The following is a 55,937-nucleotide window of genomic DNA, read 5'->3' on the forward strand; positions in this document are numbered from 1 at the left end:
CACCTCGACGTTGACGGCCGGGGCCTGCTCCTGTCCATCGTGCTCACGCCCGGCACCGTCAACGACGCCACCGCACTCGCTCAGGTCCTCGACGGGATCCGAGTTCCGCGAGCCGACACCGGCCGCCCGCGCACGACACCTACCCGAGGCCTGGGCGACAAGGCCTACTCCAGCCGGGCGATCCGGCGCCTCCTGCGGCGCCGAGGCATCGCCGTCACGATCCCCGAGCGCCGCGGCCAAGCGGTCAACCGCCGTCGCCGAGGCTGCCTCGGCGGCCGACCGCTGGCCTTCGGCAAGGAGGTCTACCGCGAACGCAACGTGGTCGAACGATGCTTCGCACGCCTCAAGCAGTTCCGCGCGATCGCGATCAGGTTCGACAAACGCGCCGACCGCTACCGAGCCGGAGTCGTCCTGGCCTCACGGATCCTCTGGCTCCGCGAGCCAACCTCGTGATCATTTGCCAGATACCACCTAGCTAGTGACCTGAGTCGGAGATTCGGTGGCAGGCAGCCTGTTGGATCTAACTATGATTTCAGACGCTACCGGCGGATCCTGGGTGTGACGCGTATTCCGCATACGCCCTACACCGTGCTGGGGGCAGCCGCCGAAGTGCTCGACATAAATGCTAGCGGGAACGTCCTGCGTGCAGCCAGCTATGAAGAGTTGGCTGCATGGATCAGGGTGTGACGGAACGGTGAGAATGGAGTGGTGGCTAGGCTTGTGATAGAAATTGGCGAACTATGAATCTGGGCCCAGTGATGGGTCCGGGCCGAAGTCGACGACGCTCATTCGGGCCTGCCCCCCGGGAGGGCTGGTTAGCGATCCGCGCACGCGAACCGGTACTCCGGCCTCGTGGCAGCGCACGGCTGTGTGGTAGTCGGTGTCGGGAAGGTTCATCCATACCGTGCGACTGCGGCGCTGAATGAGTGTTTGGACACCGACGCGCCCATTGTCATCCTCGGGGTGACGACTGAGGTCGGTGACCATGCCGTAGACCACGTGCTCACTGGTGTAGACCTTGGTCTTGAGGTGATCGGAAACGCGATCGACGATTTCGATCGCTTCGCGATTGAATTCGACCTGAGCTGGGGTACCTGGCGGGGGCGCAGCCACGCGAGACCAGTTGAAGGAAACGTCCAATGTGTTTACTGATTCCGTGTTGACCACCTTGGCGAGGGCCTGGCAGAGCTCGTAGGAGACGCCTTCACCGATCGAGTCATTGATCTCGCTTTTGGTCGGCTCGCGCTCGGCAGCGGCCATTTCTTCTAAAACGCCCAGCGCGCGGGACATTGTGGCTGTAACGCGGCGGTCAAAGAGAGTTTCTTCTACCACGACATCGATGTGGTCCTGACGTGGCGAGTACACGTCCTCTGGTGCGCGTGCTTGGCTGATGATCGGGACGATGTAGGAACCACGGCGAGTTTGTCCCAGACGAACCTCCCGAGCTTGTGCGCGCGCTCGGGTGGGGAAGTTCCGATAGTGCCCTTGTCGGCGGATCGTTGCAGCAGCAGAGGCCACGCGAAGGCGCTTGGCCGAGACGAAGAGCTCGTATCCCGATTCGAGTGGGATGGATCCGTCGGTCAGTGAGGGGTGGGAGGCGCGCAGGTCTGTGACGTCGTGGTAGACGGTGGCGATGGCGTCATGAACTGCCTGCGCCGCCCTTGATTCCACCCGCGCGAGGTCCTGGACAAGGATGCGGGCCCGTTTCGTGAAATCGGGGGCGCCAGGTTTCATGGGGACCAGGACGACTTCGTCTGCCGGCCCCGGAAGGCTCCATAGTTCCGCGACCTCGCCGCCCGACACCGGAGCCCAGCCGGCGACCCTGAGGTAGCTACGGATCTCTGCGGGTCCATAGTTCAGGTTGAAGTCCACCATGTCAGTTCAACCCCAGTCCCGTCCCGAAGGCCATGCGACGCGCTGTGTCGAACATGCTGCCCATGGCCTTCACCGTAAGTTCCTGGTGCTCGGGAAGGTGGATTGCCGTGGTGGCGCTGCCTGCGGCTTGTCCCATGCCGTGTAGTGAGGCCCAGTAGCCATGGCAGGCGAGGATGATCGAGTCGGACTGGTGGGTCACCCACCGCCCTATGTCCGGTGGGACGATCAGTAGTGCTAAGTGTCCAGGTGCTGATCGTTCTGGGTCGCGCAGCTTGTCGTAGGTCTCGACGTCCAGGTCGAAGCTGTAGCCGCTGCGGGAAGTGCGAGGGTTCTGAGTGCACTTCAGCTGAATGTCGACCATGAGGCCGCGTGCGCGGAGCGTGACGTCCACTCCGTCCTTGTCCACGTTCCAGTCGCAGACTGTATAGCCGCCTTGCGTGGCTAGGGCATGGACGAAGGCGCGACTGACTTGCTCTTTCTGCCAGCTTGTGGCCTGTGAGGCCATGCCACCACCCCCCGGCTGTGTGATCGCGAGGATAGGCGGGGCGGCGGCGTGAGGGAATAGGGCGTCGGTGGGGCACTGAGGACACGCTGGCAGGCCCGCTCCATGCGTGATGGGCTGAGCAGGTAGCCAGTTCTAGGAGCCGAAGGTCGCGTGGTACGCGTTCTGGCCAGTCTCGATGAGCAGCGTAAGGCCTGGGGTGGCGGCGCCTATCGCCGTGAGGGCCTCGTGGACACGTTGGTAGGCGGCGCGGATTCGGCTGGGTTCGGGTCGCTCGGCGCTGGTCGTCTCCTCCAAGACCTCCGCGTCGAGGACCAACTGATCGCGTTCCTCGTCGGAGGTGCCGAGGCTAGGCGAGAACTGCCGGACCATTTGCGCGAACTCGGTCAGCTTGGAAGCGTCCAGACCGAAATTATTGTTTTGTGTCACGTGGTGCTGCGATCCGGCGACGAAGCCATGGGAGTTGGTGATGTTGTAAGTGTCGCCGCTCGGCTGGGTTCGGTTCAGGTAGTCGTGCACGGTACCTCCGGCGAGTACACAGCGGGTTCCTGTGGCGGTTGTTTGGGCTGTCGTGCAGTCATCGGATGAACGGAGGTGAACGAGTCCGTTCTCACACAGGTAGTCCATGACCCTGGCGACCTCCTCTCCCGTGAGAGGCTCCCCTGCAAAGCTGCACGCGGGATCATTCGCGAAGCCTGCGACGTCCACAGTTCCTGCTGTTCCGCCAGCCCGAAGTACGCCGCGGAGCAGCCTGTCGCAGGCGTGACCGAAGCGGGCGATGGCATCACGTCGGAGCTCGAGCAACCGACGGGCCTCCAGGAGGCCGTCGTCTGTCGGGTAGACCTCGGAGAGTCCACCGGCCAAGCTTCTTGCGATCCGCACGAGCCCCAGCTTCTCCAGCTTCAGGGCCATGTTGTCGGCCTCATCCTCTGGGAGGTGTTCCGTTTGAAGGAACGTCCTGATGTCGGCAAAGCGGCCCGGACGCTGCCGAACGGACTCGTGCAGCCAGATCAGCAGCCGCGATAGGTGGGGCTCACTTTCCAGCCCACTTGTACTGGACAGGAGCAGCCCTCCCAGATCAGGAACATCGAGCTTGATGGGCACGCGGACGGGATGCTTGCGGTTCGCGCGCTCAAACTCTTTTGCGATCTCTTTCTGTAGCTGTTCGATTGCCCGTCTGTTGACCTTGAACCCGCTCAACCTAGCCTCCTGTGCGCAGCACTGGCTCAAGGCTAGACGGCGGCACTGACAACTAAGGCTCCGTGAAGGGAGATGCCGTCCTGGTTTGGTCGTGGGGCACGTGATTATGTGTGGATATCGGCAGCCGGGGTGGTGAGCGCGGCGGCGTGGAAGGCGTTGCGGATTTCCGTCAGGGGCTCCCGATCGCGGTTGAAGCGGAGTTTGTTCGTGAGGAGGACGGCCCAACTGTCTTGGGCGGGGCTGATCCACATGCCCGTGCCGGTGAAGCCGTAGTGGACCCATACGTCCTCGGAAGGGTCCGTGCCGGGGGCGGGATGCCAGAAGAGGCCGCGGGCGGGGGTAAGGGTGCCGGTGTGGATGCGGAGGGAGTCCGCGGTCCAGGTGGGGCCGAAGGCGGCCTGGGTGGGGGCGAGCATGTCTCGGAGGAAGAGGGCGAGGTCGTCGAGGACCGAGAAGGCGCCGGCGATGCCGCAGACGCCGCCGAGGAGGCGGGCGGAGAAGTCGTGGGCGGTGCCCTTGATGTGGGTGCCGGTGGTCTCGTCGTACTCGGTGGGGGCGCAGCGGGCCGCCTCGGTGGTGGGGAGGGGGCCGAAGCGTGTGCGGGTCATGCCCAGGGGGTGCCAGATGCGGTCGGTGGCGAGTCGGTCCAGGGGCTGGGCCGAGAGGTGTTCGGCGAGGTAGCCGAGTACGAGGGCGGCGCGGTCGGTGTACTCGACTGCCTCGCCCGGCGGGCGGTGGAGGGCTTCGTGGAGGACGCCGTCGCGGATGTCCTGGGGGTCGGTGCCGTAGAGGTTCTTCAGGTTGGCGCGCAGGGGCAGGCCTGCGGTGTGGGTCAGGAGGTGGTGGGCCGTGGCCCGGGCCAGGGGGTGGCCGGCGACCTCGTCCCAAAAGGTGCCCAGAGGGGCGTGGAGGTCGAGCTTGCCCTCTTCGACGAGCGTGCCGATCGTGGACCAGACGGCGAGGATCTTGGTGAGGCTGGCCACGTCGAAGACGGTGTCCAGCCGCATGGGCTCGTCGGGCCGGTCGGGGTCGAGGAGGCCGACGGCTCCGCTCGCGCGGGTGCCGTCGGCGTCCCCGACCGCCCACACCGCGCCGGGGTAGACCTCCTCGCGCACGCCGGTCTGGAGGAGGTCTTCGATGCGGGCGGTGGAGGGCGTGGTCATGGTCTCCCGATCGTCGTACGGCCGCCGGTGGTCCGTCGGCCAGGGTAGTGAGGCAGCCGGGACGGTTCCGGCTCCGCCACGGACGGAGTCAGGCGAGCCGGTGGGGGCGGGCGATTCCGGCTCGCTTCTTCCTCCGACTCTCTGTCGGGGCCTCGGTGACGAAACCAGCTGCGAGGTTCGGCATCGGCGTACCGTGCTCGGGGTGACGGATACGACTCGAGAAGACGGTCTGGCGGCAGTGCTGCCCACCCTGTCCGACGCGTTCGGGCTGGGCGCGGTAAGCGATCGGCAGTTCCTTGCCCATGGCCTGATGAACCGGAACTGGCGTCTCGTGACGGCGGCCGGCGTGTACGCGCTCAAGGAGATCACCGACGTTCCTCTGCCGAAGGCTCGCAGGAACCTCGCGGTCCTCGTGGACCTGGCGCGGGAGGGCATCCCGGTGCCGGCGCCGCTGGTCGACGCGAGTGGGGACTTGGTGGTCGAAGTTGGTGGTCACGGCTACTGCGTCCTGCCGTGGGTGGACGGTGGGCACCTTCAAGGGACGGACCTCCCGCTCGACCAGGTCCGCGATCTCGGTGCTCTCCTGGGCCGCTTGCACGAGGGCTTGCGGCGGCACGGGCCCGGCCCGGGTGCGGAACAGGCACCGGTGGCGAAGGTCCGCGATGTGGCCGAGGCAGAGCAGGCAGCTGCTGCGCTTCTGAGCCGCTTCCCGGCCGATCCGGTGACCGACTTCGACAAGGCCGCCGCCGAGGCTCTGTACAGCCGCCGAGGTCTCCTCGCCCGGTACGCCGATGCCCGGCCGGATGGCGAGGTGCCGGCCGGGCCGTACGGGTGGACGCACGGCGATTTCCAGTACCGCAACCTGCTGCGCCGGGACGGCCGGGTGGTGGCGGTCCTGGACTGGGACCGGCTCGGGGTCCGTCCGTACGGGGAGGAGGTCGCGCGGACCGCGCAGGTGCAGTTCGGGGTCGGTGGTGGCTTCGACCTCGACCGCGTCGCCGCGTTCTGCTCCGGATACCGGTCCGTGATCAATCTGGCCGAGGGTGACCTCGCCGACGCGGTGAAGCGGCTGTGGTGGAAGCGGCTGACCGACTTCTGGCAGCTGGAGTTCTACCTCGACCGCCAGGACCCCACCTTCGGCGAGATGTTCCTGACGGACGAGGCACTGCTGAACTGGTGGACAGACCGCGCCGACGAGGTGCAGGCCGCCTACGCGGCCCGTTAGCCGGCTGCTGCTACCGCCGGGATCAGCCCGGCGGCAGCCAGCTCGGGCAGGCACGGCCGGACCAGCGGTGTTGCCCCGGCGCGGGCCTTCGTGCCGAGACCGGTCCGGTCGGCCGACTCGATCGCCTGCACCCAGCCGTCCACGTCGTCGGGGTGGAGGCAGATTCCGCCGTCTCTCACCGCCTCGGGAATGCCGCCGCGGGACGAGCCGATCGTGGGGACGCCGTGGAGTCCGGCTTCCACGATCACCCGGGGGAAGGCGTCCTCGACCTGGGAGGGCACGAGCAGCAGGTCGTTCGCGGCGTAGATCGGGCCCATGGCGTAGGTGCGGGGAACCCAGTGGACGTTCGGGTACGCGGTGAACTCGCCAGCCGGGTCCCACCAGCCCTCGACGAGGGTGAACCGGCAGGCGGGCAACCGGAGGATGAGCTGGTGCAGGAGGGCTGCGCCCTTGGCTGGGATGGGGTTCACCATCAGCACGCCGCCGGGGACGCGGCTGGCTGTGCCGCGCCCCGCGGCGAGGAGGGGCCCGGCGCCTTCGGCCGGTGCGAACGGCGGGTAGAAGACGACCGCCTTCATGTCGGCCTGGGCCTGGGCCCGTCCGGCGACGAACTTCGACGTGGCGAGGGCGACGTGCGGTCGGCCGTGGAGGACGCCCATGCTGTTGGCCGAGACCGAGTGCAGCCATCCGGCGACCCGCGAGGACCGGCGGGCAAGGGCGGCGAGGTCGGCCGCCCGTTCCTGCGAGGTCACCACCAGCTCCGGCCGGGCCTCGGCCAGGAGGCCCTTCAGCGTCGCTTCCACCCTGTCTTGCGGCACGGCCCGGCACGAGACGCCGTTCCACTGGTAGCGGACCTCTCCGCCGGCCTCCTCCCACACGGTTCCGTGGGCCCGGAGGTGGGCGCGCAGGTGGCCGATCTGGGCGGACCCGTTCCAGGGGGCCTCGTGGCTGCCGAGGTAGACGACCCGCCAGCCGGCCCGGACGAACTCTTCCGCCAGGAGCTGCTGGGAGACCTCCGCGCCCCCGATCAGCAGCGGTGGCGGGGTCCGCCGCCATGCGAACAGCACCGTCGGGCCGGTCACCGGACACCCGCCCAGTACGTGAAGAGGGCTTGCACGACGGCGGCAGTCTCCTGCCGGTCGCCGTCCCCGGAGGCGATAGCCAACTCCGCAGTCGCCGGGCTGCGGACGGGGCGGCAGAAGTAGTCGCGGAAGTGCGTGAGGAAGGCGGGGTCGTGGAGGAAGTACTCGGGCTCGACCTCATGGTGTCCAGCCGCCTTGCGCCGCAGGTGCAAGAGCTCGGGCGTCACGTCCAGGTACAGGGTGTGGTCCGGCCTGAGGTGCGGCATCTCCTCGACCCGCCGGCACAGTTCCGGCAGGATGCCGAAGCCGTGGATCTCGTCCATGGCGTGGGCGTGGGCGAGGAGGGTGTCGACGGTCCGGTCCAGGACGACCAGCCCGCCGTGCCGGCGGGCTGCAAGCACGCGCTCGCCCTCGATCTCCATGAACGTCACGAACGCCTCCACCTGCTCGGCGGCGGACCGGGTGGCGGGGGTGGGGATGTCCTCGCGGCGCGCGAACGACTTCACGTAGCAGGGGAAGAACATCGCGTCCCGCATCGCCGGCACCCGGCGCAGCCGTCCCAGGGCGGAGGTCTTGCCCCCGTAAGAGGGGCCTTCCAGGCCGAGGATCACCACGACCCCCCGACCCGGTAGAAGCGTTCTGCGAACTGGCCGCGTGGACGGCCGTCCGGGTCGGGCAGCAGGTTGGCGGCGACGGTGTGGGCGTGCCGGATCGGCCGGTACATCTTCCGCGCGGGGTGCATCTGCGAGCCGTGCATGTGGAGCAGGGTCACCTTGTCCAGGGCGGTGCCCGTGATGTCCTCGACCTCCGGGGTGAGGATGCCGCGTGCCCGCTGCCGGAACAGTTGCCGGTCGCATCCGGACAAGGCGTATGTGGACCAGAAGGCGGCGTCCTCCCAGAACCACCGGCAGCCCAGGCGGCGCGCCGCCTCGTGGACGGCGAGGTGATCGGGGTGGCGGGTGACGGCGGCCGGGGCGAGCAGTTCCGCGTCGTCCATCCGGTCCAGCACCTCGGCGAGCTCGGAGGTGATCCGGTCCACCTGCGCGGGCACGGGTGCCCGGTACGGCTTCTCGGCGTCCTTGTGCCCCAGCCCGACCCGGGCCGCTCCCAGGGGCAACAGGGACTGGGCGGCTTCGCGGTCGCGGAGCTCGGAGACCGCCTCCACGCTGTTGTAGGTGCTTTCGAGGGAGGGGTGGACGCTGCGCGAGCGGGTGAAGACGGTGACCACGGTCAGCGGTCGGGGACGGGCGAGGAAGGTCCCTGAGGCGGAAAGGACGAAGTCGTCGTGGTGGGGTTCGATGACGACCACCGGACGCCCGGACGGCTTGCGCGGCTCGATCCAGTACGGCGCGAGGGTCAGCGGCGCCGTCAGCGTCATGATCTCCTTCGACCCGGTCAAGGAGTCCATCCAGGACCGGTGCGCGGTCAGGAGGTCGGTGGGGAAGGTGTAGATGCCGTCGGCGTCCGGCAGGGGAAGGCGGGTCACCTGAGGTTCTCCGATCATCGGATGGTGGTGGCGTACCAGTTGCGCCAGAAGCGGGGCGAGGTCAGGCCGAGGCGGACAATCAGCGGGTTCTGCCACCAGAGCATCCGGGCCGTGGACCAGGCGTCGTAGCGGCGGGTGGAGGGCCGCACGCGAAGGTTTTCGAGGACCGCGACCGGCCCGCCCGTGCGGCGGCCGTAGGCGGTCAGTCGGGCGAAGAACTCCATGTCCTCACTCATGAAGTAGTCCGGCCGGTAACCGTGTACAGCCTTGAAGGCGTCTCGGGTGCAGAACTGGTTGACGCCTTGGGCGCCGCCGTGGCGGGCGCGGTGATGGTCCCAGTAGGAGCAGAGCAGACGGGCCCCGAACCGGGCGGGGGTGTAGAGCGGTGGGATGGCCCCACCGACGGCCCCGGCGTCCATCGCGGCCACGGCGGCGGTGATCCCCTCCAGCGGTAGGGCCACGTCGGCGTCGACGAAGAACAGCATTCGCCCCTCGGCTGCGCGGGCTCCGGTGTTGCGGACCAGGCCGATGCTGCGGACCAGCTCTGTCACCACCTTGACCCCCAGCTCCTTTGCGACGGTCGCGGTGTCGTCGGTGGAGGCGTTGTCCACCACGATCACCTCTCCGACGAGGCCGGAGAGGGATTCCCAGGCTCGGAGGGACGCGAAGACGGTGGGCAGGTAGCGGGGCAGGTACTTGGCCTCGTTGTATGCGGGGATGATCACCGACAGATCGGGATCGGTCACAGCACGGTCCTTCCTGGTTGCGGGGGCAGGGCAAGGTGCAGGCGTGCCGCCCAGGCGTCGCGGTCGCGGCCCTCCCGTTGGGCGGCGTAGGTCCAGCCGCGTACGGCTTGGAAGGCCACGTAGGCGTCCAGGAGGCGGGTGTCGAGGGGCCGCCCGTAGGCGGCGGCCATGAACATCCGGTCGGACGGTTCCAGGGCGTCGCAGGTCACGAGGGTCTGGGCGAGGTCGTATTCGGGGACTTCCACGGTCGCGGCCTCGAAGTCCACGAGGTAGTCGGGGAGGCGAAGCCGGCCGTGTTCGCCGGAGGTGAGGCGTAGGTCGTCTCCGCGGACCACGTTCTCCAGGTGGAGGTCTCCTTGGCACCACACCAGCCGTTCCACGCGGGCCCCGGCTGCGATGACTTCCAGGGCGGGCGCGAGCCGGACGAAGAGCTGTTTGGGGCAGTGGGTGGCAAGGGCGCTGACCTGCTGGCCGATGCCCGGCGCCAGGGGGACGCCGGGCGGGGCCTTGGTGCTGTGGAAGGCCGCCATCAGCAGGGCGAGCCGCAGCAGGGCCGCGGGACGTGGGATCTGCCCGGCCCGGACGGCGCGGCCCAAGGTGCTCGTTCCGGCATCGGCGGTGACCAGGGCTGAGACTGTCAGACCGGGAACGGGGCCGTGCCCGATTACGACCGGTACCCGCACCCGCCCGGCGGCGGTGACGGCGGCCAGGAGGCGGGCCTCGTCGGCCGCTCCGTGGTTGGTGTCGGCCGCGAACAGCTTGACCACCACCCGGCGGCCGTCGGCGAGACGGACGCGGTAGACAGCCGTCTTCGGCCCACGGCGGACCCGGACCGTCTCGGCCGGAGCCGACCCGGCCAGCTCCGCGCAGGCTCGCTCCACTGCCGGGAGCGTGCCGCCGGTCACCGGGCGCCCGCCCCGGCCAGGTGCCGCAGGGTGCGGTGCATCTGCTGCCGGTAGACACGTACGTCCTCGGTGCCGGAGCACGAGCGCATCCACGGCTTGTGGCCCCCGACGAAGTGCACCACGTGCCCGTCCCGGCGGGTGACCGGACGGCGGAGGACCCTGCGGACCCAGTCCCCCCGCTGGAGGAACCGGTCCACCTCGAACCGGTTGAACACCGGCCCGACCGGGTGCGCGGCCCCGGAGGACAGCAGCCAAAGGTTCAGGGCGCACTGGTCGTTGTGCTTGATGTACTGCCGCCCGCCGACCAGGGCCCGCTGGACCCCGGCCCGCATGGGGGCGAGCATCGGCGCGGGCACCCACAGCATCCCGGCGTTGAAGTAGGTGCGCCCGACGAGGTGGGGCCAGCGCTCGGCGACTCCGGGGAGTGCCGGGCACTGCCCGACGGCCGGGTTGAACTCGTCCTGCACGGCGCCGATCCGGTCCGCTGGCAGTCCGTCCAGGGGCGCGGAGACGTCGCCGCGCACGTGTACGTCCGCGTCCACGTAGATCAGGAACGGCCGGTCGAGGAAGCCGGGGGTGAACCCGAACCTCAGGTAGGTGGCGACGGAGATGTAGGCGGTGTCCGCCATGACGCTCTCGGCCGGCGGGGTCTGCCAACGCAGGTCGAAGGAGCCGAACCCGCAGCGGCGGGCGAAGGACTCCATCACGGCGGCCTGCCCCGGGGACAGGCCGTTGGTCAGTACCCGTACCGCGCTCTCGCGGCGGTCGGCCACCGGCAGGTGGTCGGCGACCGACCCGAGCGTGACCAGGGCGGGCAACAGGTAGCGGCCATCGACGCACATGCCGATCGCGTACACGCGGGTGCCTCCAGGGCGAGATTCGACGGGCCCGGCGCGAGCCGGGGCACGGTGGCCGCCTCCTCGCCCGTATGTGGAGGAGACGACGGTCGGTGGGGCGCTGTTGTCACCTGCCGGGGCCGGGCAGGTGGTGGGGCTTCCGGTAGCGGCGCCTCCGGGCAGGCCGGCGCCGGAAGCGGTTCAGGTAGACCGCAGGAGGTCCGTGTACCGGGCGAGGTAGGCCACTGACTTGGCCAGCAGCCGCAGCGCTATCGCCGGATCGCTCCCGCAGTCCCGGGTGACCTTGCGGGCGAACCGCACGGTGCCGGCCGCGATGTCCTTCTCCCGGCTTTCCGGCAGTAGGTCCGCGTACCGTTCGGCAGGCACCGCGAGGGTGTGGACGTGCTCGCGCAGCCGATCCCGCAGCCGGACGGCCGCCTCCCCGGCCGGTTGGTGGTCGGCGAGGGCGAGAGCGGCCTCGACGTCCCCGGCGACGGCGGCAGTCGCAGAGGTGATCGCGGTCTCCTGGCCGGCGGAGGTGACCGTGGCTGTTTCGCTCGGTACTGCTGCCACATCGCGCGCGAGTACGGTCACGATTCCGCTCCCATCCGGCTGCTGCCAGTTCGGCTGTGCGGACAAGTAACCCGCGACCGAGCCGCGTTGGACATGACGAATCGGCTCGTGCCTACTCGCGTGACCACTGACGAAAAGTCCCGACCTCCGCTACCTCGGACGTCGGCCCCACCCCTACCGTGGCTGCATGGTGCGGAAGCGGAACGCGGAATTAGAGACCTGGATGAAGGAACACGGGCTCAGTGCGGGCGCTCTTGCCGAGCAGGTCAACGACGCCATGGCAGACCTCACAGGCCACCGAGGCGCCGTCACCGAACGGACGGTCTACCGGTGGCTGTCGGGAGAGAACCGCTCGCCCCAGGATCGCCAGTGGCAGGCCCTGGAGGTCGTCTCCGGGCTTCCTGCGACCGACCTGGGGTTCGTGCCCCGCGCCCGCCCCCGCCCCACAACGCCCCCGGCACGACTGGAGGACCCCGTGCTCGGCCGTCGAAGCTTCATCTCCGTAGCCACCGGCGCCGCCGTCGCCGTGTCCACCGGCACTGCGACCGCAGCCACCCGACCCACCGTCGGGCACTCCGACGTCGACCGCCTGCGCGTCCTCCTGGCCGAACTGTGGCTACTGGACGACCAGAACGGGGGCGGCCCCGTTCTGGAGAGGCGCGCCGCCGACCTCGCCGCCCGTACGCTCAGCCTCCAGCAGCACGGTTCCGCCAGCCAGCGCGTCCGCTCCCGCCTCTACGCCGTCGCCGCATCCTTCACGGCCTTCGCCATGTTCTCCGCCATCGACGCCCGCCGGCTGGGGGAGGCCCAGCGCTACCTGGAGCAGTCCGTCACCCTCGCAGGACTTTCCGGAGACGGACAGGTCCAGCACCAGACCTGGCGGTACGCCGCCATGCTCGCCGGACAGCGGGGCCGGTACGCCGACGCCCTTGCCGCGGCCGAAGCCTGCACCGGCACCCGGGCGCACCGCACCGACCCCCTCTACGCCTCGCTGACCCACTCCCGGATCGCCCTGACCGCCGCCAGCCTCGGTGACAAGACCCGGGCCCTCCGAGCCCTGGACCGGGGCGAACTCCATGGGCTGACCGGCATCACCCACTACCGGCTCGGCGAAGCAGAGAAGGCCGAGTTCCACGCCCACCGGTGCATCGCGGATCTCCGCGACGACCAGCACCGCAACCGCGCCTACTACCTGTCCCAGGCGGCCCTCGCGCAGGTCGCGCAGGGCGACGTCGAGCAGGCCGTGGCCACCGCCACCCGCGTCATAGCTCCGACCGGCGCCGACTCGGGCCGGGTCCCCCATCTCTTGGGCAGCTTCACCTCCGCACTCAACCAGGCGGCCCCCAAGTCCGCCGTCACCCTCCAGTGGAACGACCGCACCCGCACTGCCTGAACCGTCACGAGACAAGGAGCACCATGCCCGTCCCCGAGATCACCCTTCACCGCTACGGCACCGATCAGTTGGCCATCATCCGCCCCACGCTGGTCGGTGTGTACGCCGAGGTGTACGAGAAGGAGATCGGCGAGGACCCGTTCTTCTCCGTCGACCGCTTCGAGGGTCGTCTCACCGGCCACTCCTCCCGCCCGTCCTGGGAGGCGGTGGTCGCCTACGACGGTGGCGAGGCCGCCGGCTACGCCTACGCCGCGGCCCTGCCTCAGAACACCGGCTGGTGGGCCCACATGCTCCAGCCGCTTCCCGAGGCGGACACGACCGAGGACGGTACCCGCACCCTCGCCCTCTTCGAGATCATGGTCCGTGCTCCCTGGAGGGGCACGGGCCTGGCGCACCGGATCCACGAGGAACTGCTGGCCGGTCGCACCGAGGAACGCGTCACGCTGCTCGTCGAGCCCGGCCACCCGAAGGTGAAGGCCCTCTACGAGGGGTGGGGGTACCAGCACATCGGTGATCAGCAGCCGTTTCCCGATGCTCCGGTGTACACCACCATGCTCCGCGCACTCCGGTCTGATGGCAGTCCATCTGTAGGGCGGTCCTGGGGCCTGGAACCGTCCTGAGGGCGGCTCGGGCGAAGCAGGCGACGGTGACGCCGACGACCCTGGCGGCGGTCGCAACGAGCGCGTGCTCGTCGTTCAAACGGACGCTGCACACTTTGGAGCGCTGACCGTCCCTGTGGATACGTCGTTGTGTACGAGGCTCAGGCGCGGTAGCGAAGGTGCACGCGACTTCGCGCACGCAGTCTGCTGCTCTTTCCTCGGCTGCGATCCGCCCTCGGTCGCTGCCTGGTGGACCGGTGCCCCCTGGCTCCGGTCCGCTCCCGCAACTCCAGGGGCGGGATTGGTCGAGACGCTCTCCCCCGACGGGGAAGAGCGTCTTGGCCGATAACTTGCTCCATCTGGGGCTTGGGTAGGGGCCGCCTGCTTGGAGGTTGTGGGGACGTGTGGCAGTGGGGTCGTCGTGCAAGAGCGTGCCTCCTGTTGGTCGGGCTGGAACGGCTTCGGGGCTGTGGGGATGGGGCGTACGAACGCCAGCTCGCGCCGCGACTGATGCGTGGGGGAGCAGCGTGACTTCGGGCGGAGGCCTACGCGGCGTCCGCTCTGCCGCTGTCGAGTTCGGCTTGGACCTGCCGGGTGATCTTGTCCCGCCGGTCCCTGCCGATGGAGAGGCCGCGTGCACGGACAGCCGTCTCGATGTGGCGGCTTGACGCGCGTCCATCGCGTCCGAGCGGGGCGGTGAGGGCGATGGCGAAGAGCTCGTCGTCGGTGGCGGCGGGCTTGCGACCGGTGCGCTTCTTTGGCGGGACGTGGGCTTCCGCCACTTGGTCGGTCTCTTTCGCCACATCGACTGATGCGCCCTGTGCGGCGCCAGCCGGAGTGGGGCGGTCACCCTCGTGGCCTGAGTGCCGTTCCGGGTCCGGGAGCTGGGGTGTGGCGGAGTGCCCGCGGGGGCGGTCCAGGTCCGCAGGATGCGCTGAGGGTTCCCCTACCGGACGGCGACTGTGGCGGGACTCCTCGGCAGCGACGTGGCGGTGGATCTGCCGCATGAGGACGCCGAAGGCGAAGAGCGCGGCTGCTGGTGGGACAGCGGCGACGACGTAGTCGAGGGCTGGGGCCGGGACGCCGTCGGACCTGCTGACGCCGGCGACGTTCAGGGCGATCGAGCCCAGCGATCCGGCTGCGGTGAGGGCGATCGCCCACCCGTCGGCTTCTCGGCGGAGGCTGGCGCGGAGCATGAGCACTTCGCCAGCGACGATGAAGGCATCGAGCGTGGCGGGCCATGCCCACTGGCGGGTGGGGGAAGTCCCGAGGCCGTGCCGCCCCGCGACTTCGGCCAGGTGGGCGTAGGAGAGCCAGAATCCTGCGGCGGTGAGAGCGATGATGACGCAGCCTGCGACGGCGAGGGCGTACCGCTCGGCCGTCTGCGTGCGGTGGGACGTGGTGGTCAAGCGGGTGGTGCTCCAAAGGGGTGGGCGCGTTCAAGCGGCGGGGGTGCGGCGGCGGTCGGGCCCGTCGAGGATGACCCGGTGGGTCATCTCGGAGAGGCGGGAAGCGACGCGGTCGCCGAGGGCGGTGCGGAGCTTGGCGATCGGGAGGTTGGTCGTGAGCAGGGTGGGGCGCAGGTACTCGTACCGGTGGTTGATCAGCCGGTAGGTCAGCTCCTCCGTCCACTCGCTGCCTTTGGCGGCGCCGAGGTCGTCCAGGACCAGCAGCGGGCAGCGGGCCAGGGTGTGCAGTTCACGCTCGGCATCGAGCCCTGGCCGTGGCCTGAGGCGGGCGTACAGGTCGGCGGCGGTGACGGCTTCCCAGCGCAGGCGGACGCCGGCTGCGAGCAGGCTGCGGACGGCCCCGTAGGCCTGGTGGGTCTTTCCGGTGCCGGTGGGGCCGACGATCAGCAGCGATGGGCCCTCTGCGATGCCCCGCATGCCGGACGGGCCGGGGCGCCCGGCACGCACGACCTCGTCCACCCAGGCGGCGACCTCGGGGTGATCAGCGAGGGCCTGCCAGTAGCGCGGAGGGATGCGGGCGTCGGCCAGTGCCAGGGACGTGACCGGTTGGGGCGCGGGCTCCGGTTCCTGCGAGTCCACGATGGACGGGTCCATGCCCCGGCGGCGCAGGATCCCCGCCATGGCCCGGACGACGTGGTCGGCGGGCCGCGGGAGAGCGGTGGTGGTCAGAGGGCACCTCCATAGGCAGCGGCGACGTCGGTGGGGTTGGTCCAGGGGCGGTGGGCGGCGGTGGTCGTGGGCGTTCCAGCGTTCATGACCTCGTGTACGAGGCTGGGCAGGGTTTTCGGGTGGAGGCCCCTGGCGCGGTGGCGGTGGAGACCGGCTCGTACGTGGGCGGGGTCGATGCCCTCGTCGAGGAGCTTCTTGGCCTCCTGCCCGAGTTGGCCGAGCACGGTGGAGGGAGGGCGGTGCTCGCAGGCCGCGGCGTACTCGGTGATGAGGTCCTTCGCCGAGACGGTCTGGGGCGCGGGGGCGCTCGTGCCCCCCAACGGGGTAGTTCCTAGATCCCTGTTCCTAGGTCCTAGATCCGGACGCTGAGGGCTCACGTCAGGCTCAGTGAGCCCTCCCGCAACGGCCTGCGAGGGCTCACTGAATTGCCCTTGACCTGCGGATTCCCTGCTCATGGCGGGCTCACTGCCTGCTGTCTGACCCGTCCTGGAGGCCTCCGTGACGGCTCCGTGCACCGGCAGTGAGGGCTCACGCGGGACGCCGAGGTCGTGGTGCGGCCAGGACGGGATCCTGCTGATGCTGGGGCGGTTGATCTTCTGGTGGAGGGCGAAGGCGACGACGTGCAGGTACTGCCTTCCGTCCTCGCCCTCGTAGCGGCAGATCAGGCCGGCGGCGTCGAGCTGCGTCAGGTCGTCCTCGACCTCGACGGGGCCGTGTTCGCGGCGCAGCGACCACAGTTGTCCGGCGATGACGGCGGCCTGATCGCGGATGCGGCCCTTGTCGTCGGCTTGGGTGAGCAGGCCGAAGAAGGTCCGCTCGGCGCTCAGTGACACGGCCGCCAGGGACTCGGAGGCGAAGGCCTCGGGCTTGATGGTGCGGATACGGGCGATGGAGATCGACCGCCTTTCGAAATCGGGGCAGGTACACCGGCGGAGCCAGGGCACGTGGACAACACAGCCACACCCCGGATCCAGAAGTCCAGACCTGGCTCAAGCGGCCGTGAAAGGTTTTCCGGTCGCACGACCGTAAACCCGAAACCCCGGTCGGCGAAATCGCCCGCGATATCCGATGTCGGCCGGGGATCGCTCACAGCAGACGGGGAATGCCTTCCCAAGTCTCTGGCGGGCAAGCTACAACACACCAATGCCGCCACGCCCTCTCGAAATCGGACCCGCTGGACGCGCCGCCGCCCAGGCCATCGAACGCACCCGCGTGGCCCGTGGCTACTCCCAGCGTCAGCTCGCCGCCCGGGTCACCGCACTCGGTCGCCCCATGACCTTCACCGCACTCTCCCGCATTGAACGCACGGTACGGCGCTGCGACATCGACGACCTCGTCGCCATCGCCGCAGCCCTCGGAGCGCCGCCGCACGCGCTTCTCGCTGCTCCATCGAGCCGCCCCGAGTCGCTGCGGGTGGGCGGAATATAGCCGACGATCCCCGGTTTCCGAAACCGGGGATTCTCCGCACCATTGGTGGTCCCTGGAGGCCGCTGCGCCTGTCCGTGGCCAGTGGCCTATTCCCCCGTCCCCTGCGTAAGGAACTTAGCTTGTCTGTCGTCGATCCGATTCCCTCTGCCGGTGCCCCCGAATTTCGTCACCGTTCCATCGTCGGCCGTGCGTTTCTCGGGGTTCAGGACACGGCCGCGTATCTCGGCATTTCACCCAAGACGCTTTACGTCTGGCGTCACCGGCGGCAGGGTCCGCCCAGTTTCCGGATGGGTGCCCGCGGGCGGGTGACGTACAGGGTCGACGCGCTCGACGCGTGGATACGTGCGCAGGAGCAGGCGGACTCACGCTCCAACCCCGACCTCAACCCCGTGAGCGCCGCACCGCAGCGGCGCGCTGCCTACTCGGCAACCGCCTGACGGCTTCCGGTCGACCGTCCCGAACCCCTAACTGCAAGGAAACACTTGGCCGGCTACATCGAAGACCGCTGGATCAACAAGAAGAAGGACCCCGTCACCGGCAAGCGCGAGCGTACCGCCCGGTACGGCAAGGGCAGCCGGTACCGGGTCGCGGGCATCCCGGGCGTCCGGGGCATGTCGTTCGACACCCTGGAGGACGCCAAGGCATGGCTCCGCCGAGCCGGCACCGACAGCGAGCGGGGCGAGTTCGTCGACCCGCGCGACGGCTCCATCACCATCGCGGACTACGTCTCGCGCCACTGGCAGGCGGGCGTGCGGGGAGCGCCGGGCACGGTCAAGCGGGTGGACGAGCGCGTGCGCCTCCACGTACTCCCGCACATCGGTGACGTCGCGCTGCGGGACGTAACCGCATCAGTCCTGCGCGGCTACATCGCCACGCTCGAAGGCGAGTGCGCACCGCGCTACGCCCGGCAGATCCTGACCACCCTCTCGAACGTTTTCGAGACGGCGATCGACGACAAGCGCCTGGTCCGGAACCCGATGCGAGCCAAGTCAGTGCGCTGGCCCAAGGCCCTGGAGGACCAACGGGAGGCTTGGCCGTTGGAGACCGCGCAGCGGGTGTGGGACGTCATCAACCAGCGGTACCGGATCGCCGTCGTCGTCGCTCTCGGGTGCGGGCTGCGCCAGGGGGAGGTCTTTGGGCTGTCGCCGGCGGACATCGACTTCGAGCGCGGCCTCATCCGCGTCCGCCGCCAGGTTCAGCTCCTGTACGGCCGCTTGTACTTCACTCTTCCCAAGGGCGGGAAGACCCGGGTCGTCGACATGCCGCCTTCGGTGGCCGCCGAGCTGCGCGCACACTTCCTGCAGCTTCCGGCCGTCGAGGTCGAGTTGCCCTGGGGCGGCCCCGAACCGGATCGGGAGAAGCGCTCCTTCCCGCTGGTCCTGACCACCACCTACGGTAACGCGATCCGGGCCAACATCTTCAACGACGAGGTGTGGAAGCCCGCCCTCGCGAAGGCTGGCGTGATCCCCGTGCGGGAGAAGGGCCAGCGCTGGAAGGCCTCCCGCAAGGACGGCTTCCACGTACTCCGGCACACCTACGCCTCCGTGATCCTCGAGGCGGGCGAATCCGTCGTCACCCTGGCCCGATGGCTCGGCCACTCCAGCCCGACTATCACCCTCGACCACTACGCCCACTTCATGCCCGAGGCCGGTGGCAAGGGCCGCGCGGCAGTCGATGCGCTGCTCGGAGTGGTCCCTCAGTACGTCCCAGACGACCTTGCCCTTGCCTGAGAACGGGTGGCACAGCTCATGCTGTGCCACCCGTTCTCATTTGGTGGGTCAGGCTTTGTGTCTCATGCCGCTCGACGCCAGGGCAGGCGGGCGCGCCGCGCGGGCAGTCTGAGCAGTTCGTGCAGGGCCTTGCCCTTGTGGGCCCATTGGTCGAGTCGGTCGCGGTCGATCCAGTGGACTCCGTGGCGGTCGCCCCAGGCCATGGCGTCGCGGGTGAAGGAGCCGTTGGTGACGACGACCGCGTGGTTCGCCCTATGCGAGGGCCCTGCGGTGCCGTTCACCTCGTACATCACCGACGAGCCGACCTTGCCGCCGACGCGGGTGTGCTTCGCCTGCACCACGATCCGTCCGAGGGGTATCAGGACGCCGATCACGTCCGCGGCCTGGTCCCCGCCCCGGCCCACCTTCGTGGCGGCCCAGCCGTCGCGGACGAGGAGATCGCGCAGCGCGTACTCGAACTGCTGGTCATCCATTGCGTCCAACTCGGGCAAGGTGATGCGCAGGCGAGACAGCCTCTCGCTGTCCGCGCGGTTCCAGCGGGAGCGCCGTATCCGGAGGCAGGCCAAGCCGGTGGCGAGGGCCAGACCGATCAGGACCAGCAGCGGCCAGCCCTCGGCGGCCTTCGTCAGCAGGCGCGATGCGGCCTGCGCCAGGGCGACCGCGAGCGCGAGGGCAACGGCTGCCGCACCCAGGGCGTCTGAGGTACTGCGCGGTCGCCACCGGATGCTTCGCCGCCGCCGGGCCGTCACTGCCCGCCCGCCGGCGCGGAGACGCCGGGCTTCGGCGCGGGCTGCTGCTGGGCGGAGCTGTCGCCGAACCCGAAGATCTGGCCCCAGAGCCACACCACCGCACACAGGCCGGCGATGGCCCAGACGCTCAGGCCCTTGGCCGACTTCGGGCCCGGCTTGCGGCGGAGGTGGCTTCGTACGCGCACGTATCCGTCCGGAACCTTCGGCATGCTGAATCCCTCCCCATCGGTCCGCGCCGTGCGGACCTACAGTTCGGTTGTAGCGGCGGCCACTGACAGAACCTGATGCACCGTCATGATCGTGCGGGTGGCAAGGGTGCAAGTCGGCCATGTCTTCGGGGATGTCCGGGCGACTGCGCGGTTCGCTGGCCTGCGCCGAGGCCTTTCGGCCGTGAGCCAAGCTGCGGAATCGCAGGGTGCGCCGAATGGCCATTTCGCGCGGAGCGCGGTCAGCAGCGACTGCGCCGGGCGCCGCCCCCGTTGAGGCGACGACGCCGAGTCCGGGCGACTCCTTACCGCGCGTTCTCCCCAGATTCTCCCCACGGGGTCTCTGGGGGTCTGATCTATGCTTCGCTTGCGCTAACTCGATCAAGCTTTTGCCCTGGGCCGTTAGAGCCAGTCGCGCTTCTTGAAGATGACGTACAGACTTGTGCAGACCACCGCCATCAGCAGGATCGCGAAGGGGTACCCCGCCGCCCAGTGCAGCTCCGGCATCGTCTCGAAGTTCATGCCGTAGATGGTTCCCACCAACGTGGGTGCAAACAAGATGGCCGCCCACGACGAAATCTTCTTGATCTCCTCGTTCTGTTCGAAGCCGGCTTCGGCCAGGGCGCGCATTTCGGCGTTCTGTTGTTGGGAGACCAGGGTCGCGTTGACCGTCAGGATGTCCGTCAGGGCCTGACGGAAGCCGTCGACGCGTTCGCTCGTGTGGGTGACGTGGTCGGCCACGTCGCGGAGGTAGCGCTGGAGTTCCTCGTCCGTGCCGTACTTGGCGAAGCCCGCCATCAGGTTGTGGAGCATGCCGACCAGGGGGCGGGTCGCCCGCTGGAACTCCACCATTTCGCGGGAGAGTTCGTAGATGCGGCGGGAGACCTCCGGGTCGCCGCGGAAGACTTCCGTCTCGATCTCGTCGATGTCGGTCTGGACGCCCTCGACGACCGGGGCGTAGCCGTCGACCACCGCGTCGAGGATCGCGTACAGGACCGCCTCGGGGCCGAGGGCGAGGAGTTCGGGGGTCGCTTCCATGCGGCGGCGGACCGCCGAGAGATCGGGGGCGGCGCCGTGGCGGACCGTGATGAGGAAGTCCGGGCCGACGAAGACGTGGAGTTCGCCGAACTCGACCTCCTCCGGGGCGTCGAGGTAGCGGGCCGCGCGCAGGACGACGAACAGGGTCTCGCCGTAACGCTCCAGCTTGGGGCGCTGGTGGGCCTCCAGGGCGTCCTCGACGGCCAGCGGGTGGAGGTCGAACTCGGTTTCCAGGGAGTGGAGTTCGGCCTCGCTCGGGCGGTGCAGGCCGATCCAGGCCACGCTGTCCGACTGTTCGCGCAGCTGCCGGAAGGTCTCGGCGAGGGTGTCCGGGGACGCGACGCGGCGGCCGTCGCGGTAGACGGCCGAGTCGACCACGCTGCGGTGGTCCGCCGGGGGAGTGCCCGGGCGGTTCCAGGGGGGTGGTGTGTGGCGGTCCTGGCGGTTTCGGTGCTCCGGCATCGGCATCGACGGCTCCCGGATGGGTGGGTTTCTGCTGGATTGCGGACAGGGGGTGTCCGCGAGGGTGGCTAGCGTGGTCGTATGGTCTCCAGGACGAACTCCTCCGTACTCGGTACCCGCGCACTGAACCGTGCCACGCTCGCCCGGCAGCTGCTCCTCAGCCGCGCCGAGATGTCCGCCCGGGACGCCGTCGCGCACCTCGTCGGGCTGCAGGCGCAGAACGTCAAGCCGCCCTACTTCCAGCTGCACGCCCGCCTCGCCGGGTTCCGGCCCGCCGAGCTGGCCGGGCTCATGGAGTCCCGGGACGTGGTGCGGATGGTCACCATGCGGTCCACCATCCACACCCACACCGCCGAGGACGCCCTCGCCCTGCGGCCGCTGGTCCAGCCCGCCCGGGACCGGGAGGTCGGGACCTTCCGCGCGGGGCTCGCCGGGGTGGATCTCGTACGGCTGGACGCGCTCGCCCGGGAGTACGTCGAGAGCGCGCCGCGCACCATGGCCGAGATCCGTGCGGAGCTGCTGGGGGAGTGGCCCGACGCCGACCCGCTCGCGCTCTCCGTCGCCGCGCGCTGCCGGCTGCCGCTGGTGCAGGTCACTCCGCGCGGGGTGTGGGGGCGCAGCGGGCAGGTACGGCTGACCACCCTCGAGCAGTGGCTCGGGAGAGGCGGGAGGGGTGGGAGAGGTGTGCTGGGGGGTGCGCGTGTCGACTCTGTCGTCGTGCGTTACCTGCGCGCCTTCGGGCCGGCCTCTGTCCGGGACATGCAGACCTGGGCGGGGCTCACCCGATTGGGGGAGGCCTTCGAGCGGCTGCGGCCGGGTCTGATCACGTTCCGGGACGAGAACGGGGTGGAGCTGTTCGACCTGCCCGACGCCGAGCGGCCCGACGCCGACACGCCCGCGCCGCCGCGCTTCCTGCCCGAGTTCGACAATCTGCTCCTCTCCCACGCCGACCGCTCCCGCGTGGTACCCGCCGACCTCAAGGGCCGTAGCTGGAAGGGCAATCAGGCCTATCGGACCTTGCTCGTCGACGGGTTTCTGGGTGGGTTGTGGAAGATCGAGGAGAGGGAGGGGACGGCGCGGGTGGTCGTCGAGTTGTTCGGGGCGGTCGGCGCGGCGCGGCGGGAGGAGATCGTCGCGGAAGGGGAGTCGATGCTCGCCGCCATGACCGGGGCGGAGCGTACCTCGGTGGAGTTCGGGCCCGTCGCGGGCTGACGGCGTACTGGTGACGCATCGTCGGGACACGGCACGATGCCTGCCATGACACTGAATGCCGCCACCGCTCAGTTCCTGGCCGCACGCGACTTCCTGCTGGAGCGCCGCGGGGACTACGAGGCCGCTCACGCCGGCTTCACCTGGCCCCGCCCCGACCGCTTCAACTGGGCCCTCGACTGGTTCGACCACATCGCCGCCGGCAACGACGCCGAAGCGCTGCGCATCGTCGAGGAGGACGGGACGAGCCGCGGCGTGTCCTTCGCGCAGATGGCCGTACGGTCGGACGCCGCCGCCGGATGGCTGCGCGCGCAGGGCGTCGCCGCCGGTGACCGGATCATGGTCATGCTCGGCAACCAGCGCGAGCTGTGGGAGGTCATGCTCGCCGCGATGAAACTGCGGGCCGTCGTCATCCCGGCCACCCCGCTGCTGGGCCCGCACGACCTGCGCGACCGGGTGGTGCGCGGTGAGGTCCGGCACGTGATCGTCCGGGCGGAGGACACCGGCAAGTTCGACGACGTACCCGGTGACTACACCCGGATCGCGGCGGGGGAGCGGGTGCCGGACGGGTGGGTGGCGCTGGCGGGGGCGGACGCGTGGGAGGGCGGCTTCACCCCGGACGGTCCGACCGAGGCATCCGACCCGTTGATGCTCTACTTCACCTCCGGCACCACCGACCGCCCCAAACTCGTGGAGCACACGCACGCCTCGTACCCCATCGGGAGCCTGTCCACCATGTACTGGCTGGGGCTACGCCCCGGCGACGTGCACCTCAACATCTCCTCGCCCGGCTGGGCCAAGCACGCCTGGTCGAACCTGTTCGCCCCCTGGAACGCCGGGGCTACTGTTTTTGTCCACAACTACCTCCGCTTCGACGCGGAGCGGCTGATGGCCGAGATGGACCGGGGCGGGGTGACGTCGTTCTGCGCTCCGCCGACGGTGTGGCGGATGCTGATCCAGTCCGACCTGAGCGCCCTGCGCACCCCGCCGCGCGAGGCGGTCGCGGCCGGCGAACCGCTGAACCCGGAGGTCATCGAGCAGGTCCGGGAGGCGTGGGGGGTGACCATCCGGGACGGGTTCGGACAGACCGAGACCACGCTCCAGGTGGGCAACTTCCCCGGCGTGCCCGTCAAGCCCGGCTCCATGGGGCGGCCCGCGCCCGGATACCGGATCGTCCTGGTCGACCCGGTGACGGGCAAGGAGTCCGCGGACGAGGGGGAGCTCTGTGTGGACCTCTCCGGCCGGCCGGCGGGCGTGATGACCGGCTATCGCGACGACGCCGCGCGCACCGCCGAGGCCATGGCGGGCGGGGTCTACCGGACCGGCGACATCGCCGCCCGCGACGCCGACGGCTACCTGACGTACGTCGGGCGGGCCGACGACGTCTTCAAGGCCTCCGACTACAAGATCTCCCCGTTCGAGCTGGAGAGCGCGCTGCTGGAGCACGAGGCGGTGGCCGAGGCGGCCGTGGTCCCGGCCCCGGACCCGGTGCGGCTGGCCGTTCCCAAGGCGTACGTCGCCCTGGCCGCCGGCTGGGAGCCGGGGCCGGAGACGGCGCGGGTGCTGTTCGCGCACTCCCGGGCCGTGCTGTCCCCGTACAAGCGGATCCGGCGGATCGAGTTCGCCGAGCTGCCCAAGACCGTCTCCGGCAAGATCCGCCGGGTGGAGCTGCGCGAGCACACCGCCGCCGGATCGGAGCGGGAGTACGACGAGGCCGAGCTGCGGTGAGGTCGGGCCAGGGGTGGGCCGCCTGAGCGGACGGCTGCCTGAGCGGACGGCCGCCTGAGCGGAGGGGCAGATACCGGTCGGGCCCCTGACCGGATGGTCAGGGGCCCGGTGCGCGGTGGGGGCGCGGGGTGTGGTGCCACGTGCGCCCGGTGTGCGTTACGCCGGCAGCTGGGCCTCGATCGCCGCGATGACCTCGGCGGACTCCGGCTCGGTGCGCGGGCGGAAGCGCGCCACGACCTCGCCCGCCGGCGAGATCAGGAACTTCTCGAAGTTCCACTGGATGTCGCCGGCCTCGCCGTCGGCGTCGGGGGTCTTCACCAGCTCCTGGTAGAGCGGGTGCCGGTTCTCACCGTTGACCTCGGACTTCTCCAGCATCGGGAAGGTCACGCCGAAGCCGGTGGCGCAGAAGGTCTGGATGTCGTCGGCCGTGCCCGGCTCCTGGCCGCCGAACTGGTTGCAGGGCACACCGATCACGGTGAAGCCCTTCTCGGCGTACGCGAACTGCAGCCGGGCCAGCCCCGAGTACTGCGGGGTGAGACCGCACTGCGAGGCCGTGTTCACCACCAGGATCGCCTTCCCCTTGAAGGCCGCCAGGCTGGTGGGCTCGTCGGACAGGGTGGTCAGCGGGATGTCGTACAGGCTCAAGACGTCTCTCCTCGGCAGGCGTGCGCCATCGTGCTCGTCGTGCGTCGTCGTCTGTCGTCGCGTGTCGTCGTGCTTCATGCGGAACGGACGCACGGGAAAGCCTAGGCCCCCGCTGTGATCAGTGCGTCCGCCGGGTCGTTGACCGGCTGCGGCACACCCGTGAGGTCCATCACGAACAGCGGTATCCCCAGCTCGTCCGCGCGGGTCCGGGCCTCCTCGGTGTACCCGGCCAGGGCGAAGTACACGCTGGTCGCGGAGGCTGTCAGTCCGTTCAGCCACACGCACTCCACCGCGCGCAGTCCGGCCGGCGCCGTGGTCGGATCCACCTGTGCCACCAGCCCCGGCGCCCGCAGATCCACGGCCGCCGAGGGCACCGGCCGCGCGTCGGGCTGCCGTACGTCGCGGAAGCCGAGCCAGCGCAGGTACAGCGCCGCCGAGGCCACGGCGTCGCGCGCCGTGCGGATGGTCACCGGCTGGAACGCCGGCCGTGACAGCCGTGCGGCGGGAGGGCCGGCCGGGCCCGCGGTGCCCGCCGGGCTCGCGGGGCCCGCGTGCGCGGCCGGTGGGGCGTCGGCCAGCGCGTCCGGGCGCTCCACCACCGGCTCGGGTCCGTCCGTACCCGCCCGGCCCACCGCACCCGCGTGCCCCGCCCGCCCCGGCGCGCCCGCGCCGCCGGCCTCCGGGGGTGCCGGAGCACCGGGACGGGCGGGATCCACGGCATCCAGGGAATCCGCCGGTGCCGCGCAATCCACCGGTTCCACCGGTTCCACCGGACCCACCGGGTGGACGGGCACCAGCACCACCGTCCCGCACGAGCCGCACCCCACCTCCGGGTGCGGCCACTCGCTCTCCCGTCCGCAGCTCCCGCAGCGCACCGCCACCCAGCTCTCCGACCAGGTGCGATGCGTCAGCGGCACGGCTTGCGTGACCAGGTCCAGGGGCGGGCTGACCGGGCTCCCGCAGGCACACGGGAAGACCGGAAGCACGTAGTCGTTCGTTCGCAGGCAGGCCGGGCAGCGCACCGGGACCTTCTCCGCCATGGGACTTTCAACCCCCTCCGTCGCCGTACGGACCACCATCCCACGTCCGGCCCCCGCCCCCTGCCCTTTGTACAACTCACGGATCGCTATACGGCTTTTGGTGGTTTCGGGGGTTGGTCGACGCCTTGACGTGCGGGAAGACCTCCGCTTAGGTTGTTCCGTATAGCAGAACAAAACTTCCGGATTACGGAAACAGCCTGACCGCAGGAGTACCGATGCCTCGTATGACCGCCGCTGCCGCGGCCGTGGAGATCCTCAAGCGCGAGGGTGTTGAGCAAGCGTTCGGCGTGCCCGGCGCGGCGATCAACCCCTTCTACCGCGAGCTCAAGAACGTCGGCGGCATCGCCCACACGCTCGCCCGCCACGTCGAGGGCGCCTCGCACATGGCCGAGGGCTACACCCGCGCCAAGGCGGGCAACATCGGTGTCTGCATCGGTACGTCCGGCCCCGCCGGCACCGACATGATCACCGGGCTGTACTCCGCGATCGCGGACTCGATCCCGATCCTCTGCATCACCGGTCAGGCTCCGGTCTCGAAGCTCCACAAGGAGGACTTCCAGGCCGTCGACATCGCCTCGATCGCCAAGCCGGTCACCAAGGCCGCGACCACCGTCCTGGAGGCCGCGCAGGTCCCGGGCGTGTTCCAGCAGGCCTTCCACCTGATGCGCTCCGGCCGTCCCGGCCCGGTCCTCATCGACCTGCCGATCGACGTCCAGCTGACCGAGATCGAGTTCGACCCGGAGACGTACGAGCCGCTGCCGGTCTACAAGCCGGCCGCGACCCGCGCGCAGATCGAGAAGGCCATCGGGTTCCTGCTGGAGTCCGAGCGTCCGCTGATCGTCGCCGGTGGCGGCATCATCAACGCCGACGCCACCGACCTGCTGGTCGAGTTCGCCGAGCTGACCGGTGTCCCGGTCATCTCCACCCTGATGGGCTGGGGCACCATCCCGGACGACCACGAGCTGGCCGCCGGCATGGTCGGTGTGCAGACCGCGCACCGCTACGGCAACGAGACCTTCCTCGCCTCGGACTTCGTCCTGGGCCTGGGCAACCGCTGGGCCAACCGCCACACCGGGTACAACCTGGAGGCGTACACCAAGGGCCGCACGTTCGTCCACGTCGACATCGAGCCGACCCAGCTCGGCAAGATCTTCGCCCCCGACTACGGCATCGCCTCCGACGCCAAGGTCGCGCTGGAGCTCTTCATCGAGGTCGCCAAGGAGCTCAAGGCGGCGGGCCGGCTGCCGGACTTCTCCGCGTGGGCGGCGTCCGCGCAGGAGCGCAAGGGCACGCTCCAGCGGCGTACGCACTTCGACAACATCCCGATGAAGCCGCAGCGGGTCTACGAGGAGATGAACCGCGCCTTCGGCCCGGAGACGCGCTACGTCACCACCATCGGCCTCTCCCAGATCGCCGCCGCGCAGTTCCTGCACGTCTACAAGCCGCGGCACTGGATCAACTGCGGCCAGGCCGGCCCGCTCGGCTGGACCATCCCGGCCGCGATCGGCGCCGCCACCGCGGACCCGGACACCCCGATCGTCGCGCTGTCGGGCGACTACGACTTCCAGTTCATGATCGAGGAGCTGGCGGTCGCCGCCCAGCACAAGGTCCCCTACGTCCACGTCCTGGTGAACAACGCCTACCTGGGCCTGATCCGTCAGGCGCAGGGCGGCCTCGGCATCAACTTCGAGGTCAACCTCGAGTTCGAGAACATCAACACCCCGGAGCTCGGCGTCTACGGCGTCGACCACGTCAAGGTCGCCGAGGGCCTGGGCGTCAAGGCCATCCGCGTGACCGACCCGAACGAGCTGGGCGCGGCCTTCGAGGAGGCCAAGAAGCTGGCCCAGGAGTTCCAGGTCCCGGTCGTCGTCGAGGCGATCCTGGAGCGCGTCACCAACATCGCGATGAGCAAGACCGTCGACATGAGCGACGTCACCGAGTTCGAGGAGCTGGCGACCGAGCCGGGCCACGCCCCGACCGCGATCCGTCCGCTGGTCTGAACCGCCTCTCAGGTCTCATACGTCTCATAGCGCTGCCGAACGACCCCCGTCCCTCCGTGAGGAGGGACGGGGGTCGTCGTGTATCCGGGGCGGGGGCGGGGGCGGGGGTTACGCGGGGCGCGGCCCGAGTTCGGCATCGATCGCGCCGGTCAGCAGGGACCGGGCCCGCTCCAGGGTCAGCGAACCGCTCAGCCAGCGCTCGCTCAGCCCCTCCACCAGCGCCGTCAGCCGCTCCGCCGCGTCCAGCGGCTCGACGCGCAGGTCCGCCAGGCTCGCCGCCTGCGCGTCCCTGATCGTCTCGGCGACGTCCTCGGCCCACGAGCGGGTGGACTCGGCCAGCGGCTCGCGCAGGTCCGTGTCGAAGATGGCGCTGGCCCGCAGCTCGCCCCAGGCGATGCTGTTCTCGCGCACCCGCGCCGTGTCCTGAAGTTCGCTGAGCAGCAGCTGGAGCAGCTCGGCGCGGGCGTCGGGCGCCTTCTTGAGGGCCTCGTCGGTGTAGCCGGTGGCCCGGTCGCTGATGAAGGCGAGGGTGCGCCGGATCAGGCCCGCCCGGTCCTTGAAGTGGTAGTAGATCAGCGCTGTGGAGACCCCGGCCTCCGACGCGAGTTCCTCCACGCGCAGGCCTCTGACGCCGTTGCGGGCGATGACGCGTACGGCTGCTTCCAGGATCAACGCTTGACGGTCGGCCACGCCGGCTCAAACCCTTCTGTCGGTCCATACCCCTTGACTGACCTTTCAGTCAGGTCCCACGATAGCTCCCACCTGCGATCCTGACTGGATTTTCAGTCAGGTCATCACATCGCCATCGCACCGCCACCGCACCCGCCACCGCACAGCCGGTGCAGTCCAGGCCTCCGTCGGCGGTGCCGAAGGCCGCGCCCTGCTCCGCCATGGCGGCCGCGCCGGCGACCGTACCGGCGGAGTTGGCCATGGCCTGCGGGAACAGCGCGTCGGGGGTGGTGAGGGTGACGGTGACCTGGAGGGGGCCGGTCTTCTCGACCGACGCGACGTTCTTGAAGTCCTCCACCCAGTACGAGCCGAGGGCGGGGTCGCGGTGGCGGTTCAAGCTCACGACCACGTCGTCGGCCGTCATCGCGGCGCCGCTGTGGAACCGTACGCCGGGGCGCAGGTCGTAGACCCAGGTGACGGAGTCGGGGTGGCCGACCTTCTCGGCGAGGCCCGGCTCCAGGGTGAGCTGCGGGGTCCAGCGCATCAGCGATTCGCAGACGTTGGTCCCGCCCGAGCCGCTGGCCCGGCTGCGCGCCGCCGACGACGGCCACCTCTACCAGGGCGAGAGCCTGACCACGATCAACCTCGCCATCTCGCTGCTGACCGTGTCCCTGTTCGTCCTGGTCAACCTGGTCCTCGACCTCGTCCACCCACTGATCGACCCCCGGATCCGGCTCGGCGGGAGGAACACCGCATGACCGCCCTGCTCCTGCGCACCCGCCCGCACACGCGCGAGCGCACCCCGCGCACCGCGGCCGCCGGCTCCTGGCTGCACCGCGGCTGCCTCGCCGTCGTCGTGCTCGTCGTCCTGGTCGCGCTCGCCGCGCCCTGGCTCGCACCGCACGATCCGCACGCCGTCGACTTCGCCGCCTCCCTGGCCGCGCCCTCGCCGGACCTCCCGCTCGGCGGGGACATCAGCGGCCGTGACACACTCTCCCGGCTGATCCTCGGCACCCGCGTCTCCCTGCTGCGCCGTGCGGGCGGTGGACGAGGTGTCGTTCACGGTTCCGGCGGGTGGGTCCCTGGGGATCGTCGGCGGCTCGGGGTCGGGCAAGACCACGACGGCCCGGATCCTGGCGGGCCTCGAACGCCCCGACGCCGGCGAGGTCCTCGTCGACGGTCTGACTCGGGCGCCGGCGGTCCGCGGCCGTACCGCCCGCCGGCACCGGGCCCGCCAGGTCCAGCTGGTCTTCCAGGACCCGCTGCTCTCCCTTGACCCGCGGATCCCGGCGGGCGAGGTCCTGCGCGAGACCCTGCGGCTGCACTTCCCGGACCGTGCCGCCGGGCCCCGGGTCCGTGAACTCCCGGACCAGGTGGGCCTGGGCACCCGTGAGGCCGCGTCCCGCCCGCGCGAACTCTCAGGAGGCCAGCGCCAGCGGGTGGCGATCGCCCGGGCGCTGGCCGTCGAACCGAAGGTCCTGGTCCTGGACGAGGCGGTGGCGGCCCTGGACGTGTCGGTCCAGGCCCAGATCCTCAACCTGCTGACCGAGATCCGGGCGTCGACCACCGCGGCGTACGTCTTCATCACCCACGACCTGGGCGTGGCCCGCGTGGCCACGGACACCCTGCTGGTGATGGGCTCGGGCCACGTCCTGGAACGCGGCCCGACGGCCACGGTCCTGACCACCCCGACCCACCCGTACACCGCGCACCTGCTGGCGTGCCTGCCGCGCCCCCGGGGCTGAACACGACAGAGCGCCGGGCCACGGGACCGTCCGTGACCCGGCGCTCCGGCCAGGGACATATGACCGCCCGACGGGGCGAGGCTGGCGCGACAGGACGTTCGCGCCCGCCGGGCGGGGTTCGTGGGGCTGCTGTGACTCCGTCTGCGCAGCGGTGTCCTCTGTTACAGAGGTGTCCCCTGTCATAGGGGAGTGGCTGGGACCGCGGTGGCGGCGACAGGACACCTTGGCTTCGTCTCCCTCAGGTCAAGAGACGGGCCGCTGGGCCTTTACCACCGCACTGGCTCGACGCCACCGCGGTCCTCGTCCTCCCGTTGCCGTGGACCACCCCTCATCCGGGCCCGCGGCAACAGGTGGCACCCGGGGCCCGACCTCCCGTCAGGCCCCCGGCGCGTCTGATCGCCCTCAGTCCTCGCGCAGGGCGCGGACGGCCTCCTCGACGCGCTTGCCGTAGTCGGCGTCGGCGGCGTGGAAGTGGGCCAGGTTCTTCTCGATGACGTCCTCGCGGGAGACCTGCGACAGGCCACCGGCGATGTTCGCCACCAGACGGTTCTTCTCGTCCTCGGACATCAGGCGGTAGAGCTCACCGGCCTGGAAGAAGTCGTCGTCCTTGGTGTGGGCCGGGGCCTCGTGCGTGCCGGTGAAGCCGGACACGGCCTTGGGGGCGCCGAGGGCGAGGCCGGTCTCGGCCGGGCCCTGGTACGAGTTGGGCTCGTAGTTCTTGTCGTGGCGCGAGCCGTTGCGCAGCGCCATGGCGCCGTCGCGGCCGTAGTTCTCGGCGACCGTCGCCTTGGGGGCGTTGACCGGCAGCAGGGTGTGGTTCACACCGAGGCGGTAGCGCTGGGCGTCGGCATACGCGAACAGGCGGCCCTGGAGCATCTTGTCCGGCGAGGCGGTGATGCCCGGGACGAAGTTGTTCGGGGAGAACGCGGACTGCTCGACCTCGGCGAACACGTTCTCCGGGTTGCGGTCGAGGACCAGCCGGCCCACGCGCTGCAGCGGGTAGTCGCTGTGCGGCCACACCTTGGTGAGGTCGAACGGGTTGAAGCGGTAGTCCGCGGCCTCGGCGGCCGGCATGACCTGGACGTACAGGGTCCAGGACGGGTTCACACCACGCTCGATGGCCTGGAGGAGGTCCGTCTGGTGGCTGTTGCCGTCCTTGCCGGCTATCTCGGCGGCCTGCTCCGAGGACAGGCAGCGGATGCCCTGGTTCGTCTTGAAGTGGTACTTGACGAAGAAGGCCTCGCCCTGGGCGTTGGTCCACTGGTACGTGTGGGAGCCGTAGCCGTTCATGTGGCGGTACGACGCGGGGATGCCGCGGTCGCCCATCAGCCAGGTGATCTGGTGGGTCGCCTCGGGGGCGTGCGCCCAGAAGTCCCAGACGTTGTCCGCCTCCTGCTTGCCCGTGAAGGGGTCGCGCTTCTGGGAGTGGATGAAGTCGGGGAACTTGATCGGGTCCTTGATGAAGAACACCGGGGTGTTGTTGCCGACGAGGTCGTAGTTGCCGTCCTCGGTGTAGAACTTCAGCGCGAAGCCGCGCGGGTCGCGGACGGCGTCCGCGCCACCGAGGGAGTCGGCGACGGTGGAGAACCGCAGGAAGGTCTCGGTCTTCTTGCCGACCGTGTCCAGGAACTTCGCCGACGTCCACTGGGTGACGTCGTCGGTCACCTCGAAGTAGCCGTACGCCGCGGAGCCGCGGGCGTGCACGACGCGCTCCGGGATGCGCTCACGGTTGAAGCGGGCGAGCTTCTCCAGGAGCTGCTGGTCCTGGATCAGGAGCGGGCCACCGACGCCGGCGGTGGCGGAGTTCTGGTTGTCGGCGACCGGGGCGCCGGACTCGGTCGTGAGCACGCGCTTCGACATGGTGACCTTCCGTACGGGAGCTGCTGACGGAAAGCGTCTTCCGCCATGCGGATGAGCCTAATTTCAGGCCGAACGCAACGTCAACAGTTTGTTGAACAAAGAGTGGGGAGTGGTGCTCCGGACGGCACCGGCGCCTGGGCGCGACAGGACAGGTGTCAGCACCGGTGCCATCCGGAAACTCAAGGCGCCCCTGGGTGGGGCGAAGGGGCCCGGCCCGCTCAGACCTGCGAGCCGGAGAGGCGCTCGACGGCGCGCAGCAGGGCCGAGTGGTCCAGGCCGCCGTCGCCCTGGGCGCGCAGCGAGGCGACCAGCTGGGCGACGACCGCGCCGACCGGGAGCGCCGCACCGACGTTGCGGGCGGCGTCGGTGACGATGCCCATGTCCTTGTGGTGCAGGTCGATCCGGAAACCGGGCTTGAAGTCGCGGTTCAGGAAGTTGTCCTTCTTGCGGGTCAGGACCGTGGAGCCGGCCAGACCGCCGCCCAGGACGTCCAGGGCGGCGGTCAGGTCCACGCCGGACTTCTCCAGGAAGACCACGGCCTCGGCGCACGCCTGGATGTTGACCGCGACGATGAGCTGGTTGGCGGCCTTGACCGTCTGGCCGGAGCCGTGCGGGCCGCACAGGACGATGGTCTTGCCGAGGGCCTCGAGGATCGGCAGGGCCGTGTCGAAGTCGGCCTGCTCGCCACCCACCATGATCGACAGGACGGCCTCGATGGCGCCGGCCTCGCCGCCGGAGACGGGGGCGTCGATGACGCGGATGCCCTTCTCCCTGGCGTTCTTCGCCAGGTCGACCGAGGTCTGCGGGGTGATCGACGACATGTCGATGATCAGCGCGCCGGACTTCGCGTTCTCCAGGATGCCCTCGGGGCCGTACGAGATGGCCTCGACGTGCGGGGACGCGGGCACCATCGTGATGATCACGTCGGCGTCCTTGACGGCCTCGGCGATCGAGCCGGCCGCGGTGCCGCCGGCCGCCGCGAGGCGGTCCAGCTTGTCCTGCTCCAGGGTGAAGCCGGTGACCGAGTAGCCGGCCTTCAGCAGGTTCTCGGACATGGGCGAGCCCATGATGCCGAGGCCGATCCAGGCGATGTTCGGGAGGGTGTTGCTCATGATGAGGGTCCTTCTCTTGAAGCTCAGCTGAAGCTATGTACGAAAAGCGGCGAGAGAGCCTGGGCGTTCGCCCGGACTTCGGCCCGTTACTTCGGCCCGTTACTTCGCGGCGCGGGCCTCGGCCGGCAGCCACGCGAAGGACGCGGCGGCGTCGGCGGCCTTGTACTCCAGGCCGACGAAGCCCTGGTAGCCGGCCTTGGCAAGCTGGTCGAGGAGGTCCTCGAGGGGCAGTTCGCCGGTGCCCGGGGCGCCCCGGCCCGGCTTGTCCGCGATCTGGACGTGGCCGGTCTTGGCGGCGTACTTCTCGATGACCTCGGAGAGGTCCTCATCGTTCATCGCCAGGTGGTACAGGTCGAGCAGGAACTTGGCGTTGCCAAGGCCCGTCGCCTCGTTGACCCGGTCCACGATCTCGATCGCGGACGGCGCGCTCACCAGCGGGTAGAGCGGCGACTCGGGCTTGTTCAGCGTCTCGATCAGCAGGATCGCGCCGACCCGGTCGGCGGCACGCGCCGCGACGACCAGGTTCTCCAGGGCGAGCGCGTCCTGGACCGCCGGGTCCACACCCTCGACGCGGTTGCCGTACAGGGCGTTCAGCGCCTTGCAGCCGACCGAGGCGGCGAAGTCCGCGGCCACGTCGATGTTCGCGCGGAAGCGGTCCGACTCCTCACCGGGCACCGAGACCGCGCCGCGGTCCGGGCCGGGGAGCCGGCCGGCGTAGAAGTTCAGGCCCACCAGCTGGGTGCCCGCGTCCTCAAGAGCCTTCTTGAGGGCGTCGAGCTCCTCCTGGGCGGGGGTGGGGGTCTCGATCCAGGGCCACCACAGCTCGACCGCGGTGAAGCCCGCCGCGGCGGCGGCCGCGGGACGCTCCAGGAGCGGGAGTTCCGTGAAGAGGATCGAAAGGTTCACATCGAAGCGCTGGTCCGTGTATCCCATGAGGGGTATGCGCTCCTTCCGTATTGCGGAAGTTGTTTTCTGCTTGATGGAAGGTTGCAAGGGTGGCGTCGCACTTGTCAAGTGGGGACTGCCGGAAATTCGATACCTCGGGGTAGCTTGACCGCGTGCGATTGAGAGTGGAGTTCACGACCGAGCCCTTCGACCTCGAAGAGGCCCCCGCCCATGCCGTGGCCGCCCGCGAGGTCATCCAGGAGGCCGAGCTGGACGCCGTGGACGTCGGCCCGTTCGGCAATACCGCCGAGGGCGAGGCCGGCGAGGTGCTCGGCGCGGTGTCCGCGCTGCTGCGCGGCGCGCTGGAGGCCGGGGCGACCCGGGTCTCGCTCCAGGTCAACGTGATCCCGGAGGGTGGCGCATGACCGAGCCCCGCGACCACCCGTTCGTCGCCGCGGTCAAGCCGCTGGTCGACGCGATGGGCGGCGAGCTGATGGATCCGGCCCAGGCCCGGCCCGACGATGTCGTGCTGAGCTGGGAGGGCCAGGACCTGCTGGCCGTGCGCCTGCCCCAGCTCTCGGAGTCGCTGGACCACATCCTGGCGGCGCTCCAGCGGCGGTACGGGATGCCGCTGGCGGAGCTGGACCGCAAGTCCAAGCAGGACGTCGTACGGATACTGGAGGCGCGCGGCGCCTTCTCCGTGCGGCACGGCGTGGAGACGGTCGCGGGCGCCCTCGGCGTAAGCCGCTTCACGGTCTACAACTACCTGAACAGGGAAAACGCGAATAAGTCCAACCAGGGGTGACCGTCGATTCACCCACGGTCACGAGCCGCCGCCCGATTCACCCGGGCGGCGGCTTTTGTGTACGGGAAGTTTCAACAAAGTGTTGACGCCGTGTTGCCGAGGGCGTTAGCTATGCGCAGCCCGTCAAAGCAACATGGCCACGGAGGCTTCCCGTGACTTCGAGTCCGACACCGGGTCTCGCCCGGTTCAACACCTTGGACGACAGCACGGCCACGGCCGAGCTGCACGAGGTGTGCGCCAGTTCGGCATGGGGCGGCAAGCTGCTGGCCCAGCGCCCCTTCGCCACCGCCGACGCCCTGTTCGCCGCGAGCGACGCCGCCATGGCCGAGCTCACCACCGCGGACCTGGAAGAGGCGATGGCCGGCCACCCGCCGATCGGCCGCCCGAAGCCGGGAGACCCGACGTCCGCCCGCGAGCAGCGCGGGATGGCCGGCGCCTCCGAGGAGCTCAAGTCCGAGCTGCTCGAGCTGAACCTGGCCTACCAGGAGAAGTTCGGCCACGTCTTCCTGATCTGCGCCACCGGTGCGACCGGTGAGCAGATGCGGGACGCGGTCAAGGTCCGGATCGAGAACACTGCCGAGATCGAGCGGGAGATCGCCCGCGGCGAGCTCGTCAAGATCAACCGGATCCGTCTGACCCGCCTCGTAGAAGGAGAGTGAACCGGCATGAGCACGGAGACCACCGCTTCGGTGTCCACCCACATCCTGGACACCAGCATCGGCCGCCCCGCGGAGGGCGTCGCCATCGCGCTGTCCGCCCGCGGCGGCGCCGACGCGCCGTGGACGGCCCTCGGCGGCTCCGCCACCGATGCCGACGGACGCTGCAAGGACCTGCCGGCGCTGCCGGAGGGCACCACCCACGTACGCCTCGACTTCGAGACCGAGACGTACTTCGCCAAGAAGCAAGCCGCCGAGGCGCAGCAGGACGCCCCCCGCGTAAGGGACAGCGGTGCGTTTTTCCCCGAGGTGACCATCACGTTCGCGGTCGTCCCGGGCGAGCACTACCACGTACCGCTGCTGCTCAACCCGTTCGGCTACTCCGTTTACCGAGGGAGCTAGCAGACCATGCCCACGATTCTCGGCCAGAACCAGTACGGCAAAGCAGAGAACCGCGTCGTCAAGATCACGCGGGACGGCGACACCCACCACATCAAGGACCTGAACGTCTCGGTCGCCCTCTCCGGCGACATGGACGACGTCCACTACTCCGGCTCCAACGCCAACGTCCTGCCGACGGACACCACCAAGAACACGGTGTACGCGTTCGCCAAGGAGTACGGCATCGAGTCCGCCGAGCAGTTCGGCATCCACCTGGCGCGCTGGTTCGTCGGCAGCCAGGAGCCGATCCAGCGGGCGCGCATCCGTATCGAGGAGTACGCCTGGGAGCGGATCGCCACCTCCGACGCGAACTCCAAGTTCATCGGCGCCGACGAGGTCAAGCACTCCTTCGTCCGCAAGGGCCAGGAGACCCGCGTCACCCAGATCACGTACGACGGCCAGAACTGGGAGGTCATCTCCGGCCTCAAGGACCTGATCGTCATGAACTCCACCAACTCGGAGTTCTGGGGCTACGTCAAGGACAAGTACACGACCCTCCAGGAGGCGTACGACCGCATCCTGGCCACCCAGGTGTCGGGCCGCTGGCGGTTCAACTGGACCGATGACGAGCAGCGGATGCCCAGCTGGGAGAAGTCCTACGAGGCCACCCGCAAGCACATGCTCGAGGCCTTCGCGGAGACCTACTCCCTGTCGCTGCAGCAGACCCTGTACCAGATGGGTTCGCGCATCATCAACCACCGTTCGGAGATCGACGAGGTCCGCTTCTCGCTCCCGAACAAGCACCACTTCCTGGTCGACCTCGAGCCGTTCGGCCTCAAGAACGACAACGAGGTGTACTTCGCCGCGGACCGTCCCTACGGTCTGATCGAGGCCACGATCCTGCGGGACGGCGCCGACGCGCGCATCCCGGTGGACATGACCAACCTCTGATGCGGCAGGCGCGTCCCGGGGCACCGCAGTGGCCCCGGGACGACGCCCACACCCCCACGAACTTCCCTGTTTCGGCACCCGGAGAAGAACACGGGGCGGCAGTACTGTCAGCTGTCAAGGCCCCGGCTCCGGCACTCAAATCCCCTGGGCCTTGCCGTGCCCGCACCGCCACTGAAAGTACGAGGAAGTCCCATGGCAGCATCGGCAGCCCCTGACAGTGCGGTCGAGCGCATCGTCATCGAGAACTGCGCCATCGCGACCGTCGACGCAGACGACACCGAGTACGCCTCGGGCCACATCGTCGTCGCCGGCAACCGGATCGAGTCGATCGGCGCGGGCCGTGCCCCCGAGAACCTCGACAACGTGGTCCGCCGCATCGACGGCACGGGTCACCTCGTCACCCCCGGCCTGGTCAACACGCACCACCACTTCTACCAGTGGATCACGCGTGGTCTGGCCACCGACCACAACCTCTTCAACTGGCTCGTGGCGCTGTACCCGACGTGGGCGCGCATCGACGAGCAGATGGCGTACACGGCTGCCCAGGGCTCCCTGGCCATGATGGCCAAGGGCGGTGTCACCACCGCGATGGACCACCACTACGTCTACCCGCAGGGCTCCGGCGACCTCTCCGGCGCGATCATCCGCGCCGCGTCCGAGATGGGCGTACGGTTCACCCTCGCCCGCGGGTCCATGGACCGCAGCGAGAAGGACGGCGGCCTGCCGCCGGACCACGCCGTCGAGACCCTCGAAGGTGCGCTGGCCGACACCGAGGCGACCGTCAAGAAGTTCCACGACGCCTCCTTCGACGCGATGACCCAGGTCGCCGTCGCCCCCTGCTCCCCCTTCTCGGTCTCCACCGAGCTGCTCAAGCAGGGCGCCGAGCTGGCCCGCCGCCTCGGTGTGCGCATGCACACGCACGGCAGCGAGACCGTCGAGGAGGAGAAGTTCTGCCACGAGCTCTTCGGCATGGGCCCGACCGACTACTTCGAGTCGACCGGCTGGCTCGGTGAGGACGTGTGGATGGCGCACAGCGTCCACATGAACGACTCCGACATCGCCGCGTTCGCCCGGACGAAGACCGGTGTCGCGCACTGCCCGTCCTCCAACGCCCGCCTGGCCGCCGGCATCGCCCGCGTCCCGGACATGCTCGCCGCCGGTGTGCCCGTCGGCCTCGGCGTGGACGGCACCGCCTCCAACGAGTCCGGTGAGCTGCACACCGAGCTGCGCAACGCGCTGCTGATCAACCGCCTGAACCCGGTGCACCGCGAGGCCGCGCTCAACGCGCGCCAGGCCCTGCGCCTGGGCACCTACGGCGGCGCCCAGGTCCTCGGCCGCGCCGGCAACATCGGTTCGCTGGAGGTCGGCAAGTGCGCCGACCTGGTGATGTGGAACCTCGGCACGCTGGCCCACTCCTCCATCGCCGATCCGGTCACCGCGCTCGTCTTCGGTGCGGCCGCGCCGGTCACCCTCTCCCTCGTCAACGGCAAGCAGATCGTCGAGAACAACCGGCTGCTCTTCGCCGACGAGGACGCCATCGCCCGCACCACGCGGGCCGAGGCGCAGCGCCTGGCGCGGATCACCGCCCAGGGCTGATCCCCACGGAGTCCGGCCGGGGGGGACGGCCCCCGGCCGGTGGCCGTGGACCCGAGCGGGGTCCACGGCAGCCGTTCCCGGGCGGCGCCTTCCGGTTCGCCGGGGGCGCCCCCCGGGACGGTGACTCGTGCCACCCCGCGGCTTCGTGCCACCCCGCGGCTTCGTGCCGCCCCGCGGCCTCCTGCACCCCGCGGCTTCGTTCCGCTCCCACACCTGCATACGGGTTCGACTCGCACACCTTTCGCACCACCTCCATGACACCCACGTCCCCGCCGACGTGTTAACCGACCGGAGGAAGCCGCCGTGGCCCAGTCGCCGACGCCCAGCTTTCGCAAAGATGCAGTCGCCATACCGGAGGAGAAGCACCCGGTCGACGAGACCCTCCCTCCGCTGAAAATGTTCACGAGCGGCCTCCAGCACGTGGCCGCCATGTACGCGGGTGTCGTGGCCCCGCCCATGATCGTCGGTCCGGCCCTCGGGCTCTCCGCCCGTGACACCGCCTTCCTGATGGGCGCCTCGCTGTTCACCGCGGGTCTCGCCACCCTCCTGCAGACCCTGGGGTTCTGGCGGATCGGCGCCCGGCTCCCCTTCGTCAACGGCGTGTCGTTCGCCGGTGTGACCCCGATGATCGCCATCGGCAAGGGCGAGGGGGAGGACGCCCTTCCCGTCGTCTTCGGCGCGATCATCGTCGCCGGACTCCTCGGCTTCCTCGCCGCACCCTACTTCGGCAAGCTCGTCCGCTTCTTCCCGCCGGTCGTCACCGGTACCGTCATCACGCTGATCGGCGTCTCGCTGCTGCCGGTGGCCTTCAACTGGTCGCAGGGCGGCAACCGGACCGCCACCGACTACGGCTCGATGAAGAACATCGGCCTCGCGGCGCTGACCCTGCTGATCGTGCTGCTGCTGCGCAAGTTCCTGCGCGGCTTCCTCCAGCAGATCGCCATCCTGCTCGGCCTGGTCGCGGGCACGCTGATCGCCGTCCCGCTCGGCATGACCGGCCTCGAGGCGATCCGCGGCGCCGATCCGATCGGCTTCCCGACCCCGTTCCACTTCGGCGCCCCGCAGTTCCAGGTGGCCGCGATCGTCTCCATGTGCATCGTGATGCTGGTGTGCATGACCGAGTCCACCGCCGACATCCTGGCCCTCGGCAGGATCGTCGGGCGGCCCGCCGACGAGCGGACCATCGAGGGGGGCCTGCGCGCCGACGCCCTCGGCAGCGCGCTCAGCCCCCTGTTCAACGGCTTCATGTGCAGCGCCTTCGCCCAGAACATCGGGCTCGTCGCGATGACCAAGGTCCGCAGCCGGTTCGTCGTCGCCTCCGGCGGCGGGATCCTGATCCTGCTGGGCCTGTGCCCGGTGGCGGCCTCCGTCATCGCCCTGGTGCCGCTGCCGGTCCTCGGCGGCGCCGGCATCGTCCTGTTCGGCTCGGTCGCGGCCAGCGGCATCCAGACCCTGGCGGGCGCGGCCATGGAGAAGGGCGAGAACGCCCTGATCGTCGCCGCCTCCGTCGGCGTCGGCCTGATCCCGATCGCGGCGCCCGACTTCTACCACGCCTTCCCCGAGGACCTGCTGGTCGTCCTGGACTCCGGCATCAGCACCGGCTGCGTGGTGGCGATCCTGCTCAACCTGGCCTTCAACCACCTGGGCGCCAAGAAGGGGGCGCAGGCACCCGAGCCGGTGCCCGCCCACTGACAGACCGTACGGCGGCGCGTACGTCACCCACTGCGGGCGTGGCGTGCGCGCCGCCGTATCCGTCCTCGCGCCCCGGCGGCCCGGACCGGCCGCCGCCGCGCCCTCAGGCCACGCGGCGGGAACGCTCCCCCGCCGGCCCGTCCGCGCCCGGCGCCGGGTCGGTCCAGATGTCCGGTACGACCGTACGGATCCGCCGCCCCTGCTGGTCCAGCTCCTGCGCCTCGGACTTGCGCACGTGCAGGGCGACGGCGGTGTCGGTGATCCGCAGCCCCGGCAGCCGCCGGGTCAGCTCCGCCGTGTACCGGGAGATGTCCTCCACCGTGCGCAGCCGCGCCCCGATCGTGAAGTTCCAGGGACCGCTGACGGACATGCAGGTCCGGGTCTCGCGCAGCCCCGAGGCCGCGGCCACGCAGTCGGCCACCTCGTGCTCGGCGACCTCGGCCCACAGCGTCGCCGACACCGGCCAGCCCGAGAGGTCGGCGGCCATCGCAGAGCTGAAGCGCAGGCTGTTGCCCGCCTCCAGCCCGGTCAGCCGCCGCCGTACGGTCGACTCGCTCAGCCCGGACTCCCGGGCCAGCGAGGCCACACTGCGCCGCGCGTCGGCGGCCAGCGCCAGTACCAATGGCCGGTCCTCGGGGCGCATCGGTGCCGTCGCGGCCGGTTCCGGCCAGGGCGCCCGCCGGGTCCGGCCGGTCAGCAGATCGCGCTGCACGCGGGTGAGCTGGTCCAGGCGCCACCGGTCGGGCGGGCAGTGCACCGCCGTGACCACGGAGGAACGGGTGGAGACCACACCGGGGATCCGCTGCACCCGGAAGGCCAGGTACCGGTACAGCGCGGGCAGATCCGGGACGGCCACGAACACCAAAAGGTCCCGGGCGCCCGTGCAGTGCTCGACCCCGATGGCGTGCGGGTCGCCGGCCAGCGTCGCGCCGACGGCCGGGGAGCTGCTCGCCGTGCACACCACCTCCACCCAGGCCATACAGGGCGGCCGGGTGTCCGTCCGCAGCCCGAGGCCCGAGATCCAGGCCTCGCCTGCGGCCGTCAGCCGGTCCCAGCGACGGGCCAGGGTGTCGGGGCGGACGCCGAGGACCGGCCCCAGCCGTTCCCAGCTCGCGCGGGGCGCGAGCTGGAGGGCGTGCACGAGTGCCCGGTCCAAGTCGTCCATGGCGGAACTCGCCGCGGTCATGCCGTCTCCTGGTGGATCTCCCGGTCATCGGTCCGGGGGCCGGTCGTACAACCGATCATCTCTCTTTGCGCATTCAACTGCCCACGGGGTCTTGTGTGCATGTGTGGGGAAACCTGGGAGGAAAGTGTGGGGGACGCCGGTTCACGCGTCCGTGCGGCGCTGCCCGCGGAGCCGGCCGGCCTCGTCGGCCGGGAGCGGGAGCTCGCCGCCACCACCGCCACCCTCGCCGCCGCACGGCTGGTCACCCTCACCGGACCCGCCGGCATCGGCAAGACCCGGCTCGCGGTGCGCGCCGCGCGGAGCCTGATGGAGCGGGCCGGGCGGGACGTGGTCTGGGCGGACCTGGGCTCCCTGCCCGAGGCGTGCAGGGAGCCGCTGCGCCGCGAGCTGGCCGCAGTGCTCCAGGGGCGCGAGGTGCTGCTGGTGCTGGACGGCTGCGAGCAACTGAGCGACGCGGCGGGCCGGTGGGTGACGGAGTTACTGGCGGGGCTGCCGGGGCTGCGGGTGCTGGCCACCTCGCAGCGCCGGCTGGAGGCGGCGGGGGAGGCGGTGCTCGCGGTCCCGCCCCTGGCGGTGCCCCCCGAGCCCGTGGCCACCGCACCGGCCGGACCCGCCGGTACGGCCGGCGCCGCGGCCGCGATCGCCGGCCACGCGTCCGTACGGCTCTACGTCGAGCGGGCCCGCGGCGCGGATCCCTCCTTCGAGCTGACCGACCATCACGCGCCGGCCGTGGCCCGGCTGTGCCGCGCGCTGGACGGCATCCCCGGCGCCCTGGAGCTGGCCGCCGGCCACGCGCACCGCTGCCCGCCCGCGCAGGCGCTGCGCCGCCTGACCGCCGACCCGCTCGCCTTCCTCGCCGGGGGCGCCGGGCGCGGTACCCGGGTCGACGCCGAACGCACCTTCCGGCTCGCCACGCCCGACGAACGGCTGCTGTGGGAGCGGCTGTCGGTGTTCGCCGGCTCCTTCGACCGCGAGGCGGCGGCCGAGGTGTGCGGCTTCGGCGCGCTCGGCCCCGCGGCGGCGGACTCGGTGCTGCGCCGGATCGCGCCCGCACTGCTCACGGAGACGGCGGGGGAGGGCACGGACGGGGCGGACCCGGGCGGGGCGGCCGCGGGCGGGGCGGACACGGGCGTCATCGGGCGCGGCGTCCGCTACCGGCTGCCGCTGTCGGTCCGGGCGTACGCCGCACGGCGGCTGGCGCACGGCACCGGCGGGGACGCCGCCGAGCTCGTCCGGCGCCACCACGACCGGTACCGGGTGCTGGCCGAGTACGCCTCGGAGCTGTGGTGGGAGGGCCGCCAGCGGCGGGCCCGCGCGCTGGCCCTGCGCGAACTCCCCGAGCTGCGCGCGGCGATGAACCCGATGGCCGCCCCCGGCCCGGGCGCCGCCCTGGAGATCGCGGTCGCGCTGTGGTTCCTGTGGGCGGCCTGCGGCCGGGCCGCGGAGGGCCGCCGGCACCTCGAACGGGCGCTGGCGCTGCACCCTGCGCCACGCCCGGCCCGCGCGCTGTGGCTGGCGGCCTGGCTGGTCAGCGGCGTGGGGCAGGCGCGCGGGGCGGATCCCCTGCTGGTGGAGGCCTGGAGCGCGGCCGTACAGGAGGGCGAGGACACCTGCCTGGCCTACCTCGCGCACGTGCGCGGCACGGTCGCCCTGTGGGAGGCCCGCTACGAGGAAGCGGCCGCCGAGTACCGGGACGCCCTCGACATCCTGCCCGCCGACCCCGAGTTCGGCCCCGGCCGGGAGCCGCTGTGGGCGGCCTACACCCTGGCCCTGGCGCACACCGACCCGGCCGCCGTCCCCGTCGAGGACGGCCCCCCGGCCGATCCGGGCGACCCGTGGGCACGGTCCTGGGCGCACTACGCCCACGCCCTCGTCGAATGGCGCGAGGGCCGCCCGGCGCCGGCCCGCGCCGAGGCGCTGCGGGCGCTGGCCACCCAGCTGGAGCTGGGCGACGTCCTGGGGCAGTCCTTCGCGGTGGAACTCCTGGCCCAGCTGGAGGCGGACCAGGGCCGCTACCCGCAGGCCGCCCGGCTGCTCGGCGCGGTCTCCGGCAGCCGCCCGGTGGCCGCCCGCCCGCCGCGCGCCATGGCACTGCTGCGGGCCCGGATGACACCGGCGGCCTTCCGCGCGGCCTTCACCGAGGGAACCCGCACGCCCCTGCGCGCCCTCCTCCCGGAACCCTGAACCGGCCTTCCGGGTTCAGGGATCCCACCGCATGAGATTGCTCAGCAGCTCGGCCTGCTCGATCGCGTCGTCCAGCGCGTGGTGCGTGTGCCGCCGCCGCGACAGCAGCTCGCGCGGCATGGTGCCCTTGGCGACCGACCGCAGGGGCACCTTCGCCTTCGTGGCGTAGAGGGTCTTCATGTCCAGGCAGCCCGAGTGCCCGAAGGGGCTGTCCCCGCCGAACCGCATCAGGTACCAGTACAGGAACGTCCAGTCGTACGAGGCCGGGTAGCCGCACATCACCGGCTGCGCGCCCGTCCGGGCCGCCATGCTCCGTACCCAGGACCGCAACTGCGCCATCGCGGCGCCCGGTTCCGTGCCCCCGGTCCGCAGCCGGTCCCGGTCCAGGCCGCTCACCGCCAGCGCCTCGGGCACGAAGTCGTCGCTGATGGGCCGTAGTTCGCGGTAGAAGGTGTGCGCCTGCGGGTCGGCGGCGGTGTATCCGTCGGCGTCCTGGACGCCCGCCACCGCCGCCCCGATGCTGATCATCGAGTAGGGGCCGGGGATGGGGCCGTCGGCCTCGATGTCGACGGAGACGTACAGACTGGGTTTGACCTTGCGGGCTGCCATACGACCGAGCATGGCAGCCCGCGGTCCCCGCCTCACCTGGATTTGTGCCCGGCCGCCAGCTGCCCGGCCGCCGGCCGCCCGCCGCCCCGTTACGGCAGCGCGGTCAGGTACATCCCGGTGTGGTCCCCTCCGGCGGTGTTCCGGCACGAGAAGTCGCCGGACGTCCGCGCGTGGACGAGCGCCAGGCAGCGCCCCGCGGCCAGCTGGCCGAAGTAGTTGGGGTGCATGGACTCCTGCACCTTGCCCTGCGTCTCGCTGCTGTCGATCCAGCGCGCCCACTCGCTCGTCGCGGCCGACGCCGGAGCCGAGGCGCTCACCAGCCTGCTCGCCTTCGCGCACACCTCACGGCCCTGCATCATGTCCCGCAGGTCCAGGAACTGGGTGCCCTTGGCCGCGGCCACCGCCCGCAGACGGCCCGCGAGCTGCGGCACGAGCGAGTCGCGCGCCCAGTCGGAGTCCCGGTTCCAGAACGGGCAGCCGCCGGTGTTCAGCCGGCTCCAGTCGCTCTGCGGGTAGCGGTTCTCCGCGCCGCGCGGGATCGGCGACGGGTACGACTGGAGCACGATCCGGTAGTCCCCGGCCGCGTAGCCGGCCGCGGACATCACGGCGCGGATCTCGTCGACGGACTTGCCGACCTTGGCCATGACCCCGTCGATCTTCTGGTCCACGGCGTACTGCTGGTCGTCGTGGCAGTACGAGCCCCACAGCACGAAGTCGTAGGCGCACTCCTCGATGATGTCGGCGAAGCCCAGGTCGTTGCCGCCGATCGACAGCGCGATCACCTTGACGTCGTGGCTCGCCGCCACCGCGGCCAGCTGGTCGGCCTGCGGTGCCTCGCCCTTGAAGGCGACGCCGCCGTTCGCGGCGCGGAAGACGTTGTCCGTGGTGGCCCCCGAGCACGCCAGGTTGACCGCCACGTCGGCGATCGGGCCCGCGCTCCTGACCTCGGCCGAGTCCGAGCGGTGGCAGCCGTTGGCGGCGGTGGTGCCGTATACCTTCGCCGGGTCGTAGGTGGAGCCGCTCACCCAGGCGCGGTCGGTGCCGGTGCGGTTGCCGCTGTTGGTCAGGCTGTTGCCCTTCCAGCGGCCGGCCTCGCCGGAGATGTAGCTGTCGCCGAGGGACACGACGGCGGTGGGGCCGCGTCCGGGCCCGGCGGCCGCGGTGCCCGCGCCGGCGGTGAACACGGCGGTGAGCGCCAGCGGGAGGGCGAGGCCCGCTCCGGCCAGTCGTCGCACCCGACGGCCGTACCTCTGCTTTTTGTTGACGGTGCGGAATCCGGTCACAGCGGAACTCCTGCGGTCGGCCATGGCGAAGCCGGGAACAACTCCGCTGCATGGCTGGGGAAGTGGGGGTACCGCCGGCCGGTGGCACGGGAAAGGTGACATGCCCCACGTTGTTACCGCTAGGTAGCCGCAGATTACGATGCCGTAACGACCGACCGGTCGTTCGGGGAACGGAACGGCCCCGCCCCCGGTGTCGGACGACACCGGGGGCGGGGTGGGAGCGGATTTCGGCCGCTGTGCGAAGGTCGGCCGGAATCAGCGGATTTCGGCGCGGGCGGGCCCTCAGCCGACGAGCTGCTCGTACGCGGGGAGGGTGAGGAAGTCCGCGTAGTCCGCGTCCAGGGAGACCTGGAGCAGGAGGTCGTGGGCCTGCTGCCACCGGCCGGCCGCGAAGGCCTCCTCGCCGATCTCGGCGCGGATGGCGGCCAGTTCCTCGGCGGCCACCTGCCGGGCCAGGTCGGCGGTGGCCCGCTCGCCGTTCTCGAAGACGACACCCGCGTTGATCCACTGCCAGATCTGGGAGCGGGAGATCTCGGCGGTCGCCGCGTCCTCCATCAGGTTGAAGATGGCGACGGCGCCCAGGCCCCGCAGCCACGCCTCGATGTAACGGATGCCGACCTGGACGGCGTTGCGCAGGCCCTCGTAGGTGGGCCGGGCATCGAGGGAGTCGATCGCGATCAGGTCGCCGGGGGCCACGGCGACGTCCTCGCGCAGCCGGTCCTTCTGGTGGGGCTTCTCGCCGAGGACGGCGTCGAAGGAGGCCATGGCGATCGGGACCAGGTCGGGGTGGGCCACCCAGGAGCCGTCGAAGCCGTCGCCCGCCTCTCGGTCCTTGTCGGCCTTGACCTTCTCGAAGGCGACCTTGTTGACCTCGGGGTCCTTGCGGGACGGGATGAACGCCGCCATGCCGCCGATGGCGTGCGCGCCGCGCTTGTGGCAGGTGCGCACCAGCAGCTCGGTGTACGCCCGCATGAACGGTGCGGTCATCGTCACCGCGTTGCGGTCCGGCAGCACGAACTTCTCGCCGCCGTCGCGGAAGTTCTTGACGATGGAGAAGAGGTAGTCCCAGCGGCCGGCGTTCAGGCCCGCGGCGTGGTCCTTGAGCTCGAAGAGGATCTCCTCCATCTCGTACGCGGCCGTGATCGTCTCGATGAGGACGGTGGCGCGGACGGTGCCCTGCGGAATGCCGACGTAGTCCTGGGCGAAGACGAAGATCTCGTTCCAGAGGCGGGCCTCCAGGTGCGACTCCGTCTTCGGGAGGTAGAAGTACGGGCCCTTGCCGAGGTCGATCAGCCGCTGGGCGTTGTGGAAGAAGTACAGGCCGAAGTCCACCAGGGCGCCGGGGACCGGACGGCCGTCGAGCCGGAGGTGACGCTCCTCGAGGTGCCAGCCGCGCGGGCGCATCACGACGGTCGCGAGCTCCTCGGCGGGCTTGAGGGCGTACGCCTTGCCCGTGCGGGCGTCGGTGAAGTCGATGCGGCGCTCGTAGGCGTCGATCAGGTTGAGCTGGCCGAGGACGACGTTCTCCCAGGTGGGGGCGGAGGCGTCCTCGAAGTCGGCGAGCCAGACCTTGGCGCCGGAGTTCAGCGCGTTGATGGTCATCTTGCGGTCGGTGGGACCGGTGATCTCCACGCGGCGGTCGTCGAGCGCGGCCGGCGCCGGCGCCACCTTCCAGTCGCCCTCGCGGACCTGTGCGGTGTCCGGGAGGAAGTCGAGGTGGGAGGTGCGGGCGATCTCGGCGCGGCGCTCGGCGCGGCGGGCGAGCAGCTCGTCGCGGCGGGGGGTGAACCGCCGGTGCAGCTCGGCCACGAAGGCCAGTGCCGCTTCGGTGAGGACTTCGTCCTGCCGGGGCAGGGGCTCGGCGTCGACGATGGCCAGCGGGGACGGCGCTGGTGCGGACATATCTGTCACTCCTTCAGCGGCGGTGCCTGGCGGCCGCGGGGGAATGCTCGCGCAGGACGGCACGCAGTGCCGTCGGGTGTGGAGAGTTCCGGGATACGGTCGCGGGCGCCGTCTGGGGGTTCAGGGCGCTTCTGACCAGTGGATAATAATTTCCTTATGGTGGAAGTTCAATGGTTTGTTGATGTCGAGATTCTCTGAGTCGACACATTCCGTATCGCGGTGGCCCTGAGTGCCACGGCGGTCACGCCATGCTCAGGCCAGTCGCGCCAGGTCGGCGGGGGTGTCGATGTCGAACGCCTCCGCGATGTCCCCGCACTCCACCAGGGTGAGCTCCCGTGCGTGCGCTGTCAGGTGGACACGCGCACCCTTGTCGCCCGTCGCCGTCGCCACGATGTCCGGCCACCGGTCGGCCCCGAAGAGCACCGGATGCCCGCGCTCGCCGTCGTACGCCGCCGCCACCAGCGAGGCGGGGGAGCGGTACGCCGCCCGCACCCGGGCCACCGCCCGCGCCCCGATGCCCGGCTGGTCCACCAGCGAGACCAGGGCCGCGGCGGCGCCCGTACCCGCGAGCGAGGCCAGCCCCGCGCGCAGCGAGGAGCCCATGCCCTCGGCCCAGTCCGGGTTGTCGACCACCACGCAGCCGGTCAGGTCCGCGCGCTCGCGGACCTCGGCCGCGGCGGCGCCGAGGACCACGTGCAGCGGGCCGCAGCCGGCCTCGCGCAGCACGCGCACGGCGTTCTCGACGAGCGGCCGGCCGCGGTAGGGCAGCAGGGCCTTGGGACGGCCGCCGAGCCGCCGGCCGCCGCCGGCCGCCAGGAGCAGTCCGGCGATCAGGGGCGCGTCGCCGGGGCCGGGAGAGGAGTCGTTGGAGGACATGGGGTCGATTCTCGCCGCAGGCGGCGCAGCAGGGTCCGGACAGGGGCCCACGCGGGCGCGATCCGCACCGGGGTGGCGATGCGGTTCTCGGCGGCCAGCAGCAGGGCCCGTTCGTCGCGATCGGTCAGCATCTCGGCGACTCTCCTTGCCAATCGAGGTCCAATACGGCGAGTCTGGACTCCGGTGGCCCCGTCAGGCAGGGCCAATCGGGGGAGGTTGGCATGGCAAACGGGCGAGTGGTCCAGACGGCGGACCGGACGATCGGCAGCCGGCAGCTCGCTGCCCTGCTGCCCGCCGAGGTGCTGGCCCGCCCCGGCTACCGGTCGCTCGCCGACGCCGTCCGCACGCTGATCCTCGACGGCCGGATCGCCCTGCACGTGCGGCTGCCTGCCGAGCGCGAGCTCGCCGAGGCGGTCGGCGCGAGCCGGGCCACCGTCACCGGCGCGTACGACCTGCTGCGCGAGAGCGGTTACGTCCGCAGCCGACGCGGTTCCGGCACCTGGACCGAGCTGCCCGACGGCCACCCCCCGGTCGGTGCGCACGGCCTGCTCTGCGCGGCCGGCACCGGCGGCCGCACCGCCGACGGCGCACCGGTCGCCGACCTCGCCATCGCCGCGATGGGCGCCCCCGACGGCGCCCTCGCCGACGCGCTGGCCCAGGTCGCGCCCCGGCTGGCCGGCGCCGCCCGCGGCCACGGCTACCACCCGTTCGGCCTGCCCGACCTGCGTGCCGCGGTCGCCGAGCGGTTCACCCGGCGGGGGCTGCCGACCCGGCCCGAACAGATCCTGATCACCGCCGGCGCCCAGCAGGCCTTCGCCCTCGTCGTCAGCCTGCTGTGCCGGGCCGGCGACCGGGTCGTCACCGAGAACCCGACCTACGCCAACGCCCTCGACGCCCTGCGCCAGGCCCGCCTGCGCACCGCGTCGATCGCCGTCTCCGACGCCGGCTGGGACATGGAGATCGCCCAGTCCACCCTGCGGCAGACCGCGCCGCGCCTGGCGTACGTGATCCCCGACTTCCACAACCCGACGGGCGCGCTGATGCCCGAGGGGCAGCGGCTGGCCCTGCTGGAGGCCACCCGGCGGGTGGGGACCTGGCTGGTCGTCGACGAGACCATCGCCGACATCGCCCTCGACGTGCCCGCGCCACCGCCGCTGGCCTCGCTCGCGCCGCGCGGCGGCGCGGACCACGTGCTGACGATCGGCTCGCTGAGCAAGACCCACTGGGGCGGGCTGCGGGTCGGCTGGATCCGGGCGACCGCGAGGACGGTGGCCGAGCTGACGACCGTACGCGTGGCCGCCGACATGACGGGCTCGGTCCTGGACCAGCTGGTGGCGCTGCCGCTGCTGGACGGCCTGGAGCGGAGCCTGCCGGACCGCCTCGACGTGCTGCGGGCGCAGCGGGCGGCCCTCGTCCGGGCCCTGGAACGCCACACGCCGGAATGGTCCTGGCAGGTCCCGTCCGGCGGGCTGTCCCTCTGGGTCGACCTCGGGGAACCGGTCAGCTCGGCGCTGGCGGAACGGGCGGCCGCGGCCGGGGTGCACATCGTGCGGGGCGCGCGGTTCGGGGTGGACCCGGGGACGTTCGAACACCGGCTGCGGATCCCGTACACGCTGCCGGCCGCCGCGCTGGAGTCGGCGATCCACCGCCTGGCGGCGGCCTTCCACGACGGCGTCCCCCTGACCCCGGCGGTGGACCGCCCGCACTGGGTCGCATGACGGGGGCCGCGCCGCTGCGCGGGGCCCTTTCCCCACCCCGCCCCTTCCCGAACTGGGGCTCCGCCCCAGACCCTGCGCCTCAAACGGGCACGCAGCGCACGTACGGGGGTCCGGGGGCTTGCCCCCGGTTACGGGAAGGGGCGGGGTGGGGGAGAGGCCCCGCGCAGCGGCCCGGGCTACGGGGTGCGGATCAGGCGGCGGGCGCCGGCGGCGGCCACCGCCGCCGTCCGCGAGTCCACCCCCAGCTTCGCGTAGATGTGCACCAGGTGGGACTTCACCGTCGCCTGGCTCAGGAACAGCCGCTTGGAGATCTGCTGGTTCGACAGCCCGTCGGCCACCAGCTGCAACACCTCCAGCTCCCGCTTCGTCAGCGCCTCCGCCGGCGTCCGCATCCGGTCCATCAGCCGCAGCGCCACCGCCGGCGCGAGCGCCGACTGCCCGGCCGCCGCCGTACGGACCGCCGCCGCCAGTTCCTCCGGCGGCGCGTCCTTGAGCAGGTAGCCCGAGGCCCCCGCCTCCACCGCCGCCAGGATGTCGGCGTCCGTGTCGTACGTGGTCAGCACCAGGACCCTGGGACCCCCGGGCCGGGCCGTGATCGCGGCCGTGGCCTGCGAGCCGTGCATCCCGGCGCCGAACTGGAGGTCCATCAGGACCACGTCCAGCTCCAGCTCCGCCGCCAGTTCCACCGCCCGCTCGGCGGTCGCGGCCTCGGCCACCACCGTGAACCCGGGCTCGGTGTCCAGGACCGCGCGCAGCCCCGCCCGGACCACCGGATGGTCGTCGGCCAGCAGCAGCCGGATCGTCATACGAGGGCCTCCTCGGTCAGTGGCAGGGTCACGGCCACGGCGGTGCCCTGGCCCGGAGCGGACTCCACGTCGAAGACGCCGCCCAGCGACTCGGCCCGCGAGCGCATGGCGGGAAGCCCGAAGCCGCCGCCGCCCTCGGCCCCCGCGCCCGCACGCGTGCTCGCCCCCGCGCCCGCCCCGGCGCCCGCTCCCGGGGCCGCGGGGTCGAAGCCCCGCCCGTCGTCGACGATGTCGAGCGTCACCGACGTGTCCATGAAGGTCAGCGTGATCTCGGCGCGCGCGGCCCCGGCGTGCCGGACCACATTGGCCAGCGCCGACTGCGCGATCCGCAGCAGGGCCACCTCGTACGGCGTGGGCAGCGCACGCGGCGTACCGCTGAGCGAGAACCGCACCCGCGGCCCCGGCGCCCCCGTGCACAGCCGCTCCAGCGCCGCCGCCAGCGACCCGTGCTCCAGATCGGGCGGAGTCAGCGCCCGTACGAACCGGCGCGCCTCGGCGAGGTTGTCCTGGGCGGCCTGCCGGGCCTGCGCGATGTGCGCGAGCGCCACCGGCGGCGTCGGCGGGTCCTCGCCCAGCGCCCGCTCCGCCGCCCGCAGCAGCAGCTGGATCGACGACAGGCCCTGCGCGAGGGTGTCGTGGATCTCGCGGGCCAGCCGTTCCCGTTCGGCCAGGACTCCCGCGCCGTGCTCGGCGGCGGCCAGGTCGGCCCGGGTGGTGATCAGCTCCTCGATCAGCTGCCGGCGCCGCTCGCTCTCCCGGTACAGCGCCTGGTAGCCGAGCACCGTCGCCACCGCCACCGCCCCGCCCAGCAGCGGGCCGAGGAACGCGCCGGGCCGGACCGTGTCGCTGTGCGCGAGGAAGCCGCCGATCGCCGCGAGCGCCGTCACCGCGACCGCCGGCAGAGCCCAGCGCAGCGGCATCAGGTGCAGCTGGAGGAAGTACAGCGGGAAGGCGATCCACAGCCCGTCGGGGGAGACCGTGAGCAGGGCCAGCCAGGCGGCGCCCAACGCCGCCAGCCACACCGCGCCGGCCCGCGGCGAGCGGTGCACGGCGGGCGTGCGCACCCCGGCGGCGTACACGGCGGCGACCGCCGCGGCGGCGGCCACCACCCCCGCGGCGTGCGGCGCGGCGCCGGTCAGCGACCGTACGACGGCCAGCGCGAGCAGCCCCAGCAGCAGCGCGTGCAGGCACAGCCGCAGGACGCGCGAGACGGGCGTGAGGGGCGGGGCGGGGGTGCGGGGACGGGGGGCGGAACGGGGAGAACGCATGACCGGACCAGCGTACGGGGGCGGCCGCCGCGCCCGGTCAACCAAAAGTTCGATGTCCGCGTGCGTCCTTCGATACGAGGATCTCTCCTGGGGCGCGATGCCCGGCGTCCACGCGGAGCAGCAGGGTGGGGATCATGTTTGTCGCATGGAGAGATCTACGGTTCGCCAAGGGCCGCTTCGCCCTCATGGGCACGGTCGTCGTGCTGATCACGCTGCTGGTGGGCCTGCTGTCCGGGCTCACCGCGGGACTGGCCCGGGAGAACATCTCGGCCGTCACCGGCCTGCCCGCCACCCACCTCGCCTTCGCCGCGCCCCCCGGGGACCAGAAGGTGTCCTTCACCCAGTCCCAGCTGTCCGAGAGTGCCTGGCAGGCCTGGCGGAGCCGGCCGGGCGTGACCGCCGCCCACCCCGTCGGCATCCGCACCACCAACGCCGCCGCCGGTGAGCGCACCGCCGCCGTCTCCGTCTTCGGCGTGGAGAGCACGGCGCGCCTCGCGCCCGGCGACCTCACCCAGGGCCAGGTGATCCTCTCGGAGAAGGCCGCCCGGGAGCTCGGCGGCCTGCGGGCGGGCGGCAAGCTCCGCATCGGCACCCTGGAACTCACCGTCGGCGCCGTCTCGGGCACCGCCGCGTACAGCCACACCCCGGTCGTCTGGATGGATCTGGCCGACTGGCAGCGCATCGGCAACCCCGGTACCTCGATCGACACCCTCGCCACCGTCATCGCCCTGACCACCACCGGCGAGGCGGACCTCGCCGCCGCCGACCGGGCCGCCGGTACCAAGACCCAGGGCCTGGACGAGGCGCTCGGCGCGATCGGCTCCTACCAGGCCGAGAACGGCTCGCTGCAGCTCATGCGCGGCTTCCTCTTCGCGATCTCCGCCCTGGTCATCGGCGCCTTCTTCACCGTCTGGACGATCCAGCGCAGCGGCGACATCGCGGTCCTCAAGGCCCTCGGCGCCTCCACCCCGTACCTCCTGAAGGACGCGCTCGGCCAGGCCGTGGTCATGCTCGCCGCCGGTACGGGCCTGGGTACGGCGCTGGCCGCCGGGCTCGGGGCGGTGATCAGTGGCGGCGACGTCCCGTTCGTCCTGGACGCGCCGACGGTACTGGTCCCCGCCGCGATCATGATCGCGCTCGGTGCGGCCGGTGCGGCCCTGTCCATCCGGCGGATCACCGCCGTCGACCCCCTGACCGCCCTCGGGAGCGCCCGATGACCCTCCTCGTCAGCGACGTCACGCTCACCTACCCCGACGGCGAGGGCCGGCTCACCGCCCTCGACGCGGTCCGCCTCGACGTCCCCGCCGGCACCCTGACCGCCGTCGTCGGGCCCTCCGGCTCGGGCAAGTCCAGCCTGCTCGCGGTCGCCGCCACCCTGGTCACCCCGGACTCCGGGCGGGTGGTCGTGGCGGGCCGTGACACGGCCCGGATGGGCGCCGCCGAGAAGTCGGCGCTGCGCCGCGAGCACATAGGCATCGTCTTCCAGCAGCCGAACCTGCTGGCCTCGCTGACCGCCGCCGAGCAGCTCCAGGTGATGGCGCACCTGTCCGGGCGGCCTTCCCGGCAGCTGCGCCGCCGGGCCCTGGAGCTGCTGGACGCGGTGGGCCTGGCCGACAAGGCCGACCGGCGCCCGCACCAGCTCTCCGGCGGTCAGCGCCAGCGCGTGAACATCGCCCGCGCCCTGATGAACGACCCCTCCGTGCTGCTGGTCGACGAACCCACCAGCGCCCTGGACCACGAGCGCGGCGCGGCCGTGCTCGACCTGCTCGTCACCCTGACCCGCGAGCGGTCCACCGCCACCGTCCTGGTCACCCACGACCGCGCCCACCTGGAGCGGATGGACCGCACGGTGACGATGACCGACGGCCGGCTCACCGACGCGGTCCCGGCCGCCTGACGCGGGCGCGGCGGGCGTACGAAGGCCCCGGCCCCCTCCACGTGAGGGGTCCGGGGCCTTCGTACGTGCCGGACCGCGCGGCGGACGGGCCCTACGCCGGGTTCTGGTTGGCCAGTGCCACCGACAGCTCGGCCGCGACGCCCTGCAGGATCGGCACGATCGACTCGGTCGCGGCCTCGGTGACCCGGCCCGCCGGGCCCGAGATGGAGATCGCGGCGGCGGTCGGCGAGTTCGGCACGGAGACGGCGAGGCAGCGGACCCCTATCTCCTGCTCGTTGTCGTCGACGGCGTAGCCGACCCGCCGGACCTGCTCCAGGGCCTCCAGGAAGCCCTCGGGCGTGGTGATGGTCTTCTCGGTCGCCGCCGGCATGCCGGTACGGGCGAGCAGCGCGCGTACCTCCTCGGCGGGCGTGTGCGCCAGCAGCGCCTTGCCCACACCCGTGGAGTGCGGGAGCACCCGGCGGCCGACCTCGGTGAACATGCGCATGGAGTGCTTGGACGGCACCTGGGCGACGTAGACGATCTCGTCGCCGTCGAGCAGGGCCATGTTCGCCGTCTCGCCGGTCTCCTCGACCAGGCGTGCCAGGTACGGACGGGCCCAGGTGCCCAGCAGCCGCGACGCGGACTCGCCCAGCCGGATCAGGCGCGGGCCGAGGGAGTACCGTCGATTGGGCTGCTGGCGTACGTAGCCGCACGCCACGAGGGTGCGCATCAGCCGGTGGATGGTGGGCAGCGGCAGGCCGCTCGCGGCGGAGAGCTCGCTGAGGCCGACCTCGCCCCCGGCGTCGGCCATTCGTTCGAGAAGATCGAAGGCGCGCTCGAGGGACTGGACGCCACCGCTGGCGGCGGTGGACTTGGAGGCGTCGGTGGTGCTGGCGCTGGACGTCGGCACGGCGCGGTCCTTTCGGTGCTGGCAGGCAAGGAAGCAGCCTACCCGGCGGCCGGCGGCTTCCCCAGATCCGGGTCGCGGCCGTCCTCCCCGGTCAGAGGCGGTTTGTCCGGGTGGCGGACAGCCGTCGGACATCACCCGGCCGCGTGGCCTGGTGATCGCTCCATTCTGTAGAACGAAATCTTAATTCCATCTTGTGGAAACATCCAAGGGTGATCGCGGCGCGTCAGCGGTCCGTCCGGGCGCTCTTGACGGGCCCCGGATCGCGGTGAAGACTCCGTCAACAGAACGTTGAATTTCGCTCTGTGGAAGTAGATGGGGAGGTTCCGGGTGTCCGACGTGGCAGTGGAACTGGTACTGCGCTCGACGCGCGTCATCACCCCCGAGGGGACACGCGCCGCCTCGGTGGCCGTCGCCGCCGGGAGGATCGCGGCCGTGCTGCCGTACGAGGCCGAGGTGCCCGCCGGTGCCCGCCTGGAGGACTTCGGCGACGACGTCCTGCTGCCCGGTCTCGTCGACACCCACGTCCACGTGAACGACCCCGGCCGCACCGAGTGGGAGGGCTTCTGGACGGCCACCCGCGCCGCCGCGGCCGGCGGCATCACCACGATCCTCGACATGCCGCTCAACTCCCTGCCCCCCACCACCACGGTGGACAACCTGGTCGTCAAGCAGGACGTCGCCCGCGCCAAGGCGCACGTGGACGTCGGCTTCTGGGGCGGCGCCCTGCCGGACAACGTCAAGGACCTGCGCCCCCTGCACGACGCCGGCGTCTTCGGCTTCAAGTGCTTCCTGTCGCCCTCCGGCGTGGAGGAGTTCCCCGAGCTCGACCAGGACCAGCTGGCCGCCTCCCTCGCGGAGATCGCCGGCTTCGGCGGCCTGATGATCGTGCACGCCGAGGACCCGCACCACCTGGACTCCGCGCCGTCCGTCCCGGGCCCCAAGTACGCCGACTTCCTCGCCTCGCGCCCGCGCGAGGCCGAGAACACCGCGATCGGGAACCTGATCG

Annotated in this window: 56 protein-coding genes and 1 pseudogene (1 of these 57 running past the window's edge); 25 read left to right on the forward strand and 32 right to left on the reverse strand. The window is 71.1% G+C overall.

Annotated elements, in window-relative coordinates:
• The coding region (locus ACIPXB_RS15870; RefSeq protein WP_401449641.1) for an IS5 family transposase at positions 1-453 on the forward strand (453 nt) is incomplete at its 5' end.
• A gap of 285 nt (positions 454-738) precedes the next feature.
• Here ACIPXB_RS15870 and ACIPXB_RS15875 read toward each other — a convergent pair.
• From ACIPXB_RS15875 to ACIPXB_RS15890, 4 genes are all read right to left on the reverse strand, one after another.
• On the reverse strand, positions 739-1,875 hold the full coding sequence (locus tag ACIPXB_RS15875; RefSeq protein ID WP_401449644.1) for a hypothetical protein: 1,137 nt from the start codon (positions 1,873-1,875) through the stop codon (positions 739-741).
• A gap of 1 nt (position 1,876) precedes the next feature.
• The gene (locus ACIPXB_RS15880) at positions 1,877-2,380 is read right to left on the reverse strand and encodes a DUF4365 domain-containing protein (RefSeq protein ID WP_401449647.1); all 504 of its coding nucleotides are present in this window, start codon (positions 2,378-2,380) and stop codon (positions 1,877-1,879) included.
• Between the two features lie 132 nt (positions 2,381-2,512).
• Entirely contained in the window at positions 2,513-3,577 is a 1,065-nt protein-coding gene (locus tag ACIPXB_RS15885; RefSeq protein WP_401449649.1) for a hypothetical protein, read from the reverse strand.
• 104 nt (positions 3,578-3,681) lie between these two features.
• On the reverse strand, positions 3,682-4,740 hold the full coding sequence (locus ACIPXB_RS15890) for a serine hydrolase domain-containing protein (protein ID WP_401449651.1): 1,059 nt from the start codon (positions 4,738-4,740) through the stop codon (positions 3,682-3,684).
• Between the two features lie 229 nt (positions 4,741-4,969).
• On the opposite strand from ACIPXB_RS15890, the gene ACIPXB_RS15895 reads away from it, so the two are divergent.
• Positions 4,970-5,965 (forward strand): phosphotransferase, encoded by a 996-nt coding sequence (locus ACIPXB_RS15895; RefSeq protein WP_401450182.1) that lies wholly within the window; start codon positions 4,970-4,972, stop codon positions 5,963-5,965.
• On the opposite strand, the gene ACIPXB_RS15900 is transcribed toward ACIPXB_RS15895, so the two are convergent.
• The 7 genes from ACIPXB_RS15900 to ACIPXB_RS15930 all read right to left on the reverse strand — a co-directional run bounded on the left by ACIPXB_RS15900 (position 5,962) and on the right by ACIPXB_RS15930 (position 11,614).
• The gene (locus ACIPXB_RS15900; protein ID WP_399940769.1) at positions 5,962-7,047 is read right to left on the reverse strand and encodes a glycosyltransferase; all 1,086 of its coding nucleotides are present in this window, start codon (positions 7,045-7,047) and stop codon (positions 5,962-5,964) included. The two genes, ACIPXB_RS15895 and ACIPXB_RS15900, sit on opposite strands and share 4 nt — an antisense overlap.
• Positions 7,044-7,661 carry a hypothetical protein gene (locus tag ACIPXB_RS15905; RefSeq protein ID WP_401449654.1) on the reverse strand — a complete coding sequence of 206 codons (618 nt, stop codon included), beginning with the start codon at positions 7,659-7,661 and terminating at the stop codon, positions 7,044-7,046. Before ACIPXB_RS15905 ends, ACIPXB_RS15900 begins: the two co-directional genes overlap by 4 nt.
• Entirely contained in the window at positions 7,655-8,533 is an 879-nt protein-coding gene (locus ACIPXB_RS15910; protein WP_399940772.1) for a PIG-L deacetylase family protein, read from the reverse strand. Before ACIPXB_RS15910 ends, ACIPXB_RS15905 begins: the two co-directional genes overlap by 7 nt.
• A 14-nt stretch (positions 8,534-8,547) precedes the next feature.
• Complete coding sequence (locus tag ACIPXB_RS15915) at positions 8,548-9,279, reverse strand: glycosyltransferase (protein ID WP_401449656.1); 732 nt, start codon at positions 9,277-9,279, stop codon at positions 8,548-8,550.
• Positions 9,276-10,160 (reverse strand): phosphotransferase, encoded by an 885-nt coding sequence (locus tag ACIPXB_RS15920; protein WP_401449659.1) that lies wholly within the window; start codon positions 10,158-10,160, stop codon positions 9,276-9,278. Before ACIPXB_RS15920 ends, ACIPXB_RS15915 begins: the two co-directional genes overlap by 4 nt.
• A 20-nt stretch (positions 10,161-10,180) precedes the next feature.
• Positions 10,181-11,026, reverse strand: coding sequence for a glycosyltransferase family 8 protein (locus tag ACIPXB_RS15925; RefSeq protein ID WP_401449661.1), 846 nt, complete (start codon positions 11,024-11,026; stop codon positions 10,181-10,183).
• A gap of 195 nt (positions 11,027-11,221) precedes the next feature.
• The gene (locus tag ACIPXB_RS15930) at positions 11,222-11,614 is read right to left on the reverse strand and encodes a hypothetical protein (RefSeq protein WP_399940782.1); all 393 of its coding nucleotides are present in this window, start codon (positions 11,612-11,614) and stop codon (positions 11,222-11,224) included.
• Between the two features lie 166 nt (positions 11,615-11,780).
• Here ACIPXB_RS15930 and ACIPXB_RS15935 point away from each other — a divergent pair, with 166 nt between their 5' ends.
• Together ACIPXB_RS15935 and ACIPXB_RS15940 are read left to right on the forward strand one after the other, a co-directional pair.
• On the forward strand, positions 11,781-12,986 hold the full coding sequence (locus ACIPXB_RS15935; RefSeq protein ID WP_401449663.1) for a Tat pathway signal protein: 1,206 nt from the start codon (positions 11,781-11,783) through the stop codon (positions 12,984-12,986).
• A gap of 23 nt (positions 12,987-13,009) precedes the next feature.
• Entirely contained in the window at positions 13,010-13,606 is a 597-nt protein-coding gene (locus ACIPXB_RS15940) for a GNAT family N-acetyltransferase (protein WP_401449665.1), read from the forward strand.
• A gap of 524 nt (positions 13,607-14,130) precedes the next feature.
• Here ACIPXB_RS15940 and ACIPXB_RS15945 read toward each other — a convergent pair.
• Genes ACIPXB_RS15945 through ACIPXB_RS15955 form a run of 3 tightly spaced genes read right to left on the reverse strand, consistent with a single transcriptional unit; the run spans position 14,131 to position 16,613 of the window.
• Positions 14,131-14,994 carry a DUF2637 domain-containing protein gene (locus ACIPXB_RS15945; protein ID WP_399940790.1) on the reverse strand — a complete coding sequence of 288 codons (864 nt, stop codon included), beginning with the start codon at positions 14,992-14,994 and terminating at the stop codon, positions 14,131-14,133.
• Positions 14,995-15,024: 30 nt separating this feature from the next.
• Positions 15,025-15,675, reverse strand: a complete 651-nt coding sequence (locus tag ACIPXB_RS15950; protein ID WP_401449667.1) for an ATP-binding protein — start codon at positions 15,673-15,675, stop codon at positions 15,025-15,027.
• A 44-nt stretch (positions 15,676-15,719) separates the two neighbouring features.
• The gene (locus tag ACIPXB_RS15955; protein ID WP_401450184.1) at positions 15,720-16,613 is read right to left on the reverse strand and encodes a hypothetical protein; all 894 of its coding nucleotides are present in this window, start codon (positions 16,611-16,613) and stop codon (positions 15,720-15,722) included.
• Positions 16,614-16,866: 253 nt separating this feature from the next.
• Between ACIPXB_RS15955 and ACIPXB_RS15960 the strand changes: the two genes are divergently transcribed.
• From ACIPXB_RS15960 to ACIPXB_RS15970, 3 genes are all read left to right on the forward strand, one after another.
• Complete coding sequence (locus ACIPXB_RS15960; RefSeq protein WP_399940796.1) at positions 16,867-17,151, forward strand: helix-turn-helix domain-containing protein; 285 nt, start codon at positions 16,867-16,869, stop codon at positions 17,149-17,151.
• A 119-nt stretch (positions 17,152-17,270) separates the two neighbouring features.
• Positions 17,271-17,588: a helix-turn-helix transcriptional regulator gene (locus ACIPXB_RS15965; protein ID WP_401449671.1), complete on the forward strand. Its 318-nt coding sequence runs from the start codon at positions 17,271-17,273 to the stop codon at positions 17,586-17,588.
• A gap of 45 nt (positions 17,589-17,633) precedes the next feature.
• Entirely contained in the window at positions 17,634-18,881 is a 1,248-nt protein-coding gene (locus tag ACIPXB_RS15970; RefSeq protein ID WP_401449674.1) for a tyrosine-type recombinase/integrase, read from the forward strand.
• A 62-nt stretch (positions 18,882-18,943) separates the two neighbouring features.
• Here ACIPXB_RS15970 and ACIPXB_RS15975 read toward each other — a convergent pair whose 3' ends face one another.
• The 3 genes from ACIPXB_RS15975 to ACIPXB_RS15985 all read right to left on the reverse strand — a co-directional run bounded on the left by ACIPXB_RS15975 (position 18,944) and on the right by ACIPXB_RS15985 (position 21,336).
• On the reverse strand, positions 18,944-19,573 hold the full coding sequence (locus ACIPXB_RS15975) for a restriction endonuclease (protein WP_401450187.1): 630 nt from the start codon (positions 19,571-19,573) through the stop codon (positions 18,944-18,946).
• A 53-nt stretch (positions 19,574-19,626) separates the two neighbouring features.
• Positions 19,627-19,839, reverse strand: a complete 213-nt coding sequence (locus ACIPXB_RS15980) for a hypothetical protein (RefSeq protein WP_401449676.1) — start codon at positions 19,837-19,839, stop codon at positions 19,627-19,629.
• A gap of 399 nt (positions 19,840-20,238) precedes the next feature.
• Complete coding sequence (locus tag ACIPXB_RS15985; RefSeq protein WP_401449678.1) at positions 20,239-21,336, reverse strand: magnesium and cobalt transport protein CorA; 1,098 nt, start codon at positions 21,334-21,336, stop codon at positions 20,239-20,241.
• A gap of 81 nt (positions 21,337-21,417) precedes the next feature.
• Between ACIPXB_RS15985 and ACIPXB_RS15990 the strand changes: the two genes are divergently transcribed.
• Positions 21,418-22,548, forward strand: coding sequence for a winged helix DNA-binding domain-containing protein (locus tag ACIPXB_RS15990; protein WP_401449680.1), 1,131 nt, complete (start codon positions 21,418-21,420; stop codon positions 22,546-22,548).
• Between the two features lie 45 nt (positions 22,549-22,593).
• Positions 22,594-24,273, forward strand: coding sequence for an AMP-binding protein (locus ACIPXB_RS15995; RefSeq protein ID WP_401449682.1), 1,680 nt, complete (start codon positions 22,594-22,596; stop codon positions 24,271-24,273).
• A 156-nt stretch (positions 24,274-24,429) separates the two neighbouring features.
• Here ACIPXB_RS15995 and ACIPXB_RS16000 read toward each other — a convergent pair whose 3' ends face one another.
• Both ACIPXB_RS16000 and ACIPXB_RS16005 read right to left on the reverse strand, forming a co-directional pair.
• Entirely contained in the window at positions 24,430-24,918 is a 489-nt protein-coding gene (locus ACIPXB_RS16000; protein ID WP_401449685.1) for a glutathione peroxidase, read from the reverse strand.
• Positions 24,919-25,019: 101 nt separating this feature from the next.
• Complete coding sequence (locus tag ACIPXB_RS16005; protein WP_401449688.1) at positions 25,020-25,958, reverse strand: hypothetical protein; 939 nt, start codon at positions 25,956-25,958, stop codon at positions 25,020-25,022.
• A 215-nt stretch (positions 25,959-26,173) separates the two neighbouring features.
• On the opposite strand from ACIPXB_RS16005, the gene gcl reads away from it, so the two are divergent.
• On the forward strand, positions 26,174-27,958 hold the full coding sequence (gene gcl / locus ACIPXB_RS16010; RefSeq protein ID WP_401449690.1) for a glyoxylate carboligase: 1,785 nt from the start codon (positions 26,174-26,176) through the stop codon (positions 27,956-27,958).
• 108 nt (positions 27,959-28,066) lie between these two features.
• Here gcl and ACIPXB_RS16015 read toward each other — a convergent pair whose 3' ends face one another.
• Both ACIPXB_RS16015 and ACIPXB_RS16020 read right to left on the reverse strand, forming a co-directional pair.
• On the reverse strand, positions 28,067-28,648 hold the full coding sequence (locus tag ACIPXB_RS16015) for a TetR/AcrR family transcriptional regulator (protein ID WP_401449692.1): 582 nt from the start codon (positions 28,646-28,648) through the stop codon (positions 28,067-28,069).
• 49 nt (positions 28,649-28,697) lie between these two features.
• Positions 28,698-29,171: an ABC transporter substrate-binding protein gene (locus tag ACIPXB_RS16020; protein ID WP_401449694.1), complete on the reverse strand. Its 474-nt coding sequence runs from the start codon at positions 29,169-29,171 to the stop codon at positions 28,698-28,700.
• 16 nt (positions 29,172-29,187) lie between these two features.
• On the opposite strand from ACIPXB_RS16020, the gene ACIPXB_RS16025 reads away from it, so the two are divergent.
• The 3 genes and pseudogenes from ACIPXB_RS16025 (at position 29,188) to ACIPXB_RS16035 (ending at position 30,372) form a co-directional block, all read left to right on the forward strand.
• A complete protein-coding gene (locus tag ACIPXB_RS16025; protein ID WP_401449696.1) occupies positions 29,188-29,385 on the forward strand; it encodes a hypothetical protein in 198 nt (65 codons plus the stop codon).
• Positions 29,382-29,561: pseudogene (locus tag ACIPXB_RS16030) on the forward strand (ABC transporter permease); the annotation flags it as partial. The gene ACIPXB_RS16025 and the pseudogene ACIPXB_RS16030, both read left to right, overlap by 4 nt.
• 109 nt (positions 29,562-29,670) lie before the next feature.
• Positions 29,671-30,372 (forward strand): ABC transporter ATP-binding protein, encoded by a 702-nt coding sequence (locus ACIPXB_RS16035; protein WP_401449698.1) that lies wholly within the window; start codon positions 29,671-29,673, stop codon positions 30,370-30,372.
• Positions 30,373-30,774: 402 nt separating this feature from the next.
• Here ACIPXB_RS16035 and ACIPXB_RS16040 read toward each other — a convergent pair whose 3' ends face one another.
• The 3 genes from ACIPXB_RS16040 to ACIPXB_RS16050 all read right to left on the reverse strand — a co-directional run bounded on the left by ACIPXB_RS16040 (position 30,775) and on the right by ACIPXB_RS16050 (position 34,277).
• Positions 30,775-32,232, reverse strand: coding sequence for a catalase (locus tag ACIPXB_RS16040; RefSeq protein ID WP_401449700.1), 1,458 nt, complete (start codon positions 32,230-32,232; stop codon positions 30,775-30,777).
• A 218-nt stretch (positions 32,233-32,450) separates the two neighbouring features.
• On the reverse strand, positions 32,451-33,344 hold the full coding sequence (locus ACIPXB_RS16045) for a 2-hydroxy-3-oxopropionate reductase (RefSeq protein WP_401449703.1): 894 nt from the start codon (positions 33,342-33,344) through the stop codon (positions 32,451-32,453).
• 99 nt (positions 33,345-33,443) lie between these two features.
• Positions 33,444-34,277 carry a TIM barrel protein gene (locus tag ACIPXB_RS16050; RefSeq protein ID WP_401449705.1) on the reverse strand — a complete coding sequence of 278 codons (834 nt, stop codon included), beginning with the start codon at positions 34,275-34,277 and terminating at the stop codon, positions 33,444-33,446.
• Between the two features lie 125 nt (positions 34,278-34,402).
• On the opposite strand from ACIPXB_RS16050, the gene ACIPXB_RS16055 reads away from it, so the two are divergent.
• The 7 genes from ACIPXB_RS16055 (at position 34,403) to ACIPXB_RS16085 (ending at position 40,310) form a co-directional block, all read left to right on the forward strand.
• Positions 34,403-34,654 (forward strand): hypothetical protein, encoded by a 252-nt coding sequence (locus ACIPXB_RS16055; protein WP_401449707.1) that lies wholly within the window; start codon positions 34,403-34,405, stop codon positions 34,652-34,654.
• Entirely contained in the window at positions 34,651-35,034 is a 384-nt protein-coding gene (locus tag ACIPXB_RS16060; RefSeq protein ID WP_401449709.1) for a helix-turn-helix domain-containing protein, read from the forward strand. Before ACIPXB_RS16055 ends, ACIPXB_RS16060 begins: the two co-directional genes overlap by 4 nt.
• A gap of 152 nt (positions 35,035-35,186) precedes the next feature.
• Positions 35,187-35,693 (forward strand): 2-oxo-4-hydroxy-4-carboxy-5-ureidoimidazoline decarboxylase, encoded by a 507-nt coding sequence (gene uraD, locus ACIPXB_RS16065; protein WP_401449712.1) that lies wholly within the window; start codon positions 35,187-35,189, stop codon positions 35,691-35,693.
• Positions 35,694-35,699: 6 nt separating this feature from the next.
• Complete coding sequence (gene uraH, locus ACIPXB_RS16070; RefSeq protein WP_401449714.1) at positions 35,700-36,092, forward strand: hydroxyisourate hydrolase; 393 nt, start codon at positions 35,700-35,702, stop codon at positions 36,090-36,092.
• Positions 36,093-36,098: 6 nt separating this feature from the next.
• Complete coding sequence (gene pucL, locus ACIPXB_RS16075) at positions 36,099-37,022, forward strand: factor-independent urate hydroxylase (RefSeq protein ID WP_401449716.1); 924 nt, start codon at positions 36,099-36,101, stop codon at positions 37,020-37,022.
• A gap of 192 nt (positions 37,023-37,214) precedes the next feature.
• Positions 37,215-38,618, forward strand: coding sequence for an 8-oxoguanine deaminase (locus ACIPXB_RS16080; protein ID WP_401449718.1), 1,404 nt, complete (start codon positions 37,215-37,217; stop codon positions 38,616-38,618).
• Positions 38,619-38,921: 303 nt separating this feature from the next.
• On the forward strand, positions 38,922-40,310 hold the full coding sequence (locus tag ACIPXB_RS16085) for a nucleobase:cation symporter-2 family protein (RefSeq protein WP_401449721.1): 1,389 nt from the start codon (positions 38,922-38,924) through the stop codon (positions 40,308-40,310).
• 103 nt (positions 40,311-40,413) lie between these two features.
• On the opposite strand, the gene ACIPXB_RS16090 is transcribed toward ACIPXB_RS16085, so the two are convergent.
• Entirely contained in the window at positions 40,414-41,496 is a 1,083-nt protein-coding gene (locus ACIPXB_RS16090; RefSeq protein ID WP_401449723.1) for an Lrp/AsnC family transcriptional regulator, read from the reverse strand.
• Between the two features lie 126 nt (positions 41,497-41,622).
• Between ACIPXB_RS16090 and ACIPXB_RS16095 the strand changes: the two genes are divergently transcribed.
• Entirely contained in the window at positions 41,623-43,680 is a 2,058-nt protein-coding gene (locus ACIPXB_RS16095) for an ATP-binding protein (RefSeq protein ID WP_401449725.1), read from the forward strand.
• Between the two features lie 15 nt (positions 43,681-43,695).
• Here ACIPXB_RS16095 and ACIPXB_RS16100 read toward each other — a convergent pair whose 3' ends face one another.
• From ACIPXB_RS16100 to ACIPXB_RS16115, 4 genes are all read right to left on the reverse strand, one after another.
• Positions 43,696-44,289, reverse strand: a complete 594-nt coding sequence (locus ACIPXB_RS16100; RefSeq protein ID WP_401449728.1) for a 3'-5' exoribonuclease domain-containing protein — start codon at positions 44,287-44,289, stop codon at positions 43,696-43,698.
• 89 nt (positions 44,290-44,378) lie between these two features.
• Positions 44,379-45,524 carry a GDSL-type esterase/lipase family protein gene (locus ACIPXB_RS16105; RefSeq protein ID WP_401449731.1) on the reverse strand — a complete coding sequence of 382 codons (1,146 nt, stop codon included), beginning with the start codon at positions 45,522-45,524 and terminating at the stop codon, positions 44,379-44,381.
• Positions 45,525-45,854: 330 nt separating this feature from the next.
• Positions 45,855-47,474, reverse strand: coding sequence for a malate synthase A (gene aceB / locus ACIPXB_RS16110; RefSeq protein WP_401449733.1), 1,620 nt, complete (start codon positions 47,472-47,474; stop codon positions 45,855-45,857).
• A gap of 252 nt (positions 47,475-47,726) precedes the next feature.
• The gene (locus ACIPXB_RS16115) at positions 47,727-48,350 is read right to left on the reverse strand and encodes an NTP transferase domain-containing protein (protein ID WP_401449735.1); all 624 of its coding nucleotides are present in this window, start codon (positions 48,348-48,350) and stop codon (positions 47,727-47,729) included.
• A gap of 221 nt (positions 48,351-48,571) precedes the next feature.
• Here ACIPXB_RS16115 and ACIPXB_RS16120 point away from each other — a divergent pair, with 221 nt between their 5' ends.
• Positions 48,572-50,068, forward strand: a complete 1,497-nt coding sequence (locus ACIPXB_RS16120; RefSeq protein ID WP_401449737.1) for a PLP-dependent aminotransferase family protein — start codon at positions 48,572-48,574, stop codon at positions 50,066-50,068.
• Positions 50,069-50,244: 176 nt separating this feature from the next.
• Here the strand turns inward: ACIPXB_RS16120 and ACIPXB_RS16125 are convergent, their stop codons facing one another.
• Together ACIPXB_RS16125 and ACIPXB_RS16130 are read right to left on the reverse strand one after the other, a co-directional pair.
• Entirely contained in the window at positions 50,245-50,874 is a 630-nt protein-coding gene (locus ACIPXB_RS16125) for a response regulator (RefSeq protein WP_401449739.1), read from the reverse strand.
• Positions 50,871-52,142 carry a sensor histidine kinase gene (locus ACIPXB_RS16130; protein ID WP_401449741.1) on the reverse strand — a complete coding sequence of 424 codons (1,272 nt, stop codon included), beginning with the start codon at positions 52,140-52,142 and terminating at the stop codon, positions 50,871-50,873. The genes ACIPXB_RS16125 and ACIPXB_RS16130 overlap by 4 nt, the downstream gene beginning before the upstream one ends.
• Before the next feature lie 134 nt (positions 52,143-52,276).
• Between ACIPXB_RS16130 and ACIPXB_RS16135 the strand changes: the two genes are divergently transcribed.
• A complete protein-coding gene (locus ACIPXB_RS16135) occupies positions 52,277-53,359 on the forward strand; it encodes an ABC transporter permease (protein ID WP_401449744.1) in 1,083 nt (360 codons plus the stop codon).
• Positions 53,356-54,039: an ABC transporter ATP-binding protein gene (locus ACIPXB_RS16140; RefSeq protein ID WP_401449746.1), complete on the forward strand. Its 684-nt coding sequence runs from the start codon at positions 53,356-53,358 to the stop codon at positions 54,037-54,039. The genes ACIPXB_RS16135 and ACIPXB_RS16140 overlap by 4 nt, the downstream gene beginning before the upstream one ends.
• 91 nt (positions 54,040-54,130) lie before the next feature.
• Here the strand turns inward: ACIPXB_RS16140 and ACIPXB_RS16145 are convergent, their stop codons facing one another.
• A complete protein-coding gene (locus ACIPXB_RS16145; RefSeq protein ID WP_401449749.1) occupies positions 54,131-54,931 on the reverse strand; it encodes an IclR family transcriptional regulator in 801 nt (266 codons plus the stop codon).
• 312 nt (positions 54,932-55,243) lie between these two features.
• Between ACIPXB_RS16145 and allB the strand changes: the two genes are divergently transcribed.
• On the forward strand, positions 55,244-55,937 hold the 5' portion of the coding sequence (allB, locus tag ACIPXB_RS16150) for an allantoinase AllB (RefSeq protein WP_401449752.1). It continues 665 nt past the right edge of the window; only the first 694 of its 1,359 coding nucleotides appear in the window; it begins with the start codon at positions 55,244-55,246; the stop codon falls past the right edge of the window.

Origin of the sequence: Streptomyces sp. NPDC090022, from assembly GCF_044748145.1 — a bacterium.
Lineage (GTDB): Bacteria > Actinomycetota > Actinomycetes > Streptomycetales > Streptomycetaceae > Streptomyces.

Coding starts and splice junctions, on each gene's coding strand:
- ACIPXB_RS16005 (WP_401449688.1), bottom strand. CDS start 25,958: ATGGCGGAGAAGGTCCCGGTGCGCTGCCCGGCCTGCCTGCGAACGAAC.
- uraH (WP_401449714.1), top strand. CDS start 35,700: ATGAGCACGGAGACCACCGCTTCGGTGTCCACCCACATCCTGGACACC.
- ACIPXB_RS15925 (WP_401449661.1), bottom strand. CDS start 11,026: ATGTGCGTCGATGGCCGCTACCTGTTGCCCGCCCTGGTCACGCTCGGG.
- ACIPXB_RS15935 (WP_401449663.1), top strand. CDS start 11,781: ATGGTGCGGAAGCGGAACGCGGAATTAGAGACCTGGATGAAGGAACAC.
- ACIPXB_RS16120 (WP_401449737.1), top strand. CDS start 48,572: ATGGCAAACGGGCGAGTGGTCCAGACGGCGGACCGGACGATCGGCAGC.
- aceB (WP_401449733.1), bottom strand. CDS start 47,474: ATGTCCGCACCAGCGCCGTCCCCGCTGGCCATCGTCGACGCCGAGCCC.
- ACIPXB_RS16140 (WP_401449746.1), top strand. CDS start 53,356: ATGACCCTCCTCGTCAGCGACGTCACGCTCACCTACCCCGACGGCGAG.
- ACIPXB_RS16090 (WP_401449723.1), bottom strand. CDS start 41,496: ATGACCGCGGCGAGTTCCGCCATGGACGACTTGGACCGGGCACTCGTG.
- ACIPXB_RS16050 (WP_401449705.1), bottom strand. CDS start 34,277: ATGGGATACACGGACCAGCGCTTCGATGTGAACCTTTCGATCCTCTTC.
- ACIPXB_RS16045 (WP_401449703.1), bottom strand. CDS start 33,344: ATGAGCAACACCCTCCCGAACATCGCCTGGATCGGCCTCGGCATCATG.
- ACIPXB_RS15995 (WP_401449682.1), top strand. CDS start 22,594: ATGACACTGAATGCCGCCACCGCTCAGTTCCTGGCCGCACGCGACTTC.
- ACIPXB_RS16100 (WP_401449728.1), bottom strand. CDS start 44,289: ATGGCAGCCCGCAAGGTCAAACCCAGTCTGTACGTCTCCGTCGACATC.
- ACIPXB_RS15985 (WP_401449678.1), bottom strand. CDS start 21,336: ATGCCGGAGCACCGAAACCGCCAGGACCGCCACACACCACCCCCCTGG.
- ACIPXB_RS16020 (WP_401449694.1), bottom strand. CDS start 29,171: ATGCGCTGGACCCCGCAGCTCACCCTGGAGCCGGGCCTCGCCGAGAAG.
- ACIPXB_RS15960 (WP_399940796.1), top strand. CDS start 16,867: ATGCCGCCACGCCCTCTCGAAATCGGACCCGCTGGACGCGCCGCCGCC.
- gcl (WP_401449690.1), top strand. CDS start 26,174: ATGCCTCGTATGACCGCCGCTGCCGCGGCCGTGGAGATCCTCAAGCGC.
- pucL (WP_401449716.1), top strand. CDS start 36,099: ATGCCCACGATTCTCGGCCAGAACCAGTACGGCAAAGCAGAGAACCGC.
- ACIPXB_RS16125 (WP_401449739.1), bottom strand. CDS start 50,874: ATGACGATCCGGCTGCTGCTGGCCGACGACCATCCGGTGGTCCGGGCG.
- ACIPXB_RS15890 (WP_401449651.1), bottom strand. CDS start 4,740: ATGACCACGCCCTCCACCGCCCGCATCGAAGACCTCCTCCAGACCGGC.
- ACIPXB_RS16130 (WP_401449741.1), bottom strand. CDS start 52,142: ATGCGTTCTCCCCGTTCCGCCCCCCGTCCCCGCACCCCCGCCCCGCCC.
- ACIPXB_RS16135 (WP_401449744.1), top strand. CDS start 52,277: ATGTTTGTCGCATGGAGAGATCTACGGTTCGCCAAGGGCCGCTTCGCC.
- ACIPXB_RS15950 (WP_401449667.1), bottom strand. CDS start 15,675: ATGGCGGGGATCCTGCGCCGCCGGGGCATGGACCCGTCCATCGTGGAC.
- ACIPXB_RS15880 (WP_401449647.1), bottom strand. CDS start 2,380: ATGGCCTCACAGGCCACAAGCTGGCAGAAAGAGCAAGTCAGTCGCGCC.
- ACIPXB_RS16040 (WP_401449700.1), bottom strand. CDS start 32,232: ATGTCGAAGCGCGTGCTCACGACCGAGTCCGGCGCCCCGGTCGCCGAC.
- ACIPXB_RS15875 (WP_401449644.1), bottom strand. CDS start 1,875: ATGGTGGACTTCAACCTGAACTATGGACCCGCAGAGATCCGTAGCTAC.
- ACIPXB_RS16115 (WP_401449735.1), bottom strand. CDS start 48,350: ATGTCCTCCAACGACTCCTCTCCCGGCCCCGGCGACGCGCCCCTGATC.
- ACIPXB_RS15940 (WP_401449665.1), top strand. CDS start 13,010: ATGCCCGTCCCCGAGATCACCCTTCACCGCTACGGCACCGATCAGTTG.
- ACIPXB_RS16080 (WP_401449718.1), top strand. CDS start 37,215: ATGGCAGCATCGGCAGCCCCTGACAGTGCGGTCGAGCGCATCGTCATC.
- ACIPXB_RS15990 (WP_401449680.1), top strand. CDS start 21,418: ATGGTCTCCAGGACGAACTCCTCCGTACTCGGTACCCGCGCACTGAAC.
- ACIPXB_RS15980 (WP_401449676.1), bottom strand. CDS start 19,839: ATGCCGAAGGTTCCGGACGGATACGTGCGCGTACGAAGCCACCTCCGC.
- ACIPXB_RS16060 (WP_401449709.1), top strand. CDS start 34,651: ATGACCGAGCCCCGCGACCACCCGTTCGTCGCCGCGGTCAAGCCGCTG.